This is a genomic window from Pseudomonas fluorescens, from assembly GCF_001708445.1.
GTDB classification, from domain to species: Bacteria; Pseudomonadota; Gammaproteobacteria; order Pseudomonadales; family Pseudomonadaceae; genus Aquipseudomonas; species Aquipseudomonas gorinensis.
Window position 1 is genome coordinate 4,919,170 of record NZ_CP015637.1, and the last position, 57,318, is coordinate 4,976,487.

General features: G+C 58.3%; 52 protein-coding genes, 2 pseudogenes and 1 riboswitch (1 of these 55 only partly in view). Of the genes and pseudogenes, 29 read left to right on the top strand and 25 right to left on the bottom strand.

Going from position 1 to position 57,318, the window contains the following annotated elements; genetic code table 11:
• Positions 1 to 112: 112 nt before the first annotated feature.
• A complete protein-coding gene (locus A7317_RS21780) occupies positions 113 to 979 on the top strand; it encodes a carboxylate/amino acid/amine transporter (protein WP_069076806.1) in 867 nt (288 codons plus the stop codon).
• 165 nt (positions 980 to 1,144) lie between these two features.
• On the opposite strand, the pseudogene A7317_RS21785 reads toward A7317_RS21780, so the two are convergent.
• Positions 1,145 to 1,750 (bottom strand): annotated as a pseudogene (locus A7317_RS21785) (mechanosensitive ion channel family protein); the annotation flags it as partial.
• Positions 1,751 to 2,211: 461 nt separating this feature from the next.
• On the opposite strand from A7317_RS21785, the gene A7317_RS21790 reads away from it, so the two are divergent.
• Complete coding sequence (locus A7317_RS21790; RefSeq protein ID WP_069076807.1) at positions 2,212 to 2,418, top strand: hypothetical protein; 207 nt, start codon at positions 2,212 to 2,214, stop codon at positions 2,416 to 2,418.
• Positions 2,419 to 2,484: 66 nt separating this feature from the next.
• Positions 2,485 to 5,532 (top strand): NACHT domain-containing protein, encoded by a 3,048-nt coding sequence (locus A7317_RS30215; RefSeq protein WP_081329237.1) that lies wholly within the window; start codon positions 2,485 to 2,487, stop codon positions 5,530 to 5,532.
• A gap of 168 nt (positions 5,533 to 5,700) precedes the next feature.
• On the opposite strand, the gene A7317_RS21800 is transcribed toward A7317_RS30215, so the two are convergent.
• Complete coding sequence (locus tag A7317_RS21800; protein WP_069076809.1) at positions 5,701 to 6,138, bottom strand: hypothetical protein; 438 nt, start codon at positions 6,136 to 6,138, stop codon at positions 5,701 to 5,703.
• A gap of 72 nt (positions 6,139 to 6,210) precedes the next feature.
• On the opposite strand from A7317_RS21800, the gene A7317_RS31195 reads away from it, so the two are divergent.
• Entirely contained in the window at positions 6,211 to 6,636 is a 426-nt protein-coding gene (locus A7317_RS31195; RefSeq protein ID WP_237141775.1) for a hypothetical protein, read from the top strand.
• Between the two features lie 272 nt (positions 6,637 to 6,908).
• On the opposite strand, the gene A7317_RS30220 is transcribed toward A7317_RS31195, so the two are convergent.
• The 4 genes from A7317_RS30220 to A7317_RS21825 form a co-directional block, all read right to left on the bottom strand.
• Positions 6,909 to 7,157, bottom strand: a complete 249-nt coding sequence (locus A7317_RS30220; protein WP_237141776.1) for a hypothetical protein — start codon at positions 7,155 to 7,157, stop codon at positions 6,909 to 6,911.
• A 59-nt stretch (positions 7,158 to 7,216) separates the two neighbouring features.
• On the bottom strand, positions 7,217 to 7,546 hold the full coding sequence (locus tag A7317_RS21815) for a hypothetical protein (protein WP_069076811.1): 330 nt from the start codon (positions 7,544 to 7,546) through the stop codon (positions 7,217 to 7,219).
• Positions 7,547 to 7,648: 102 nt separating this feature from the next.
• Positions 7,649 to 9,790 carry a DEAD/DEAH box helicase gene (locus tag A7317_RS21820; RefSeq protein WP_069076812.1) on the bottom strand — a complete coding sequence of 714 codons (2,142 nt, stop codon included), beginning with the start codon at positions 9,788 to 9,790 and terminating at the stop codon, positions 7,649 to 7,651.
• A 101-nt stretch (positions 9,791 to 9,891) separates the two neighbouring features.
• Positions 9,892 to 11,523, bottom strand: a complete 1,632-nt coding sequence (locus A7317_RS21825) for a dsDNA nuclease domain-containing protein (RefSeq protein WP_069076813.1) — start codon at positions 11,521 to 11,523, stop codon at positions 9,892 to 9,894.
• A gap of 418 nt (positions 11,524 to 11,941) precedes the next feature.
• Between A7317_RS21825 and A7317_RS21830 the strand changes: the two genes are divergently transcribed.
• Entirely contained in the window at positions 11,942 to 12,562 is a 621-nt protein-coding gene (locus A7317_RS21830; protein ID WP_069076814.1) for a hypothetical protein, read from the top strand.
• Between the two features lie 184 nt (positions 12,563 to 12,746).
• Complete coding sequence (locus A7317_RS21835; RefSeq protein WP_069076815.1) at positions 12,747 to 13,478, top strand: hypothetical protein; 732 nt, start codon at positions 12,747 to 12,749, stop codon at positions 13,476 to 13,478.
• A gap of 382 nt (positions 13,479 to 13,860) precedes the next feature.
• Here the strand turns inward: A7317_RS21835 and A7317_RS31390 are convergent, their stop codons facing one another.
• Together A7317_RS31390 and A7317_RS21845 are read right to left on the bottom strand one after the other, a co-directional pair.
• Positions 13,861 to 14,199, bottom strand: a complete 339-nt coding sequence (locus A7317_RS31390) for a helix-turn-helix domain-containing protein (protein ID WP_081329238.1) — start codon at positions 14,197 to 14,199, stop codon at positions 13,861 to 13,863.
• Between the two features lie 75 nt (positions 14,200 to 14,274).
• Positions 14,275 to 14,979 (bottom strand): annotated as a pseudogene (locus A7317_RS21845) (mechanosensitive ion channel domain-containing protein); the annotation flags it as partial.
• A 193-nt stretch (positions 14,980 to 15,172) separates the two neighbouring features.
• On the opposite strand from A7317_RS21845, the gene A7317_RS21850 reads away from it, so the two are divergent.
• Positions 15,173 to 16,519, top strand: coding sequence for a DEAD/DEAH box helicase (locus A7317_RS21850; protein ID WP_041160994.1), 1,347 nt, complete (start codon positions 15,173 to 15,175; stop codon positions 16,517 to 16,519).
• Positions 16,520 to 16,568: 49 nt separating this feature from the next.
• On the opposite strand, the gene A7317_RS21855 is transcribed toward A7317_RS21850, so the two are convergent.
• Entirely contained in the window at positions 16,569 to 16,844 is a 276-nt protein-coding gene (locus A7317_RS21855) for a hypothetical protein (protein WP_024076801.1), read from the bottom strand.
• Positions 16,845 to 16,999: 155 nt separating this feature from the next.
• Here A7317_RS21855 and A7317_RS21860 point away from each other — a divergent pair, with 155 nt between their 5' ends.
• The 5 genes from A7317_RS21860 to copD all read left to right on the top strand — a co-directional run bounded on the left by A7317_RS21860 (position 17,000) and on the right by copD (position 21,388).
• Complete coding sequence (locus A7317_RS21860; protein WP_024076800.1) at positions 17,000 to 17,389, top strand: hypothetical protein; 390 nt, start codon at positions 17,000 to 17,002, stop codon at positions 17,387 to 17,389.
• Positions 17,390 to 17,519: 130 nt separating this feature from the next.
• Positions 17,520 to 19,235, top strand: a complete 1,716-nt coding sequence (locus tag A7317_RS21865; RefSeq protein WP_069076816.1) for a copper resistance system multicopper oxidase — start codon at positions 17,520 to 17,522, stop codon at positions 19,233 to 19,235.
• A 10-nt stretch (positions 19,236 to 19,245) separates the two neighbouring features.
• Positions 19,246 to 20,073, top strand: coding sequence for a copper resistance protein B (locus A7317_RS21870; protein WP_069076817.1), 828 nt, complete (start codon positions 19,246 to 19,248; stop codon positions 20,071 to 20,073).
• A gap of 50 nt (positions 20,074 to 20,123) precedes the next feature.
• The gene (gene copC, locus A7317_RS21875; protein WP_069076818.1) at positions 20,124 to 20,510 is read left to right on the top strand and encodes a copper homeostasis periplasmic binding protein CopC; all 387 of its coding nucleotides are present in this window, start codon (positions 20,124 to 20,126) and stop codon (positions 20,508 to 20,510) included.
• Positions 20,507 to 21,388: a copper homeostasis membrane protein CopD gene (gene copD, locus A7317_RS21880; RefSeq protein WP_069076819.1), complete on the top strand. Its 882-nt coding sequence runs from the start codon at positions 20,507 to 20,509 to the stop codon at positions 21,386 to 21,388. The genes copC and copD overlap by 4 nt, the downstream gene beginning before the upstream one ends.
• Here copD and A7317_RS21885 read toward each other — a convergent pair.
• From A7317_RS21885 to A7317_RS21895, 3 genes are all read right to left on the bottom strand, one after another.
• On the bottom strand, positions 21,385 to 22,251 hold the full coding sequence (locus A7317_RS21885; protein WP_024076795.1) for a DUF6279 family lipoprotein: 867 nt from the start codon (positions 22,249 to 22,251) through the stop codon (positions 21,385 to 21,387). The genes copD and A7317_RS21885 overlap by 4 nt on opposite strands.
• A gap of 67 nt (positions 22,252 to 22,318) precedes the next feature.
• Positions 22,319 to 23,041 carry a TorF family putative porin gene (locus tag A7317_RS21890; RefSeq protein ID WP_069076820.1) on the bottom strand — a complete coding sequence of 241 codons (723 nt, stop codon included), beginning with the start codon at positions 23,039 to 23,041 and terminating at the stop codon, positions 22,319 to 22,321.
• 206 nt (positions 23,042 to 23,247) lie between these two features.
• Positions 23,248 to 23,427, bottom strand: coding sequence for a hypothetical protein (locus A7317_RS21895; RefSeq protein ID WP_003193095.1), 180 nt, complete (start codon positions 23,425 to 23,427; stop codon positions 23,248 to 23,250).
• 322 nt (positions 23,428 to 23,749) lie between these two features.
• Here A7317_RS21895 and A7317_RS21900 point away from each other — a divergent pair, with 322 nt between their 5' ends.
• The 3 genes from A7317_RS21900 (at position 23,750) to A7317_RS21910 (ending at position 26,740) form a co-directional block, all read left to right on the top strand.
• Positions 23,750 to 24,586 carry a S1 RNA-binding domain-containing protein gene (locus tag A7317_RS21900; RefSeq protein ID WP_010208634.1) on the top strand — a complete coding sequence of 279 codons (837 nt, stop codon included), beginning with the start codon at positions 23,750 to 23,752 and terminating at the stop codon, positions 24,584 to 24,586.
• A gap of 113 nt (positions 24,587 to 24,699) precedes the next feature.
• Positions 24,700 to 25,098 carry a DUF2177 family protein gene (locus tag A7317_RS21905; RefSeq protein WP_024076793.1) on the top strand — a complete coding sequence of 133 codons (399 nt, stop codon included), beginning with the start codon at positions 24,700 to 24,702 and terminating at the stop codon, positions 25,096 to 25,098.
• Between the two features lie 199 nt (positions 25,099 to 25,297).
• Entirely contained in the window at positions 25,298 to 26,740 is a 1,443-nt protein-coding gene (locus tag A7317_RS21910; RefSeq protein WP_024076792.1) for an NCS1 family nucleobase:cation symporter-1, read from the top strand.
• Here the strand turns inward: A7317_RS21910 and A7317_RS21915 are convergent.
• Entirely contained in the window at positions 26,652 to 27,860 is a 1,209-nt protein-coding gene (locus A7317_RS21915) for an MFS transporter (RefSeq protein WP_069076821.1), read from the bottom strand. The genes A7317_RS21910 and A7317_RS21915 overlap by 89 nt on opposite strands.
• A 103-nt stretch (positions 27,861 to 27,963) precedes the next feature.
• Here A7317_RS21915 and ptrR point away from each other — a divergent pair, with 103 nt between their 5' ends.
• Both ptrR and A7317_RS31310 read left to right on the top strand, forming a co-directional pair.
• Complete coding sequence (gene ptrR / locus A7317_RS21920) at positions 27,964 to 28,857, top strand: putrescine utilization regulator PtrR (RefSeq protein WP_024076790.1); 894 nt, start codon at positions 27,964 to 27,966, stop codon at positions 28,855 to 28,857.
• A 142-nt stretch (positions 28,858 to 28,999) separates the two neighbouring features.
• Complete coding sequence (locus A7317_RS31310; protein WP_003193089.1) at positions 29,000 to 29,122, top strand: PA1414 family protein; 123 nt, start codon at positions 29,000 to 29,002, stop codon at positions 29,120 to 29,122.
• A gap of 591 nt (positions 29,123 to 29,713) precedes the next feature.
• Here A7317_RS31310 and A7317_RS21925 read toward each other — a convergent pair.
• Genes A7317_RS21925 through speB form a run of 4 tightly spaced genes read right to left on the bottom strand, consistent with a single transcriptional unit; the run spans position 29,714 to position 34,036 of the window.
• Complete coding sequence (locus A7317_RS21925; protein ID WP_069076822.1) at positions 29,714 to 31,096, bottom strand: sodium:solute symporter; 1,383 nt, start codon at positions 31,094 to 31,096, stop codon at positions 29,714 to 29,716.
• 34 nt (positions 31,097 to 31,130) lie between these two features.
• Positions 31,131 to 32,642, bottom strand: a complete 1,512-nt coding sequence (locus A7317_RS21930; RefSeq protein ID WP_069076823.1) for a purine-cytosine permease family protein — start codon at positions 32,640 to 32,642, stop codon at positions 31,131 to 31,133.
• A 21-nt stretch (positions 32,643 to 32,663) separates the two neighbouring features.
• On the bottom strand, positions 32,664 to 33,086 hold the full coding sequence (locus A7317_RS21935; RefSeq protein WP_069076824.1) for a YybH family protein: 423 nt from the start codon (positions 33,084 to 33,086) through the stop codon (positions 32,664 to 32,666).
• Positions 33,086 to 34,036: an agmatinase gene (speB, locus tag A7317_RS21940; protein WP_017845302.1), complete on the bottom strand. Its 951-nt coding sequence runs from the start codon at positions 34,034 to 34,036 to the stop codon at positions 33,086 to 33,088. Before speB ends, A7317_RS21935 begins: the two co-directional genes overlap by 1 nt.
• Positions 34,037 to 34,216: 180 nt before the next feature.
• On the opposite strand from speB, the gene A7317_RS21945 reads away from it, so the two are divergent.
• The 7 genes from A7317_RS21945 (at position 34,217) to A7317_RS21975 (ending at position 42,133) form a co-directional block, all read left to right on the top strand.
• A complete protein-coding gene (locus A7317_RS21945) occupies positions 34,217 to 35,110 on the top strand; it encodes a LysR family transcriptional regulator (protein WP_024076785.1) in 894 nt (297 codons plus the stop codon).
• A 6-nt stretch (positions 35,111 to 35,116) separates the two neighbouring features.
• A complete protein-coding gene (locus A7317_RS21950) occupies positions 35,117 to 35,722 on the top strand; it encodes a tRNA-uridine aminocarboxypropyltransferase (protein WP_069076825.1) in 606 nt (201 codons plus the stop codon).
• Positions 35,723 to 35,953: 231 nt separating this feature from the next.
• A complete protein-coding gene (gene cysM / locus A7317_RS21955; protein WP_024076783.1) occupies positions 35,954 to 36,856 on the top strand; it encodes a cysteine synthase CysM in 903 nt (300 codons plus the stop codon).
• Positions 36,856 to 38,208, top strand: coding sequence for a 23S rRNA (uracil(1939)-C(5))-methyltransferase RlmD (gene rlmD, locus A7317_RS21960; protein WP_024076782.1), 1,353 nt, complete (start codon positions 36,856 to 36,858; stop codon positions 38,206 to 38,208). Before cysM ends, rlmD begins: the two co-directional genes overlap by 1 nt.
• Positions 38,209 to 38,331: 123 nt before the next feature.
• Positions 38,332 to 40,575 (top strand): GTP diphosphokinase, encoded by a 2,244-nt coding sequence (relA, locus tag A7317_RS21965; protein ID WP_024076781.1) that lies wholly within the window; start codon positions 38,332 to 38,334, stop codon positions 40,573 to 40,575.
• 153 nt (positions 40,576 to 40,728) lie between these two features.
• A complete protein-coding gene (mazG, locus tag A7317_RS21970; protein WP_069076826.1) occupies positions 40,729 to 41,562 on the top strand; it encodes a nucleoside triphosphate pyrophosphohydrolase in 834 nt (277 codons plus the stop codon).
• Between the two features lie 25 nt (positions 41,563 to 41,587).
• Positions 41,588 to 42,133, top strand: coding sequence for a DUF2058 domain-containing protein (locus A7317_RS21975; protein WP_069076827.1), 546 nt, complete (start codon positions 41,588 to 41,590; stop codon positions 42,131 to 42,133).
• Positions 42,134 to 42,198: 65 nt separating this feature from the next.
• Here the strand turns inward: A7317_RS21975 and A7317_RS21980 are convergent, their stop codons facing one another.
• From A7317_RS21980 to purM, 7 genes are all read right to left on the bottom strand, one after another.
• Complete coding sequence (locus A7317_RS21980) at positions 42,199 to 44,319, bottom strand: TonB-dependent receptor (protein WP_024076778.1); 2,121 nt, start codon at positions 44,317 to 44,319, stop codon at positions 42,199 to 42,201.
• 11 nt (positions 44,320 to 44,330) lie between these two features.
• Entirely contained in the window at positions 44,331 to 45,542 is a 1,212-nt protein-coding gene (locus A7317_RS21985) for an MFS transporter (RefSeq protein ID WP_069076828.1), read from the bottom strand.
• Positions 45,532 to 47,457, bottom strand: a complete 1,926-nt coding sequence (locus A7317_RS21990) for an IucA/IucC family protein (RefSeq protein WP_069076829.1) — start codon at positions 47,455 to 47,457, stop codon at positions 45,532 to 45,534. The genes A7317_RS21985 and A7317_RS21990 overlap by 11 nt, the downstream gene beginning before the upstream one ends.
• 381 nt (positions 47,458 to 47,838) lie before the next feature.
• Complete coding sequence (locus A7317_RS21995; protein ID WP_003175379.1) at positions 47,839 to 48,027, bottom strand: hypothetical protein; 189 nt, start codon at positions 48,025 to 48,027, stop codon at positions 47,839 to 47,841.
• A 375-nt stretch (positions 48,028 to 48,402) separates the two neighbouring features.
• Positions 48,403 to 49,116 carry a DUF3108 domain-containing protein gene (locus A7317_RS22000; RefSeq protein WP_024076775.1) on the bottom strand — a complete coding sequence of 238 codons (714 nt, stop codon included), beginning with the start codon at positions 49,114 to 49,116 and terminating at the stop codon, positions 48,403 to 48,405.
• Between the two features lie 8 nt (positions 49,117 to 49,124).
• Positions 49,125 to 49,775, bottom strand: a complete 651-nt coding sequence (purN, locus tag A7317_RS22005) for a phosphoribosylglycinamide formyltransferase (RefSeq protein ID WP_024076774.1) — start codon at positions 49,773 to 49,775, stop codon at positions 49,125 to 49,127.
• Positions 49,775 to 50,833: a phosphoribosylformylglycinamidine cyclo-ligase gene (gene purM / locus A7317_RS22010; RefSeq protein WP_069076830.1), complete on the bottom strand. Its 1,059-nt coding sequence runs from the start codon at positions 50,831 to 50,833 to the stop codon at positions 49,775 to 49,777. Before purM ends, purN begins: the two co-directional genes overlap by 1 nt.
• A 356-nt stretch (positions 50,834 to 51,189) precedes the next feature.
• Here purM and A7317_RS22015 point away from each other — a divergent pair, with 356 nt between their 5' ends.
• The 5 genes from A7317_RS22015 (at position 51,190) to A7317_RS22035 (ending at position 55,798) form a co-directional block, all read left to right on the top strand.
• Positions 51,190 to 52,230 (top strand): DUF2066 domain-containing protein, encoded by a 1,041-nt coding sequence (locus A7317_RS22015; RefSeq protein WP_024076772.1) that lies wholly within the window; start codon positions 51,190 to 51,192, stop codon positions 52,228 to 52,230.
• Positions 52,231 to 52,284: 54 nt separating this feature from the next.
• Positions 52,285 to 53,358, top strand: coding sequence for an AI-2E family transporter (locus A7317_RS22020; RefSeq protein ID WP_024076771.1), 1,074 nt, complete (start codon positions 52,285 to 52,287; stop codon positions 53,356 to 53,358).
• Between the two features lie 204 nt (positions 53,359 to 53,562).
• On the top strand, positions 53,563 to 54,267 hold the full coding sequence (hda, locus tag A7317_RS22025) for a DnaA regulatory inactivator Hda (protein WP_024076770.1): 705 nt from the start codon (positions 53,563 to 53,565) through the stop codon (positions 54,265 to 54,267).
• Between the two features lie 214 nt (positions 54,268 to 54,481).
• Positions 54,482 to 55,111: a C40 family peptidase gene (locus tag A7317_RS22030; protein ID WP_041160993.1), complete on the top strand. Its 630-nt coding sequence runs from the start codon at positions 54,482 to 54,484 to the stop codon at positions 55,109 to 55,111.
• 144 nt (positions 55,112 to 55,255) lie between these two features.
• Positions 55,256 to 55,798 (top strand): C40 family peptidase, encoded by a 543-nt coding sequence (locus A7317_RS22035; protein WP_024076768.1) that lies wholly within the window; start codon positions 55,256 to 55,258, stop codon positions 55,796 to 55,798.
• A gap of 71 nt (positions 55,799 to 55,869) precedes the next feature.
• Here A7317_RS22035 and A7317_RS22040 read toward each other — a convergent pair whose 3' ends face one another.
• Entirely contained in the window at positions 55,870 to 57,183 is a 1,314-nt protein-coding gene (locus tag A7317_RS22040) for a PQQ-dependent sugar dehydrogenase (protein ID WP_069076831.1), read from the bottom strand.
• A gap of 99 nt (positions 57,184 to 57,282) precedes the next feature.
• Positions 57,283 to 57,318: riboswitch (cobalamin riboswitch) on the top strand; it runs 214 nt beyond the window's last position.

The window sequence follows — 57,318 nt, forward strand, 5'->3', positions numbered from 1 at the left end:
TCCTGAGTGCTCCTGCCCGACTGACGCTATAGCGAGGTCGGGTTTTTTTTGCCCCGAGTTTCGTCAAACGCCGAAAACCTTTAATGTCCCGCCCATTCGAAATGAGGCGCGCATGGGCTATCTACTGGTTGTCACCCTGATTCAGGCATTTTCCTTCAGCTTGATCGGCGAATACCTCGCCGGTCATGTCGACAGCTACTTCGCGGTGCTGGTGCGTGTGCTGCTGGCCGGGCTGGTCTTTATCCCGTTGACCCGCTGGCGCTCGGTAGAACCGGCCTTCATGCGCGGCATGCTGGTGATTGGCGCGCTGCAGTTTGGCGTGACCTACGTGTGCCTGTACCTGAGCTTTCGTGTGCTCACGGTGCCGGAGGTGCTGCTATTCACCATCCTCACCCCGTTGCATGTGACCCTGATCGAAGACGCGCTCAACCGCCGCTTCAATCCCTGGGCGCTGATCGCCGCCTTGGTGGCGGTGACGGGAGCGGCGGTGATCCGTTTCGACCAGATCACCCCGCACTTCCTCATGGGCTTCCTGTTGCTGCAACTGGCCAACTTCACCTACGCCGCCGGGCAGGTCATGTACAAGCACCTGGTGGCGCGCTACCCCAGCGACCTGCCGCACTATCGACGCTTCGGTTACTTCTACCTGGGCGCGTTGTTGGTGGTGCTGCCGGCGTTCCTGTTGTTCGGCAAAGCCAACTTCCTGCCGGAAGCGCCATTGCAATGGTGCGTGCTGGTGTTCCTCGGATTGGTCAGTACCGCCTTGGGCATGTATTGGTGGAACAAGGGGGCCTGCCTGGTCAACGGCGGCACCTTGGCGGTGATGAACAATTTGCATGTGCCGGTGGGGCTGCTGCTGAACCTGCTGATCTGGAACCAGCACGAGCCGCTGGGGCGGTTGGCGCTGGGTGGCCTGGTGATTCTGGGGGCGGTGTGGATCAGTCGGTTGGGGGCATGCAAGGAGCCAGTGCTGCGCTGACCCGCCCAGGGGAGCGGGCTGTTGTGGAGAGCCGCAATGCCAGTCAGTTAAGGAGGAACTGTGGCGAGCAGGCTTGTTGTGGCGAGCGGGGCAAGCCCGCTCGCCACAGGGGGCAGTTTGCTGCGCGGCAGCGCTAAGTCAGAAACTCCCGCGGAAGACGCGGTGTTAACCCGAATGCTGTTCGATGGCGGGTAGATGACTGGCCCCCAACACCGCCGGCAACACCCCGGCACGCAAGTCATTCCCGCTGGGTTGTTGATAGAGACTCAACCCAAATTCCGGCAGCACCGCCAGCAAGTAATCGAAGATATCCCCCTGGATCCGCTCGTAATCCGCCCACGCGGTGGTGCGGGTGAAGCAGTAGATTTCCAACGGCACACCCTGGGCGGTGGTTTGCATCTGGCGCACCATGCAGGTCATGTTCGGTTGGATGTCCGGGTGGCTTTTCAGGTAGGCCAGGGCGTATGCGCGGAAGGTGCCGAGGTTGGTCATGCGGCGACGGTTGGCCGACAGTTGCGCGCTGTGGCCCTGGGCTTCGTTCCAGGCCTTGAGTTCGGCCTGCTTGCGGCTGATGTAGTCGGTGAGCAGATGCACCTGGGTCATGCGCGTTTCTTCATCATCACGCAGGAACCGCACACCGCTGGCATCGATGTACAGGCTGCGCTTGATGCGTCGCCCACCCGACGCCTGCATGCCGCGCCAGTTCTTGAACGACTCGGACATCAGGCGCCAGGTGGGGATGGAGACGATGGTTTTGTCGAAGTCATTCACGTGTGAGCTAAAGCTCTGAATGGACACCATAAGTCTATGCAAATCAGTAGCTTGAGATTTTCTGTCCATTGTCCATTTTTTCCAAAATCGATAGACAGCCCGTTACCCCACAACGCCCACAGCCCATAAGCTTTCCTCCTGCCAGAGCCTCACACGACTCTCCTAGGCAGCCACACTTGCCTGTCGGGTTACCCATCAAGGCGCAATAACGATAGTATTGTGACATTACACAAGGACAACTCGGATGCCCAGCCACCCTGGCCTAGAGGGAGGAGGGAGGTAGGAGCTTGGCATGGATCAGCCGCGCCACAGGAATGCAGACAGACAACGATCCTATCCCGAAGCTACTACATGGGAGTATTCGTCGTGCCTGCGATTTGTCGAGCTTCTGCATAAATGCCCGAAAACCCAACAATGAAGAATCCATACGAAGAAAATTTCAACAACTAAGGTATTGATGCATGAGTGAGCAGGAACAGGAAATGGACAGGAACAGAAGCAGGAGTATGTTTTCTGATGCTGTCGTCGCGCAAGGCCCAAGCTTTGTCCTGTCGCGTTTTAAAAGTAATGTCTTCAAGACCCGCGGTTTTTCCCCTGCCGAGGCGATTGACCATACGATCCTGCACATGAGGATGCGCCGAGCGTTGCGTGAGAGAGGGCGATCCTGAGAAAACTATGCATCTCATGAATCAAATGAATATTGAATTAATAGAAATTGAGCAAGGATTAAAATCATGAAATCCCAGGAAGGAAAAAATCCGCTGATAGTCTGCATTACCGATGTGGAATACCAAGCTTTAAAATCTAGATTCTCTGCTACCTCGACTGAAACTGTAGAGTCAATGCTCGTAGAGCATGGATACTTTGGGGGGAAACCTTTTTCAATAGCTAGGTTCATGGAGATGGGGTCACGTGGGAGAGACTCGGTTTCACAGAGACTCCCCCTGTTGATTAGGAGTTTAAAGCCCACATTGGTTATTGAGCTAGGCATCTGCTTCGGACTAAAAGATGATTTTCCTATAGGGAGTGTTGGCATATGCCAACATTCGGCAGACTATGAGCTGCAAAAAGTTAATAAAAATGAGATATCTAACCGAACCCGAACAGTTCAATCTGATTCCATAACATACGCCAGACTGATAAGCCATTCATCGTCAAGAAAATTCGACTTCGAAATCAACGGCGCAGTATTTGCGTGCGGAGATAAAGTTGTAAACAGCTCGGATCTGAAAAATAAAATCTTATCCGCCGTTCCAGATGCCAAATGTGGCGATATGGAGTCATATCCTTTTGGGATCGCCTGTCAAAATGCCGGCGTGCCATGGGTGTTGATAAAAGGATCTTCCGATGATGGGGTCAATAAAGGTGATGAGTTCCAAGTAGCAGCAGCAGAGAATAGCGTTAATTTTTTTGAATCCTTCGTCTTGAGCAGCGAAGACCTGGATTCTTACTTCCACCCCACTTATGATGTGAACTTCTCAAAGGAAATAAATTTTGACCTAATATCAAAGGAAATATTTAATAACTCTACAATAGATAAAGCGCAATACTCGACAGCACGTGACCAATACTCAATCTATAAGCATCCGGAAATGGGTGATTCTTGGATTATCATATATATTTCAAAAGCCCATAGCATCCCGGAGGTAATACGTTCTACTCTTAAAGAATTGCGGCACTCTCCAGTCAGAGTTGATGTATGTATTGCCTCGATAGGGGGTATCAACGAATCCCAAAAGAAAACTTATGAAGGGCTTTTAAGAAAATCTCGCTGCCAAAAATTTTTCGTCGCAGAAATCGGAGACTTTATTTTTAATAGGGTCGTCGAAAAGCATACGGCAATATCACTCATATCCCCGCCGAAGAATTATGTAGATCAGATGATTTATAGAGACAATGGGGACGCGCTTGTCAGTAGTAGTTATGCAAGGGCTTTTATTTATAAGTCTGATGGTCAAGAATCAAAGTCAAGCCCAATATCTTTCATATTAGGGCAAGGAGGAATAGGAAAAACAACATTCTGTCTGCGGCTTGCGGAAATAATCAACAAGCGTGGAAGTTCAGAAAGAAGAATGCTACTAATTACTAAGGCAGACATTCTAAAAAACTACAGCGGCGAAGTGATTGATTCAATTTCCAAACTATATATAGAATATGCAAAGAATATTACTGGGCAGATGCGGCCCATATCTCATGAGACATTTTCACTTGCGCTAAGCTGCGGCTCAATCATATTAATGATTGACGGGATTGACGAGATTGAATCAGCGTTAGGCGAGAAATTCAAGATGCATGATTTTCTTGAGTCCATCGGAAATCTAAACGAGTCCTTGAATTCATGCCGAGTTCTGATGACGTCGCGCGATTCTAATGCATCACGGTTCATAAAGACTAAGGGCTCAGAAACACTCTTCATAAAAGGTTTTTCTGCTACCGATATTGATGACTACACAGAAAAAGACGAGCAGGAGATAAAGAAAAAAATTAAAGATTTTTCTGCTCAAATTAAGAATAAAGATGGATTGGTTAACCCATACCTCCTTCATGTAGTGCGTCAGTTCTTGATATCCACGAAGAAAGAGCCTTGGGAGAGTCAAGTAATAGAGTCTGAGAGGCTCAAGGTCAATGAACCATTCGACTATTGCTTGGCCAGGGCACTGCTGCGTGAAATAGAGAAGCAATCACTCCATATATCCGTTGATGATTACTACGACTTATTAAATGAAATAGTTGTAGAGCAAGAAAACTCAATGGATGATGAGTACTTTGAGACCTACATTGAAATATGTCTTCAGAAGAATGGACAAACCTCGCCTCCACGCAGGGCTTCATATCTGAAATTTTTTTTATTTGAAAATAAAAACTCGTCAACATCCGTTTCTCACCCAGAATATGTTTCTCATATATTATTGAATAAACTGTACAGTATATTTTCTAAGAGCGATTCTGCAGTCAGCGCCGATGCAATAATTGTCAGGTCAATTTTGGGAAATGCAAGAAACGAGAACTTCGGGTTGATCGAGCGGTTGTGCTCAAAACTACACAAGGCCGACGCATCAGAAATAGAGATTGAGCACAAAGTAAAGTTTATTTTTGGTGAATTAAAAAAGAATGGTAGAAATATCACTTCTGAAAAGGCTATCCATGAACTTCATGCATTTATGATAGAGTATTGGGGGCCGAAAACGGCCTCAGAAAGACGCTCTACTATTGAAAGAATTCATACGGAAAATATAATATCCGGAATTTGTATCTTGTCCGACTTTCCATCGATTGATTTTTCTGACTGCACGGTTGAGCAAAGTGTTTTTAGAAATTTTCAAGGTTTTTTCAACTGCAAGACTAACGATAGTACTCGTTTTATAGACTGCTCATTCTCAAATTGTTCTTCAAGTTTTAAGAGGGAAAATGTGAGGTCTGAAATCTTTGTGAATTGCAGTCTTGATGAAGGAATGAGGCATCTCCTGCACGCTGGAGAAGATAAAAGAACGGAGACTTTATTGCGTTCAAAATCTGATGTTAAACAAATCCTAAAGTCAATGCGGCAAGGGCTTGGCTTTGCTCCATTAAGTCTTAATAAAATCAAAGCTCATAGCAGCTTGGTTTCAGAAAGGTCTTATGAGGATTTTATTGCCGTCATGTGTAAAGCGGGAGTATTAATCGCGCAAGACAGTCTTTATAAAGTTTCGAGAGATGCTGAGATGGATGCTATTGCTCTTTGCGATGAAGATCATTCGCAGGGTTTGATTACTTCGTTAGTGCAAATGCTGGGGGCTAATTAGCCAACTCATAGTGGTTGATGCCAGATCTTCAATCGGGCACGGCCATTTACCATGACCGGGTTTTTGATTTCCGCCTCAAGGCGGAATTGACTTGGAACCGGTGCTGATTGAACAGCGAAGTACATGGGCTATAACGAGGGTGCTTGCTTGCAGTTGGCAAGCACCCGGCTAAATGTTTAAGCCCCGCATGGCGGCGGCGTCCTCAGTCGCCTCTTCGTCCGCTTGCGTCGTCACATCCTGCTCAGTCTGCTGCGGGCCTTCGGCTCGGAAGATAACGGGCATCCTGCCGGTATCATCGTTCAGCCGTTCGGCTTCGTTAACAATGTCGCCTTTCGTCAACTTCGCCGGTTGGGTGACATGATCCGGTGCAAATTCGCCTATGGCTTCCAGAATCACTGCCGTCGACACTTGCTGGAAATAGCGGTCACTGGTGAGCTGGCATAATACGGCCATGTCCAACCCCATAACCTGCGCCAGGTCGGCACCGGGCTGGTGCTGTGTGGTGCAAGGCGTCATCACGCCTACCATGGGCACAACGCACACGTCTACCAGCGCGCCCTTCGCCAACAGCGCGGCCAACAGTTCGGCGCTGTTCTGCGGCAACACTTTACAAGCTATCTAAATTACACAAGCTCTGCCTGCCCTGTGTTAGCGTGCGCTTTGCGCAAGGAGCAGGCGGTGCAGCAGTTGAAGACCCTCAAGCATGTCCACGCCCATGATGATGACGAATCTGTTCAGAAGCTTCTGACCGCCTGGATCAAAGCTGTCGAACGCTACACCAAGGCGTTTAAAGACAATCCATGGTGGTACAACGAGCGCGCTTCGCTGAGCGTCTTGGCAGGAGCTGCTTGGACATTGAAGGACTGGTTCGCGCTTGAGGAATTCAGCACCATCAAGCGCATGCGGACACTCACGCCTGGCGTGGATGAGGGCCACCTGCGCAATGGTCGTTGTGATCTGTTCATTCGCAACCCAGAAGAGAGTATCGCCATCGAGGCCAAACAGGCCGTACAGCGGATAGGCGTCAGGGCGGATGGGGAAACCTATATGAACAAGGCCCTGAAAGCGGCATGGGATGACACGGGGGATCTTGGCCATTGGTAGGCTAATCGCCGATTCGCAGTGACATTCGTTGTGCCTACCATCCCCTTGAGCGAGGTTCGGATCGGTACAGGCAAGCGGGTTCAGATCTGTCCTGACAAGGTCAAGGCCTCGCTGAATCGCTGGCTCACGGATGAGCCCTATTTCCCAGGATGGTCATTGAAACCCACCCAGTTCGCCTACATTTTCCCGAAGCTGGGAAGTCCCGACTACGTTGATGGGCACCGTTACTTCCCTGGCATTGTGGTGATCTTTGATGAGCGCCTCAGAGCAAATCAAATCCGCAGGCCCATTGAGGCCTCTGATGTGAAGGTCGCGCCGTCTTGATGCTGTTTCCGGCTGTCTCTATGCTCAGGCTTGTAGTTGTCTATGCAGAGAAAATCATCGTAGAAGAGATTGCCTTGCAGAAGGTTCTCCAAAACACACAGATCTCCGTTGATCGTATCGCTGGTCTTAACTGCTACCGCCCCGGTGGCGCGCTGGGCGGCTGTGAGTGTGGAATTGCCGATCAGTGCGTACGACATGGGTTGGTAGTCTTGTCTTGAGATGACCAGAAGAACATTCGTTGAGTCGGGAGGAGTAATTACGTGGCCACAGCCTTAACGGCTTTCTTTATGGAAAATTCCTGCTCGCTACCATCACTGAACTTCACGACAAAGCCCTGCGTAGTGCCACCGTGGGCACCAACCCCACGCGCTATATTGCGCGCGTAAAAGGCAACAGGATGTCCGGGCGTTGGCCAGTTGGTCGCTTTGCAATACCGGACGTACAGGTCTTCGAGCAGATCGAATTCAGTGGAGCCTTGAATGTCTCCACCCTCAACGAGATTTTTGTCACGCATTGCATAAAAAAAGCGCTCCGCCTCCGTCTGGGATGAAAAAAGTTGACCTTTGATGACCAGTTGGTTTGGCATTGTCGTTCCGCTCCGTAGATTTAGTCGGCAAACTTATCAATCGCTGGAAGACCAGAATCTCGGCGCGCTTTACTGCAGCGCTCGCGTCCATCGCTTCCATCATTACATTTCCGCGACCGCCCATTGCATCAGGCCTTTCTCAAAGGGGGTAAGTTGAAGGCTCTCCACCCGAGGGGCAAGCGACCGTAGTTTTGCCAGCAAATCATTAAGGTGCTCTGATGGCAAAATCAGGTGCTTGATCTTGGTTGAAATCTGAGGGGGAATTCCATACTCGTCCAGTGCGGTGAGCAGGGGGTCAAGGAACATGTTCTCCAGTTGTTCAGCGAAGAAGCTGAAGTCTCCAGGCTCGTACCCGTGTTGCTCCAGCACGTCCACCTGAATTTTGTGAATCGCCATGATGTCCCGGGGTAATCTGAAGCACACCATATTCCTGATGAATTTCAGGCGCAGGTTAATGGATTCACTCGCCGAGACATTCTCCCACCGATTTTCTACCGCTTCGCTCAGATAGTCCGGCAAGTTTTTCTGATTTCGAAGTTCATTGATGTGCCAGGCCAACTGAGAACTAGACGAGATCAGGTAATCCATCAGGTTCTTACCTTCCAAGATGTAGACCAGCTCACATAAGTAATTCAGTTGGTTCGGCTCAGGAATGCCTTTCCAGCCTAACAACTCATGGCTGTCAGGAAGGTCAGTGATGATCGTTTTCGCGACCTCGACCTGACGCTCGATAGGGATGTGGCGGTTTTCGATCAAGGTGGCCGGTGACAGCACCGGGTTGGCATACGCTTCTTGGAGACGGCCTCTCGACATGTCCGTGAGATATTCGTTTTCCAGTTGCATTAACAGGCCGATAGGTGAGGTTTCATCCTGGTGGCCGATGGGGTACTCGACCGTCAGTCCCTGCTCAATAGGCGGGGCTTCGAGCATAAACACCTTGCCGATGAAGTATTTGTTCATGCGACCAGCGCGCCCGGAAATGTTCTTGTAGGTAAAGTAGTCGAACGTCGACGTTTTGAGGCGGCGGTCGTAAATGATGACGTTCTCAGCCGAGGTATTGACGCCCTCGATCATCGTCGATGTGCAGATGATTCGCTTGATGACGCCTTCGTTGAACAGCTTGACGATGTATTGCTGCAGCGCGCGAGGCACCCCGCCATGGTGTATTCCGATACCTAGGGCGATCGCCTTGGCAACGTTCCATTCTGGGTGGTAATGCTTGGAGATCCATGCAGCGATTTCCTGCGTCTCTGGCACCGGGGTCAACCCGGCATCCTGGATCAGATATTCTGCAGCCCTGTTTGCGCTTGCCGGCGCCTGACAGTAGATCAGGGTAGGGGATTCCAGCGTCCTGACCAGTTCCAGGAGTTTCTGTGTTCGCTCCTCTGAACGCATGCCCAGATTGAAATTCTGGATATCGACCGCGACGGTGCTGTAGTCGGACGGGATAAAATGGTACTCGTAACCGTCCAACCCAGAGATCTTCTGAATGTGCGGCCCGAGCATGTAGAACTGCGCTCCGGTCTTTGCGAGCTTGTGGAATGCCAAGCTCAGATCGACGGCGCGTGTGCTCTTATCCTTATCGCCTCCCAAATCGATTTTGTAAAATTCGTCCAGCACGAAGAACTCCACATCATCCAGATCAGGACGCTGAATAACGCGCTCCTGCGTCAGGAGGTAGACGTTGGTGACGTCGGGCACGGCTTCCTGGCTGGGGTGTGTGATCAGGTTGAAGTCTCTGAAGCGCTTGACCAAGCGGCGCCGGGTTTCGTCAATCAGCGCGATGGTAGGAACGATCACCACTACCTTCTTGAACCGGCGCTGGGCAAGTACCGCGTCGATGACCAAGCTTTTACCGACGCTGGTGGAGGCGCTCAAGACGACGTTTCGGCCCTGCATGATCAAGCTGAAAACGTGGGCCTGAAGGTGATGAAACACCATGCCTGGTTCCACACCCTCAACCCTGTGAGCCTCGTAAGCCAAGCGGTCAGACAGGGCCATGTTGCTCAGATGTGGCGTGATGTAAGGAAATAGCCCAACGGCTCGCACCATGTTGAGCAAGAGCGATTGTTCGACTACGTCAAAAAGCGCGAACTTGTCGAGCGCGCGGATCACCAGGTCGCGTCCTTCCCACTCAGCGTTGCTTCTGTTGACGATGGCGTTGATGGCAAGCAGCACATCGACTGTCGAAGCGCCTTCATCGCTGAGGTTCGCCAGGCTGTTCTTGATCGTTTCGTAGTTCATTACCGCATCGTTCCTTGAGTTCACCGAAGCCGGCTTAACCAGCTCGGCATGCCTTCACCCTGTAGTGTTTTCAGCCGTGCAGATCGAACACAGGCCTCAGCTTATGCCTGCAGGTCTCCAAGTGTTTTGCACCGGGTATTGAATTCATTGACCAGCTTCTCGATGCTTTCCATCGGCACAAGGAAGACCATGACCTTCACTTGCTTGATGTTCTGTGGCAGCTGTTTGGTGAAGGTGCTGAAGTGGGCCTCGATCTCCTTTCTAAGATGGTTCACGTAATCAGCGAGCCAACCTGACGAGAGTGCGTGACTGTCGTAGGTCAACAGGATGGGAAAGCAGAGGACGTTCATCATGTCATCGACTGGCGAGTTTTTGTGCAGTGCCTGATTGAAGGCGTCCGCTTTCGGTTGATGGTGAAGGGGCTCGCGCAGGTTGATAATGATTTCGCGTTCCGACGACAACGCCGTCTCCGATATGGTGGCGTCTAGGACGCCGCAGATCTGTGCCAGGGTCGCGTCCATGGCACCTGCCTGGATCAGGCGCGCGAGCCCGAGCCATAACTGATCGTCTTGGCCAGGTATCTGCACGATGTGAGCGTTGCCAAACTCGGAAAGCTTGCCTGAGGATTTGTAGAAGACCTTGCACGCGACAGGCTCGCTGTTTTGGCGGCTACGCAGGATGGCGTGGAGGATCAGTTCGGCGATCAGCCTGTCGCGAGGCAGTTCGCTGTCGGTAAACGCATTGATGGATCGTGCCAAGATGGCTTCGGCATTGTGCGCGAGGATGTTCACGATCTCGCTCGCCTTGAGGGAAAATTCCGGGAGCCATTCGACGAGATGTTTAGCAAAACCATCATGCCGCCACGCCTTCAGCGCATAGCGTACGTCAAAGCCGGAAAATGAGTGCAGCAGACCTTCTTCGGTGCTTGCATGAAACTCGACAAGGAAGGGATCTGGCCGCTTTTTATAGGGTTTGGCTGTAGCCGTTGACTTGTCATCAGCCGACTCTAATAGCTGCTTCAGGTGGGCCAGGGTCGGTTCCCGCAGAATGATCTTCGTCGATGCTGCAGTTTTCACGTTGGCCGTGGCAGCCTTGTCAGCCATCTCCAAGAAATCATCGTAAATTGCCTGCATCTGGGTATTGTTGGGACGGTTCCCGAAATCCTCAGCAAGCTTGGAAAGAGCCTTGATGTTGACCGCTTCCAGTGCTTCCACATCACCGTAGACCTGCCAGACGGAGTTCTCTGCCCAGTAGGCGAAATTCCGATTTTGTGGGGAGATGAATGTCTTGAATTTCCGTAGCAGAACTTTGCCTCGGGCTGTGGTGGTGTCAGGCAGAACCCTCTTGTCCAGCTCCGTTTTGAAACCGTCGAGAATCTTCGCGACGTCGCGCTTGGTCACGATTCGGAAGCGAGCAAGGCCTGGGCGCACATCGCACTTCAGCGATTTGTGGAGCAAGGACGAGTTTGCTTTGGTGCCATCCAGCTCGGTCACCTCGTCCATATTCCATTTGTGGTCACCCTCAGTCGTCTTGACCTGAATGTACTCGTTGACGAGCTGACCCCCGCACTGGAATACGGCCACGATATCGTCGGCGGTCTCGCACTCTACCTGGGTGTAACTGCTATCGCGCAGCATCTTGAAAATGAAGCTGACGGCTACATGATCTTGATACTTGAAGCCTTGCCTCGCAGCGGGCCCACCTTTGTTGGATGGGCTAGTAATACGCACCATGACATCCCTGTATCGCGAGAAATTTCCAGAAATGGGCGCCCGTTTGATCAGCCTAGGTGAAAAATACGGAGCCTGCTAATAACGTAACGCTACCATTAATGGCAATTGGCCGGCTATCGGCAATACTGAGCAAATCGACGATTGCCCGCACCGATTCAGAGGGTAACTGCTAAGAATCACTGGATGAAGGTGTCCTGCATCCAGTCAACAAACTCAGCTACTGACATGGGTCTTACGATTCTTGCATGCTGACCCCGTCCCTAATGGCTATATCCTATCCGTCCAGGTCTTTAAACGTGCTGATGTTATTTATAGCGAGACGCGGCGAGCGTGATGAAGCCTTAACGGTAGACATAACCAAGTCCATGCCATGTAATGGCCACTACATGTAGTCACCGTCATCGAGAAGGAGCTTGTTTTGGTTGATGCTGTCTTAGTTGAGCGTGTTCTCTGCGTAGTTGACAGATGTCTGAAGGGGCGATTCCCTGACGACTACTACAAGCGGTGTCTATACGCATCGTTCGGGGTGCACAGTCTCCTTCAGGCCATGGGGCACAAGCCTACAATCGTGGGGGGGAATTTTCTGGCCTTTGTCGTTTCTCGAGATCAACGTCAAGCGACCATGCAAGGGTATGGATCCGATTCCGGTGAGCACTCACATTATTGGATCGAATTAGATGGCGCAGTCATTGATCCGGGGACGTACTACCTGCCGATGGGCTCAAGCTTTCAAGCATGTGAGATGCCGGCGTTATGTTGGGATGTGGGTTATCGCATGCCCAAAGGGTTGAGGTACGCTCCTGAAGCTCGTTATGCCTCGTCGGAGGTTGCTAATCTTCAGCCGCACATCATCGAAAAGATGGTGCCGTTCTTGGCGGCTTGCAAGGCCCGAATGGCCCAACCTCTCGTCAAGCCCCGGATCGGTAAGTGGATGGCAACATCGCCTTCTTCGATTAAGCAAGCAGCGATCAAAGGCGATTCGTGGGCGCGCGCGCTTATGCGATATGAATTGATGCCGGCCGAACCGCTCCCTTTCTAACGCGATACCGTCTCAGTGAGTCACCTGAAGTGTGCCAGGTTAGCGTCTCAGGCCAATCATCAGCGTCCAAATTGTGCCGAAAAGAGGTACTTACTACGATGCAATCCTGGTTTATCGGCCATTCCAGCGCACCTGCTTTTTTCAATTCAATTGCCAATCAAGCTGGGTTAGAGGTTTTGCCACGATGAATGAGCTGTTCTCGCTTTCTCTTCTTCAGGCCATCAGCGACTGGCAGATTGGTGGCGATCCAAAGGTTGCATGGCGACGTGGACAGACGCTGGAGCGGGAGTGCGCCAATCTGCCGATCGAGTTCAAATCCGTCCCGTCAGCGTGCTTCCGGCGGATGGTTCTTGGAAAAGGCAGCATCTGGAATCTTTTGGGTGAGCAGGCCCTTTCAGAGAAAATTTCGTCGTGGACGTTCGACCTGGATGTTGCCAAGACTTTCAAGGAAGGCGTTCCTCCGCCCGGTCAAGGCATGCAGGGCCTTATCTTCGAACGGCGGCCTCGGCAAGACGAGATCATTGTCAACCTGTGGGCGTTGTTCCGCGACGCGGACTTCCAGGCAACGATTGAGAAGCACAAGAATTCGATTAAGCATTTCGATAAGGGGATGGGCAAATACGGAGATGCCCAATGCGAAATCGTCTTAAAGGTCGAAGTCCTTGCTCAGGAGCATATTTACTCCCTTGGGGGCCACAGCAGTTCTGCTGAAGAGATTCTTAAACAGGCCACTGAAAAAATTTATGGAAACTACGCCACACCGGCGCAAGAAGAATTCCTCAGATGGGCCATGGAGGTAGGCCCTGACGTCACCGGGCCGAGATGGCTCACCCACGAGGCAACCCGAACCGTGTTGAGCAGAGTCGAACCGCAGATTCCGCCACTCCGAGCCAGGAAGGCCGATCAGGCTGTTTGAGGCAGCGCCGTGTCTGAGAACTTATGGCGTCTAAAGATCTTGGCGCACTCCGCACCATAGGAGTTTGGCTAGGTACGAATGAGCGTGAAATGCTTCATGAACGAGGGGTGGGATGAAAGCATCGCGCAACGATTGTCAACGGCGGCCGGATGGCAGGATCGCATGTATGTCGCTTACTGAATGTTTGGTTTTTCAGCCTAACGCGGCGGCCGTCCCCCTGTTGCATCTGCATCATCTGCGGTTCTTCTATCGACTGGCCAGCTAGTCTGATCACAAAGAGGGCAAACCCGGAACCTCTCCCAACCTAACCAAGAACACGGCCCAACCAGGCAGCAGCTATCTCATCAACCGAGAAACTCCCGCTTAACCACTGCCCTAGTCATCATTTTCTTCGCTTCAAGTGATTACTTACTGTCTGGCGGGCAACGCCCAGCTGCCTCGCCACCTCTGCCTGACTCAGCCCCTGATCCATCAGCACCTTGATCCCCGCGTTCAGCTCCAAGCCTGCGACGACCTCTGGATGTGGATCCCTGGCAAGCCCGGATGGGATTTTGATCGCCAGGATCGGTCTTATTGCATATCGAGCCGTGAGGTCGTCCTGTTGGCCATCGATTTCCAGCCAGTGGTGGGCCTCCGCTGGCTGACATGGCTCCCAGAGAGGGACATTTTTCAGGCTCTGTTTACGGTATGAAGACTCTGTGGCTAGCGCGATTGAGGGCATGACAAGTGTCTCCGATGAGATACTTGTCCAGTTAAGGTCAGCTCACGAATCTTGTCAAATTGCGTAAGCTCACGCGTAGTTCTGCACCTTGACGGTGTGCAGGGTGATATCGACCACATCGCCGTCGGCACCGACCTGCGGCATTTCGATCCAGTCGCCCACCCGCAGCATGTCGTTGCTGGTGAGCTGCACGCTGGCGACGAACGACAGCAGGGTGTCCTTGTACACCAACAGGATCACCGCCGACATGGCGCCCAGGCCCGACAGCAGCAGCAACGGCGAGCGGTCGATCAGGGTGGCGACGATGATGATTGCGGCAAAGACAAACAGCACCATCTTCGCCAGTTGCACATACCCCTTGATCGAGCGCGTGCGCGCATGTTCGGTACGGGCATAGATGTCGAGCAGGGCGTTGAGCAGGGCGCTCATGGCCAGCGTCATGAACAGGAGGGTGAATGCCAGCGCGACGTTGCCGATAAACAGGGTGGCGGTCTTGCTCAGGTCTGGCACCAGGTACAAGCCGAACTGGATCACCAGGGACGGCGTCAGCTGTGCCAGGCGATGGAAGACTTTGTTGTGCCGCAGATCGTTGAGCCAATGCAGGGGCGGTTGCCTGCCGAGCAGCTTGATGGCGTGAAGGATGAGGTAGCGCGCCACCCGGCCCAGTAACAAGGCCACCACCAGCAACACCAACATACCCAGGCCAGCATGCAGCAACGGGTGTTGATCGAGGGCGCCCCAAAGGTCTTGGACGTTGAGCCAGAACTGTTTGATATCCATGGGTGAAACCGATTCTTCTGTAAGACAAGACGGGGCGATTAGAGCATTTAAGTGCAATCAAGTTGATGTTGTGGACAAACCAGCTGACAAAAAAGCGGCTGATTAGCGCCGTTCGCGTAAAGAAACTCGGTTTGGACGGCCGAAACCGGTACCCTATGCAGCTGATATTTTGTATTTCTTCGAGGTAGCACCCGTGTTTTCCCAATTCGCCCTGCACGAACGCCTGCTCAAAGCCGTGGCCGAGCTTAAATTTGTCGAGCCTACGCCTGTGCAAGCAGCGGCCATCCCGCTCGCGCTCCAAGGGCGTGACCTGCGGGTGACGGCTCAAACCGGGAGTGGCAAGACTGCCGCTTTCGTCCTGCCGATTCTTAACCGCCTGATCGGCCCGGCCAAAGTCCGCGTCAGCATCAAGACGTTGATCCTGCTGCCGACCCGCGAGCTGGCCCAGCAGACCCTGAAGGAAGTGGAGCGCTTCTCGCAATTCACCTTCATCAAGTCCGGCCTGATCACCGGTGGCGAAGACTTCAAGGTCCAGGCCGCCATGCTGCGCAAGGTGCCGGATATCCTGATCGGCACGCCGGGCCGCATGATCGAGCAGCTCAACGCTGGCAACCTCGACCTCAAGGAGGTCGAAGTGCTGGTGCTGGACGAAGCCGACCGCATGCTCGACATGGGTTTTGCCGACGACGTACAGCGCCTGGTGGGCGAGTGCGTCAATCGCCAGCAGACCATGCTGTTCTCCGCCACCACCGGTGGTTCGACCCTGCGCGACATGGTGGCCAAGGTCCTGAACAACCCTGAGCACCTGCAGGTCAACAACGTCAGCGACCTGAACGCGACCACGCGCCAGCAGATCATCACCGCTGACCACAATGTGCACAAAGAACAGATCCTCAACTGGCTGCTGGCCAATGAGACCTATCAGAAAGCCATTGTCTTCACGAATACCCGCGCTGCGGCCGATCGCATCTACGGTCGCCTGGTGGCGCAGGACTACAAGGCGTTCGTGCTGCACGGCGAGAAAGACCAGAAGGACCGCAAGCTGGCCATCGATCGCCTCAAGGCCGGCGGCGTGAAGATCCTGGTGGCCACCGACGTCGCCGCCCGCGGCCTGGACGTGGACGGCCTGGACATGGTCATCAACTTCGACATGCCCCGCAGCGGCGACGAATACGTGCACCGTATCGGCCGTACCGGGCGTGCGGGCAACGATGGCCTGGCGATCTCGCTGATCTGTCACGGCGACTGGAACCTGATGTCGAGCATCGAGCGCTACCTCAAGCAGTCGTTCGAGCGTCGCACCATCAAGGAAGTCAAAGGCACCTACACCGGACCGAAGAAGGTCAAGGCGTCGGGCAAGGCCGTTGGCGTGAAGAAGAAAAAAGTCGACGCCAAGGGAGACAAGAAAAAGGCCGGCGCCAAGTCGCCGACCAAGCGCAAGATCACCAACCGGCCGAAGACCGACAACCTGTCGCTCGTCAGCAAGGACGGCATGGCACCGCTCAAGCGCCGCAAGCCAGAAGCGCCGGCTGCCGAGTAAGGCAGGGGTGAAATAAAAAAACCGGACGTTGTCCGGTTTTTTTTTGCCCTCAGTTTTTCGCCTTGGCGGCGGCCTCTTTCAATTCTTTGAGGCGGGCATCGATCAACTGGCACTTGTCGGGGAACTCCGCGCTCTGGGTATCCAGGTCCATTTTCTGCAACTCGTCGTTCATCTCCTTGGCCTTGGAGGGGTTCTGTTCGGTGAGTTTCGCCACTTCCTGCCCCAGCTGTTCGCGCTTGGCGGTCGCCTCGTCCGGCGTACAGGCCCAGGCGGGCAGGGCAGTGAGCAACGTGGCGGCAATGACCAGGTTCATCAGGGTTTTCATACTGCGACCTCCTTGGTGGTTATGTGCAGTTGAGGACGCGAACGTCTGGAAAGTTCAGAGAAATGACGCTCGTCCATTCGGCTGAACGGCCAGTGACGCGGCGTGTCACACCTTGAGACGGGCTCCCTTTCCATCGGCCCGCAGGAGGAATCAGGATGACGACTTACAACTGGGATTTGATCGAACGTCTGCTGCATGAAGTGCAGAACGGCGAGGGCAGCTTCGCCCCACGCAAGTACGCCGAAGAGGAAGCGGCCGAGAAGGCCACGGCGGGCGAGTCCACGGGCAACCTGGATGCGTTGAAAAAAACCGCTGCGGATTATGAAGCGCTGCTGTTCAAGCGCGGTTTTATTGAATCGCGACCTGAGGAAGAGGGCGGCAACGGCGAAAACTTTATCCTGACCGGGCTCGGCGCGCAGTTGCTGGCGCTGATCGACAGCTCTATTCCGGGCAATGATCACCCACGCCAAGTGCTGGATGAGCAGGCAGATGCGTTGGACCCGGCGACCTTTGCTGAAGTGGCGTCCAAGGCACAGATCGCTTGAATCCCTCCATACCCGGCCCCTTCGCGCCGCCGGGTACGCCGAAGCTGTCAGATCGGTAATCTGCCGCTAAGGTTGCTGACAGCTGGCGCCGCCTAATCTGCAGCCATTCATCTCATGGACTTGAATCGGCATGCATTCCACTACCTCCAGACGAACCTTCGTCAAAGGCCTGGCCGCCGGCGGCTTGCTCGGTGGGCTCGGGCTGTGGCGCCCGCCGGTTTGGGCGCTGAGCAATCCCGACCACCCCACCGTGCTGACGGGCAGCGAATTCGATCTGTTTATCGACCAGACGCCCGTCAACCTCAGCGGCCAACAGCGTACCGCGCTGACGATCAATGGCAGCCTGCCCGGCCCGCTGTTGCGCTGGCGCGAGGGCGACACCGTGACCCTGCGCGTGAAGAACCGGCTCAACGAGCCTACCTCGATCCACTGGCACGGCATCCTTCTGCCGTCCACCATGGACGGCGTGCCTGGCCTCAGTTTTGAGGGGATCGAACCGGGTGGGGTGTATGTCTACCAGTTCAAGGTCAAGCAGCATGGTACCTATTGGTACCACAGCCATTCCGGGTTTCAGGAGCAACAGGGCGTGTACGGGCCTCTGGTCATCGATCCCAGGGAGCCGGAGCCGTTCAGTTGCCAGCGTGACTACGTCGTGATGCTGTCTGACTGGACCGACGAAGACCCCGTCGCGCTGATGAAGACCCTCAAGAAGCAGTCCGATTACTACAACCGGCACAAGCCCACGGTGGGCGATTTTGTCCGCGATGCAGGCCAGCGCGGCTGGTCGGCTACCGTCGCCGATCGGCTGATGTGGGCGCGCATGAAGATGAATCCTACCGACCTCGCGGACGTCAGCGGCGAGACCTACACCTACCTGCTCAATGGCCAGCCGCCCGGTCGCAACTGGACCGGCTTGTTTGAGGCAGGGGAGAGAATTCGCCTGCGCTTTATCAACGGCTCGGCGATGACCTATTTCGATGTGCGCATTCCGGGGCTGAAGATGACCGTTATCGCCGCCGACGGCCAGCCGGTGCAACCGGTCAGCGTCGACGAGTTCCGCATTGCCGTGGCTGAAACCTTTGATGTGCTGGTCGAGCCCACTGCCGCCGCCTACACGCTGTTTGCCCAGTCGATGGACCGTACGGGGTATGCCCGTGGCACGCTGGCCCGGCAGGCGGGGGCGGAGGCCTCAGTGCCGGCGCTTGATGCGCGCCCTTGGATAACCATGGACGACATGGGCATGGGCGGCATGGACCACGGCGCCATGGGCGATATGCCGGATATGGAAGGCATGGACCACAGCGCCATGGGTTCGATGTCGATGCAGAGCCATCCGGCCAGCGAGCAGGACAACCCGCTGGTGGATATGCAGGCGATGAGCCCGATGCCCAAGCTCGACGACCCCGGCGTCGGCCTGCGTAACAATGGCCGGCGCGTCCTGGCCTATGCCGACCTGCGCAGCACCTTCGAAGACCCCGATGGCCGTGATCCCTCGCGTACGATCGAGTTGCACCTCACCGGGCATATGGAGAAGTTTGTCTGGTCATTCAATGGTGTGAAATTTTCCGCTGCCGAACCCTTGCAACTGACCTATGGCGAGCGGGTGCGACTGGTATTAGTCAACGACACCATGATGAGCCACCCGATTCACCTGCATGGCCTGTGGAGCGACCTTGAAGATGAAAACGGCCAGTTCCAGGTGCGCAAACACACGATCGACATGCCACCGGGTACCCGGCGCAGTTACCGCGTGACGGCCGATGCTCTCGGCCGCTGGGCCTATCACTGCCACCTGCTGTACCACATGGAAATGGGCATGTTCCGTGAAGTTCGCGTGCATGAATGAGGAAGCGGGCATGAACCATCGTGTTATATCGCTGTGCATCACGTTTGCCACATTAACCTGCGGCTCGCTGGTGTTGGCGGATGAACTTCAGGGCATGAGCCCGGCGGCTTCGTCCGCACCCACCCAAAGCCGCACACCGATCCCGGTACTGACCGACGCCGATCGCGCAGCGGTCTATAACGCGCCTGGCGGGCACAGTGTGCACGACAGCGCGATTCATTCGATGCTGCTGATCAACCAGTTGGAATGGCAAGGCGCCGACGATGGCAGTGCGCTGAACTGGGATATCAAGGGCTGGGCCGGCGGTGATATCGACCGACTGTGGCTGCGCAGCGAAGGCGAACGCAGCGCCGGCCGCACTGACAGCGCCGAAGCCCAGGTTTTGTGGGGGCACGCCATCAGCCCTTGGTGGGACTTGGTTGGCGGTGTGCGGCAGGATTTCAAACCCGGTCACAGCCAAAGCTGGGCAGCCTTTGGCATCCAGGGCATGGCGCTCTACAACTTTGAGGCCGAGGCGACGCTGTTTGTTGGCGAGTCGGGCCGCACCGCGGCCCGGCTGGAAGGCGACTACGACATTCTGCTGACCAACCGCCTGATCCTGCAGCCGACCGCGGAACTCAACTTTTATGCGCAAAACGATCCGCAGCGCCGCGTGGGCTCAGGCCTTGCGGAAAGCGAATTGGGCCTGCGGTTGCGCTACGAGGTACGCCGAGAGTTTGCGCCTTACGTGGGGGTCAGTTGGAACCGCACCTATGGGCAGACAGCACAGTACGCCCGCGCGGAGGATGAAGACGTCAGCCAACTGCGCTGGCTGGTCGGTGTGCGCCTATGGTTTTGACACTTTTCCTATACCTATAACTCGCCGCCTTGAGCGGCCTGGAGCCTTGCATGTCTCTGTTGAAAACTGCGTTAGCGGGTGGTGCGCTGTGGGCCGGATTAATCCTCAGCCTGCCGGCCGCGGCCCATCCGAAATTGCTCTCGTCCATTCCAGCCGCTGGCACCCAGGGCACGCCGCCCGCGGTCATAGAGCTGCGCTTCTCGGAGAACCTGCTGACGCAGTTTTCCGGCGCCAAGCTGACCATGACCGATATGCCCGGCATGCCCAACTCGCCGATGCCGGTCAAGGCCAGTGTGGCAGCGAGCACCGATCCCAAAGTGATGTTGATCAAGCCGGCTTCCGTGCTGAGCACCGGTACCTATCGGGTTGACTGGCGCGCGGTGTCGTCCGATACGCACCCGATCACCGGTAACGTAGTATTCAGCGTTCAGCCATGAGTGAATTGAGCCAAGTCGCCCTGCGGTTTGCCCTCTATCTTGACCTGATGTTGTTGTTTGGCTTCGGGCTCTTTGGGCTTTACGGGCTGAACGCTTCGCAGCGCACGCTACTGAACTTCAAGAGGCTGATGGGGTGGACGGCGGGCCTGGGGGTGTTGTTGTCCGTGGCGTCGCTGCTGTCCATGACCCAGGCCATGAGTGGTGCCAGCGATTGGCAGGCGTTATGGCCACATTTGCAGATGATGCTCTGGCAGACCGACCTGGGTGTGGCCTGGTGCCTGCGTATCGTGGCGCTGGTCCTGGCAGGGTGTACTACCCGCTTGCTGCCGGCCACGGTGTTGGGGGGCGTCGCGCTCGTGACACTGGTCTGGAGTGGGCACGGCGTGATGCACGAAGGGATGCTGGGCGCGTGGCACATCATCAGCGACGCGGCACATCTGCTGGCTGCGGGAGGCTGGGTCGGGGCGTTGGCGGCGTTTGGGCTGTTGTTGAGGCGCGCATTGTTTCGGGACCGTTATCGCGTCGAGGTGTTGGCCGGGGCACTTGCAGGGTTTGAGCGTATCGGCGCGGGATTCGTCGCGGTGCTGATCGTCACCGGTGGGGTCAATTATCTGTTGGTGGTGGGGCCGAACCTGGACGGCATCAACGGCAGTGTCTACGCGATCCTGTTGGGCCTGAAGCTCGGCGTTTTTAGCTTGATGCTGGGGCTGGCGGCACTCAATCGTTTCCATCTGGTTCCGTTTCTGCAACGGTCCCTGGCGGCGGGCGACACTGCCGCTGCGGGCCGCGTGCTGCGGCGCAGCATGGCCCTGGAGTTCGGCGCGGTGGTATTGATCCTGGGGCTGGTGGCTTGGCTGGGAACCTTGGCGCCGGGCTAGGGTTGCACGCTTTTCAGGCACTTGAGCGCCTGGAAGTCACTGCGGACCTTGTCGATTTTTTGCGAGAGTTTCAGCCGTTGCTGCACTGTGCTTTCAGCCGTCAGATCCACGAGCAGGCTACGGGCAGCTGTTTCAGTCTGGGCGTAGGCGACGCGATACTCTGGAGTCCATAGGCTTTCGCGGTTCACCAGCAATTGCTCGATTTTCTGCGGGAAATCGGCGCCGTCACGGTGTTGCACCGCTTCGATAAATTGCGCCTGCCAGCGGGCGCGGTTGCCGATCCACTGCTGGTTCTGTTCACCCAGGTCGATTGACCAGGTCATCACGCGGTTCTGCTGGCTGGCGCTGAGCGGGCCCATCCAGGTCTCCAGGCGCTTGTTCATGCGCTCGGCGCGTTCCTTGATCTGCTGGGGGAGGGGCGGCTTGAGGTATTCGTCCTGGCGTTTGCGCAGGTCTTTGGCCAGGGCTTGGTTCATGTCCTTGACCTGTTGGTCGTCCAGGCCTTGCAGCAATTGGATCGCTGACGGGGTGACCTGTTGCGCAATCTCGGCAATCGCCTGCTTGGCTTCGACGGTGCGGGTCTGTAGTGCGGCGTCGGTGACCTGGTGGTTGTCGACCATCTGTTGCAGGCGGTCGAGCCAATCCAGATAACCCGGCAATTGTGTGGTGCAGTGCCAGGCCAGGTGTTCCTTGAGTGTGTCGTTGAACCAGGTCTTTTGCCCGGGGGTCATGTCCAGGTAGTCACTGAGGGTCCAGGGGATGATGACATCGAGATTGCGGTAGGCCAGGCCCACGCGATTGCAGCCGGCGAGCACCAGGCTCAGGGCCAGCAATACCAGCAGAAGTTTGAGCCGTTGCAGCATGGGCGGGTCCTTGCGCGGGAGGGGGTTAGTGCATGTGAACCCGCGGCAGGCACCACAGTTCAGCCCATCAATAAAACGACCGCGCGGCCTTCAAGGTCAACAGGCCATCGCATTGCGAATTGTGTCCGGAGTAGGCCGAGCAATCGCTGCCGGTGAGGCTGGAGCCGCTGTAGATCAGGTCTAGGTCAATGCCTTTCCAGGCGCGGGAAAACTGCACCGACCAGTCGCTGAAACTGCTGATGGCGCCGCCTTCCACCGACGCTGGCGTACCCAGTTGATGGGTGGTGTACTTCATGCTGACACCAATGCCGAAAGGCTGGGTGCCGCTGAGGTCGGCAAACAGCGTGCTGTCCTGGCGGTCGGGGTCGTTGCTGAAGGATGCACCGAAGCGGTTGCCCAACAGGTTCAGGCCACCGTAGAACTCCTGGCTGTTCCTGAGGCTGAGTGTGGGGTAGCTGTAGTGGATCAGCCCTACTTCGTAGCCGAGGGTCTGGTCGAAAGGATGTTTGAAGCCCATGTAGGAATCGACCTCGAGGTTGCTGGTCGATGACAGGCCCATGTTCGGGGAAAACTGGCCGATGTACAGACCGCTGTCGTGACTGAGGTCCAGGCCGCCATGGAATGAATCACTGCCGGGCGATGTCGGCTTGACCAGGCCCTGGGCCATGCTGCGGCTGGGGGTGGTGCCCAATTTAAGGTCGAAGTCGCCCAATTCGCGCTGGAAGATCTGCGCTTGGGCAAGCGGGCTGGCGGCCAAGGCACTGACCAGGAAGATATAGGGTTTGAGCATGCTTCACTCCATGAAAAGCGAGGAGCAGTGACGGAAAAATCGCGCAGATGCCCGTGCTAGACGTGTGCAAGCATACCGGCGAATGCCAGGCGATGAGTCCCGTTCGTCGATTAACGTATTAGAGGATCAGGCAGGCGGGTATTTCGGGCTCTAGTCCTAGCGCCTTGAAGGCAAGACGCTTAGGGACCAGGTGCGTTGCGCGGGGGTTACTTCTTGCCCAGGCTGATTTGCTTGGACGGGCCGAAAGTCTGGCCGCTCACGCCCTTGGCAATCTGCTGGATTTCGCCACCGGATTTGAGGAACGCAGCAATCTGGCTGTTGATCGATTCGCTGGTTTCAACGGCGGGAGCTGGCTTTGCTTTGCTGTTGGATGCTTTTACGCGCATGGCGGCCACTAACCTGTAGAAAATTAACTTGGCCAGGCATCGTACAGGAAATACTTGACAATTGCTTGGTAAATATCCCCTTGGAATTATAAGTGGGCTGGAAAATCAGCTGGTTTTAACTTTGCAATAAGCGCCTAACTGACTGTTTTAACTCGTAACGCTGGGGGTGAAATGGCCGTTGTGCCGTGGAGCAATCGAGCTGTTTGATCTGACGAGCGGGGCGCTGCCAGTAGAACGCCATGCCAGCCGCGATTTTTCAGGCGCGCGCGCGTGCTGCACGCAACTCGGGTAGAATGCCGCCCACGCAATGAGGGTATTGGAAATGGCTTTAGTCGGGCGCTACAACAGCTTGCAAGTGGTTAAACACACTAACTTTGGTTTGTACTTGGATGGTGCGCAAGATGGCGAAATCCTCTTGCCTAATCGTTACATCCCCAAAGATATTCCCAGTGAAGATGAAGACTGGCTTAACGTTTTCATCTATCTGGACAGCGATGACAAACTTATCGCCACCACCGAAAAACCGAAAGTTCAAGTCGGCGAATTTGCCAGTTTGAAAGTCGTCGAAGTCAACAGTATTGGTGTGTTCCTTGATTGGGGCTTGCCCAAGGACCTGTTGCTGCCGTATTCGGAAGAAAAGCGCCAGTTGAGCGCCGGTGAATATTGCGTGGTGCACGTCTACCTCGATAAGCACACCAAGCGCATCACGGCGACTGCACGCCTGGACCGTTACCTGGACAAGACGCCGGCCAACTACCAGGTGGGCCAGGAGGTCGATCTGCTGGTGGCCGAAGCCACCGACATGGGTTTCAAGGCGATTATCAACAACAAGCACTGGGGCTTGATTCACAAGAACGAAGTGTTCAAGTTCCTGCGCCCGGGCAAGGAAGAGAAGGGCTTTATCAAGGAGATCCGCGCCGATGGCAATATCAGCCTGAGCCTGCAGCCGGTTGGCCAGGAAGCGGCCTCCAGCCTGAACTCGAAGATCCTCGCCAAGTTGCGTGAAAACAACGGCAGCCTGCCGGTCAGCGACAAGAGCGACCCGGCGGTGATCAGCAACTTGTTTGGCGTGAGCAAGGGCAACTTCAAGAAAGCCATTGGTGCACTCTACAAGCAGGGCCAGATTGTGATTCACGCGGATCGCATTGAACTAAGCTGAGTTCGCTTGGCTCTCTGGTAGGAGCGAGCGTGCTCGCGAAAAAGGTACATCCGACGCAGCGATGCGCTTGGAATACATTCGCGAGCACGCTCGCTCCTACAGAGGTTGTATCAATGTCCAAGACGTCTGTCTTCGCCTACCTCGGCACCTTGTTCGCCTTTCTGGTGCTCGACGGCCTCTGGCTCGGCGTCCTTATGGGCCCGACCTACAAATCCCTGCTGGGCCCACTGATGCTTGATCAGCCTCGCCTGTTGCCCGCCGTGCTGTTCTATCTCCTGTACGCCATCGGTTGCGTGGTCTTGGTGGTCCTTCCCAGCGCAAGCTGGCAACGCGCGGCGCGCCTGGGTGCTTTGCTCGGCCTGGTGGCCTATGGCACCTATGACCTGAGCAATTGGGCCACGCTGCAAGGCTGGTCGGCCGGCTTGGCGGTGATGGACATGGCGTGGGGCACTCTTCTGACCGCGGCGTGCTGCACGGTCGGGCACTTGTGTGCACATCGAGTGCACCGGTGATTGTGTACAGGATTTATGTGCACCGTTGCTGAGCGTCTTACCAGCCTCTAGCCAAGCATAAATACCTTTGCAACCCGCGCTGCAGGGGGATTGTGTGCTATTGGCACGCATTCTGCTGACTCTATCGTATACAAACCATGCCGCCTCCCGTATGCATCCCGTTACGGCAGCGCAGGCCGGTATTTCGAGGAGCCCAGCGATGACCGAACAATTGCCCAAAGGCTACAGCCCCCGCCTGTATAACCAGGACCTGGGCCCGCAGCCGCAGAAGTGGACCTGGTACAACATCTTCGCGTTCTGGATGAGCGACGTGCACAGCGTCGGTGGCTATGTATTCGCCGCCAGCCTGTTCGCCCTCGGGTTAGCCAGTTGGCAGGTGTTAATCGCCTTGCTCGCGGGTATTTGCATCGTGCAATTGATTGCCAACCTGGTGGCCAAGCCCAGTCAGCAAGCAGCGGTGCCTTATCCGGTCATCTGCCGGCTGGCGTTTGGCGTGTTTGGTGCGAATATTCCTGCGGTGATTCGCGGCCTGATCGCCGTGGCGTGGTATGGCATTCAGACTTATCTGGCGTCCAGTGCCCTGATCATTGTGGTGCTGCGCTTTTTCCCGCAGATGGCCGTGTATGCAGAGCCGCACTTCGCAGGCCTGTCCTACCTTGGCTGGTTGGGTTTTCTGAGCCTGTGGGTGCTGCAGGCGGCCGTGTTCTGGGCCGGCATGGAATCCATCCGCCGTTTTATCGACTGGGCCGGGCCGGTGGTCTACGCGGTGATGTTCGTCCTGGCGGGTTGGATTGTGTGGAAGGCGGGTTGGGCGAATATCAGCTTTACCCTGTCGGAGAAATCCCTGTCGGGCTGGCAGGCGTTTGGCCAGGTCATTGTGGCGACGGCGCTGGTGGTCTCGTATTTCTCCGGGCCGACCCTGAATTTCGGCGACTTCAGCCGCTACTGCCGCAGTATGCGTGATGTGCGGCGCGGTAATTTCTGGGGGTTGCCGGTGAATTTCCTGGCGTTCTCCCTGGTCACCGTGGTGATCGTCTCGGGCACCTTGCCGGTGTTTGGCGAAATGCTGCATGACCCGATCGCCACCGTGTCGCGAATCGACAACAGCATGGCCGTGTTGCTGGGGGCCTTTGCCTTTGTGACGGCGACCATTGGCATCAACATCGTTGCCAACTTCGTGTCCCCGGCCTTTGACTTTGCCAACGTCGCGCCAAGCAAGATCAGCTGGCGTGCCGGCGGGATGATCGCGGCGGTGGCGTCGATCTTCATTACGCCGTGGAACTTGTTCAATAACCCGCTGATGATCCACTACACCCTCGACATCCTCGCGGCATTCATCGGGCCGCTGTTCGGGATTCTGCTGGTGGACTTCTACCTGATCAAAAAGCAGAAGATCGATGTGGATGCGCTGTTCGATGACAGCCCCAGCGGGCGCTATTACTTCGACGGCGGTGTGAATTGGACAGCGGTCAAGGCCCTGTTGCCCGCGACGCTGGTGGGTGTCGCGATCACTTTTACCCCAGCCTTGCAGGGCATGGCCAACTTCGCCTGGTTTACCGGCTGCTTCCTGGGTGGGCTGTTTTTCCTGGTGCTGGCGCGGCGTGAGCAGGTTCGTGCGCCGGCACCGTTGGTCGCGGGCTGACCAACACCCCTCCCGCCACTAACAGGCCTGCACCGGCGATCAGCAACGCGGGTTGCAGGCCACCGCTCAGGTGGCTGCTCACCGACGCCAGCAACGGCCCACTCAATTGGCCGATGGCAAAGCTGGCGGTCAGCAGCCCGGTGTTGCGCTGATAGCCGTGGGGCGCAACGTCCCGCAGGCGCGCCATCACCAACTGCATGCAGGCCAGGAAGGGTCCGCCGCACAGCAACACCCCCAGCGCCAGACCCCAACCGTTACCCAGCAGGCAGGCAAATACGCCGGCCGCTTGCAGCCACAACGTGCTCATCAGCCAGCGGCGGGTGGTGTCCGGGTCCTTGCGCCGCAGGCTTGCGACCACCACGCCAATCGCCGCCGCCAAACCAAAGCAGGGCCAGAACAGATCGGCCTGCCAGGCGCCCTTGAATTGCGCGCTGGCCATCTGTGACAGGAACGTCGCCGGAATGATGTAGCCCAGGCCGAACAACACATAGATCCAGCACAGGTGGGTAATGCTGCCGTTGCTGGCTGTGTCGGCGTGGCTTGCAACAGGCGCAGTGACGGCGGACGGCTGGGGCAAGCATGGCAAGATTGCCAGCAGCATCACCAGCGCCACGACGCCATAGACCAGCCACAACGTTGCAGAGCTTTGGCCCAACAGGTTGGAGCCCAACGCCAGCAATCCGGTCAACAGAATCCCCAGCCCTGGCGCGGCGAACACCAGCGCCCCCAGGCGTGCACGTCCAGCGGCAATCGCCAGTGGCTGGCTCAGGCTGGTGATCATCACCAATACCCAGGCACTTGCAACGCCGGTACCGAAGCGCAACAGCAGGTGCGGCCAGAACCCATGGGCCCAGTACGAGGCCAGGGTCAGCAGCGCGCACAACCACAGCCCGCCATACAGGCGACCACGCACATGGTGATGGCTGCGGGCGAAGATCGAGTCCACCGCTCCCACGAAGTAACCCAGGTAATTGGCGGCGGCGATCAGCCCGGCGCCGGTCAGGTCGATCTGGCCTTCGCTGAGCAGATGGGGCATTTGCGGGGTGAGGGCGAAGCGGCCAATGCCCATGGCCATCATCAGGGCGATAAAGCTGGCGAGTAAGCGGATCAGCGCAGACATGGGCAGGCGTCCTGGACGAAAGCGAATGCCTGTAGGCTAAAGCGGATTGACTTTCTGTAAAAATGAATAATAGTGAGTAACTTGTTCAGTTTTGGAGAAAGGTGTGGAGTTCAGTCAATTGCGCATTTTCCAGGCCGTGGCGGAAGAGGGCTCCATCACCCGCGCTGCCGAGCGCCTGCACCGTGTGCCATCGAACCTGTCGACCCGGCTCAGGCAGATGGAAGAACAGCTCGGCGTCGAGCTGTTTGTGCGCGAACGCCAGCGTTTGCAGCTTTCTCCGGCGGGCAAAGTGTTGCTGGACTACAGCACCCGTCTGCTGGCGCTGCACGATGAAGCCCATGGCGCCGTGCAAGGCGGGCAACCGGCCGGCGACTTTGTACTGGGCAGCATGTACAGCACGGCGGCGGTGCACTTGCCGAAGCTGTTGGCGCGTTATCACAAGGCGTACCCGATGGTGAACTTGCAGGTGCAATCGGCGCCCAGCGGTGAATTGCTCGAAGGGTTGATTACCGGTCGCCTGGATGCTGCTTTTGTGGACGGGCCCATCACCATCGCCTCGTTGGACGGTTTAGCCCTGTGCGAAGAACGCCTGGTGCTGATATGCGAAGCCGATCACCCGCCGGTGCGCGGCCCCCAGGACGTTGCTGGCCGTTCGGTGTTCACTTTCCGACGCAGCTGCGCCTATCGCACGCGCCTGGAAACCTGGTTTTCCCACGAGCACGTCGCCATGGGCCGGGCGATTGAGATCGAGTCTTACCAGGGCATGCTCGCCTGCGTCATCGCCGGTTCCGGTGTGGCCTTGATGTCTGAATCCATGCTCGACAGCCTGCCGGGCAAGGACGGTGTGTCCGTTCATCCGTTGACAGGGCATTTTGCCACTGCGACCACCTGGCTGATGTGGCGAAAGGGTATGCTCGGCGCTAACCTCAATGCATGGATCGACCTGCAGCAAGAGGGCAAGGCCGAGTCCCTGCCAGGCACGCGCGCGATTGCTTGAGCGATCCGTCAGGATTGGGATCGATTCGGTAATAGTTCGTTGTGGTTTCGTTCAAGCAATACGTAGGACTTAGGGCTACTATCAATGTAGGAAAGGGCGACAGAATTTGCGCCTACCCGCATTACCCTCAAAGGGGGCAACCATGAAAGAGAAAATCCAAAATTGGCTCCACGACCTCGGCGTTGCACTGGGCTTGATCGAGCCACCGCTGCAACCGGTGCCGATTCGTACTGATGATGAGCAGCGTCGGCCGCGTCGTCGGTAAGACTTGGGAAGCGCTCACACGAAGCACGTTACGAGCTGTGTGAGCGTTGCGGAGTAAAGGTCTGTAGAGGTGTTATTTAGAGCGGGTGATTTTTGTCTTCCCGAAGCTGCGATCATCCTCATTAACCGGGCTGTTTGGGGCGTACTCTCCAACGACGGAAAACTCGCCGGTGTAATTGGGATCGACTTGAAAGTAAATTTCATGAGCGTAGTTGCGGCTTATAGACAGAGGAAAAGCGAGGCTTCCTGTTGCGTTATTGAATAGGAGCCTACATAGGCCGGAGTAGACCTCCACATTTTTTCCGTTCAGATGCACCCTGTCACCGGTTTGCAAGTTGGCGGGTACTGTAGGTCCGGGTGGATGTGAAGCTTTTGGATTTTTCATTTCAACACCTCGTTCCGTAAAGGTAACTATAAGCCCAGCTGTTTCCAGCTTGACATTGCAGTGTCAAGCTAATGCTGCGTTCAGCCTCATATCTACTGTCAGAAATACCAGTCCAGACCAACGGAAACTCCAAAATCCACGCAAAAAAAACGGGTGCGACATCCGACGTCGCACCCGCTGAAGAAACCGCTCTAAACCCGTTATTTCTTACAACGCCCGAGCCACCTCCGCCTCCGGCTGGCGCGACAGCAAGCTCACCAGCACAAAGCTCACCAACGCCACCGCCAGGCTGTAGTAGATCGGCGTGTTCGCATCCAGCCCATCCTTGAACATGAACACCAGCGCCGTCACGAAGCCCAGGGTCATGGACGTGATTGCCCCCGATGTGGTTGCCCGCTTCCAGAAGATCGCGCCGATCAGCGGGATCAGCATGCCACCCACCAGCAGGTTGTAGGCCAGGGTCAGGGCGCTGATCACGTCATTTACCACCAGTGCGATACCCAGCACGACGATACCGGTCAACATTGTGAACAGGCGGTTGATTGCCAGGCTCGATTGTTTACCACCGCGTAAACGTGGCAGCAGGTCTTCGGTCAATACGGTGGCCGCCGCCAGCAAGCCCGCGCTGGCGGTGGACATCATCGCCGCCAGTGCCGCCGCAATCACCAGCCCGCGAATCCCATCCGGCAGCGACGCTTTGACGATCGCCGCAAACGCGTTATTGACGTTATCCAGATCCGGGATCAGCACGTGCGCCGCCATGCCGATCAAGGCACACGCCAGGCCATAGAGGATGCAGTAGAAACCAGCGAAAGTGCCTGCGTACTGGGCGACCTTTTCGTCCCGGGCGGTGAACACCCGCTGCCAGATGTCCTGGCCAATCAGGATGCCGAAGAAGTAGATCATGAAGTAGGTGATGATCGTGTCCCAGCCGATCGCGGTGAAGCTGAAGCTCGATGCTGGCAGCTTGGCCACCAGCTCATCCCAGCCGCCCACGCGGTACAGGCAGATCGGCAGCAGGATAAACATCAGGCCGACGGTCTTGATCACGAACTGCACGATGTCGGTGAGGGTCAGCGACCACATGCCGCCGATGGTCGAATACACCACTACCACGCCACCGCCCAACACCACCGAGATCCAGAACGGCAGGCCAAACAGCACTTGCAGCACCGTGCCGATGGCCAGGATCGAGGTCACGCCGATCATCAGCGCGTAGGCCAGCATGATCACCGCACTCGCCTGGCGAGCCATGGGGTTGTAGCGTTTTTCCAGGACCTGGGTCACGGTGAAGATCTTCAGCTTCAACAGCGGCTTGGCCAAAAACAGGTTCAGCGCGATGATCCCCATGCCCAATGCGGCACACAGCCAGAAGCCAGAGATGCCGTGCACATAGCCCAGGCGCACGGTACCGACGGTGGACGCGCCGCCCAGTACCGTGGCGGCCATGGTGCCCATGTACAGCGATGGCCGCAGGTTACGCCCGGCCACCAGGTAGTCTTCGTGAGTCTTGGCGCGGCGCATGCCGTAGTAGCCGAGCACAAGCATGCCGGCGGCGTAGATGAGTACGACGAATAAATCCAAAGCCATGACGGCGAGTCTCCGATTATCTTTTTTATTGGGGTCAGGCGGTCTGTTGCTGCGCTGATTGCGCGCGCGCGTCAGTGCGCTGGCTGCGAGGGTCCGTTGGCCCATAGACGGCAGCCGGTTCCGGGAACAGGCGAAGCAAGGTCAGGTACACCACCGAGGCCAGCCCCAGCGTCACCGGCAGGCTGATATCGATACCCTCGGCCAAGTTGCCCAGCGGCCCGACAAACTGCCCAGGCAAGTTGACGAAGCACAGGCCCACCAGCGCACTCGGGATCCAGGCCCCCAGCCCGCGCCAGTTCCAGCCATGGCTGAACCAGTAGCGGCCACCGGTTTCGCCGCGGGTGAACACCTGCAGGTCATCCGGGCAGTAGAAGCCTCGGCGTACGATCAGGCCGATGATCATCATCACCATCCACGGCGTGGTGCAGGTGATGATCAGCACGGCGAAGGTCGACACGCTTTGCACCAGGTTGGCGGCGAAACGTCCGATAAAGATGAAGGCAATCGACATCACCCCGATCAGCAGCGTGGCCTTGACCCGCGACAAAACGCGCGGAAACACGCTGGACATGTCCAGCCCGGTGCCATACAGCGACGTGGTGCCGGTGGACATGCCGCCGATCACTGCAATCAGGCACACCGGCAGGAAGAACCAGCTAGGTGCCACCGCCAGCAAGCCGCCGACATAGTTGTTGGCCGCGATGTAGTCCGGCGCCTTGATCGCCACGATGGTGGCGGTAGCCAGGCCGAACAGGAACGGAATCAAGGTGGCGACCTGCGCCAGGACCACGGCCAGCATGATCCGGCCCTTCGGGGTTTCCCGCGGGATATAGCGCGACCAGTCACCCAGGAACGCCCCGAAGGAGATCGGGTTGCTCATGGCCACCAGCGCGGCGCCGATAAAGGCCGCCCAGAAACCGCTCTGGCCCATCGCGACGGTGCCGGCGAAGTGGCTGTCGAAGGTTGGCGCGAACGCGAAGATGCCCAGCAGGAACAGCAGGCTCGCCGCCCACACGGCAATGCGGTTGACCCACAGCATGAAGCGAAAGCCGTAGATGCACACCGTCAGCACGAGAATCGCGAATACGCCGTAGGCCAGGCCCAGGGTCAGGTCGGTTTCCGGCAGGCCGATCAGGCGTTTCGCACCGCCGACCAGGGCATCGCCGGAACTCCACACCGACAGTGAGAAGAACGCAATCGCGGTCAGCAATGACAAAAACGAACCGACAATTCGCCCATGCACGCCAAAGTGCGCGCCGGAAGACACGGCGTTATTGGTGCCATTGATCGGCCCGAACAGGCCCATGGGCGCCAAAATCACGGCCCCCACCAGCACGCCCAGCACAATCGCCCAGACCCCAGCCTGGAACGACAAGCCGAACAACACCGGAAAGGAACCCAGCACGGCGGTGGCAAAGGTATTGGCACCGCCGAAGATCAGGCGAAACAGATCCTTGGGCCCCGCGGTACGTTCGTGGTCCGGGATCTGTTCGACCCCGTTGGTTTCTATTTTGCGAATACTGTTGTCGTTGTTTTTATTATTCATGATCAGCTCCGATCACATTGGCTAAGGGGGCGGCAGCCCTTCCGGCATAGCGGACAAATGTTCGTGACAGGCCAGCCATAGGCCTTCTTGTTGTTCTGCGCGCAGCCCTTGCCGTTTGAAGACAATGGTCTCGCGTTCCTGGCTAAAAAATTGCTCCCCGTTCATGCGCAGCTCTGTGGCCACGTCATGCATGAAAATCGCCACGTCGCCTTGCAGGCAGACAAAGGCGTTGCTCGAGGTGCAGGACAGCACTTCGAATCCCTCGTCCCGCCGCCAACTGTCCCACAACGCCTGGTAGGCATCGCGACTGAGCAGCGGCTGGGGGAGGGTGTAGAACACGAAGCTGGCATCGGCGCTGAACGCGCCGAAGTAAGCCTCGCGATCATTGCGCGCGAAGGCTGACACCAAGTCGGCCGCAGCTTTCAACACTTCATGGGCGCTCATCAGCGATGGGCCACGCCGGGCAGTACGCAGAGCATTTCGTACAGCAGGTTGGCGCCCAGCAGCGAGGTGTTGCCGGTGGTGTCGTAGGGCGGCGAAACCTCGACCAGATCGCAACCAATCAGGTCGAGGCCCTGGCAACCACGGATGATCTCGATTGCCTGGATCGTGGTCAGCCCACCAATTTCTGGGGTGCCGGTGCCAGGTGCCCAGGCTGGGTCGATACCGTCGATGTCGAAACTCAGGTACACCGGGCCGCCACCGACTTTTTCGCGTACTTCGGCCATCAACGGTGCGAGGGAGTGGTGCCAGCATTCTTCGGCCTGGACCACCCGGAAGCCCTGCTTGCGGCTCCAGTTGAAGTCTTCGGCGGTGTAGCCCTGGGCACGCAGGCCGATCTGCACCACACGGTCACAATCGAGCAGGCCTTCTTCCACCGCGCGGCGGAAGGTGGTGCCGTGGGCGATTTTCTCGCCGAACATGTGGTCATTGACGTCAGCGTGGGCATCGATGTGCACCAGCCCGACCTTGCCGTGTTTCTTGTGGATCGCCCGCAGGATCGGCAGGGTGATGGTGTGGTCGCCACCCAGGGTCATGGGGATCACGTTGTGTTCGAGGATTTCGTCGTAGGCTTCTTCGATGATGCGCACGGCGTCGAGCAGGTTGAAGGTGTTGATCGCCACGTCGCCGATGTCGGCCACCGACAACGAATCGAACGGTGCGGCGCCGGTGGCCATGTTGTAAGGACGGATCATCACCGATTCGGCGCGGATTTCACGCGGCCCGAAGCGGGTGCCGGCGCGCAACGACGTGCCGATGTCCAGCGGTACGCCGATAAACGCGGCGTCCAGGCCCTTGGCCGACTGTAGGTGGGGTAGTCGCATCATGGTGGCGATGCCGGCGAAGCGCGGCATTTCGTTGCCGCCCAGTGGTTGGTGGAAAATCTTGTCCACAGGATTGCCTCAGCGTTGTTTTGTTTATTAGGGGTCGATTCTGCGAAAAGCCAGGGGAGGGAAGAATCGCCAGGGGCAAATACTTAGTTCAGATTTTTCTAAACTAATGGCTGAGGTAGACTCTGACGATTCTTGTAGGCGCGAGATTGCTCCTACAGTTACCGCGTTTTTGGAGGCCCGATGGCCAACGCCTTGCCCGACCTGAAACTCCTGCGCATCTTCGTCAGCGTCGTGCGCCACCAGGGGTTCGCCAATGCCCAGCACGAACTCAACCTGTCCACCTCGGCCATCAGCACCTATATGAGCCAGTTGGAGTCGGCGTTGGGCCTGGTGCTGTGTCATCGCGGCCGGGGCGGGTTCAGCCTGACCAGCAAGGGCGAGTTGTTCCACCAGGAAACCCTGCGCCTGCTCGGCGAACTGGAAGGCTTCGAGCAATACGCCGCCGCATTGAAGGGTGAGTTGCGCGGTACCCTCAAGCTCGGCGTGCTCGACTCTACCGTCAGCGACAAGGCCCTGCCGTTCGCCGAAGTCATCGGCGCCTATAGCCTGGAACACCCGGCGGTGCATTTGCATTTGTCGGTGATGAGCCCGTACGAACTGCAACTGGGCGTGCAGGACAATCGCCTCGACCTGGCCATCGGTGCCTTCTCCAATCGCATGAGCGGGCTGGTCTACATGCCGCTGTACCGCGAGCAACACTGGCTGTATTGCAGCACTCGCCACCCACTGTTCAACGAGCGGCGTATCCCCGAACAAGTGATTACCCAGCAACGCATGGTCGGGCGCGGCTACTGGAGCCAGGCGGAACTGGCGCGCCATGGTTTCAAGCACAGCGCCGCCACGGTGGAAAGTATGGAGGCACAGTTGATCCTGGTGCTGTCCGGCGCCTATATCGGCTACCTGCCCGAGCACTACGCCCAGGCCTGGGCTGACAAGGGTGACCTGCGCGTATTGCTGCCGGCGACCTTCGGCTACCAGGCGCCGTTCTCGATGATCATGCGCCGTGGCCGCAGTCGCGAACCGCTGATCCAGACCTTCCGCGATTTACTCAAAGCCCAGCTCAACCAGGCCTGAAGAACCATGTCCCGACCCCAATGTTCCCGCTGTCACAGGCCCGCTGCCCATTGCCTGTGCGCGCTGATCCCCCGCCTCGACAGCCGTACCCGTGTGTTGCTGTTGCAGCATCCGAGCGAGGTCAACCATGCGCTCAATACCGCGCGGCTGGCGGCGTTGGGTTTGAACAATGTGCAACTGGTGGTGGGGGAGGTCTTTGATGATCTGCCGACGCTATTGAGCCCGCCCGGCTATCAGGCGCGGCTGTTGTTCCCCGCCGACGACGCCCAGCCGCTGCAAGCCTATGCGCCCGACGATCAGCCGCTGTTGCTGGTGGTGCCCGATGGCACCTGGCGCAAGGCGCGCAAACTGCTGCACCTCAACCCTTTATTGGCGGCGTTGCCCCGGGTGGCCCTGGCCGAGGGTGGCGTGTCGCGTTATCGGCTGCGCAAGGCGCCGGGGCCGGGGGCATTGTCGACGGTCGAAGCGATCGTGCAGGCGTTGCAGGTGCTGGAGGCGCCGGTTTCGTTTGAGCCGTTGCTCAAGCCGTTTGATGCATTGATCGAAGGGCAGATTGCGGCGATGGGAGAGGAGGTCTTTCAGAAAAATCATGGTGACGGGCATTTGGGCTAGGCGGGTTATCGAGGTGCGGCTATCGGGGGCAAGCCCCCTCCCACAGTTGACGGAGTTCCTGCATGAGAATGCGGTCCAGTGTGGGAGGGGGCTTGCCCCCGATAGCGTCCACCCAGCCGCCACCTCCCTCGCTTATTCCTATAAGCCATAAGCACCACACTTTGCGTGATATGGCGCGCCTGGCTTTCCCGGTATGATGTTCGCCCCCGCAGTCTGGATTGCGAATACGCCATGACCTTGCAGTACCCTACAATCGCCGATTGCGTCGGCAATACGCCCCTGGTCCGCTTGCAACGCATGGCGGGTGAAACCAGCAATACCCTGTTGCTCAAGCTCGAAGGGAACAACCCGGCTGGTTCGGTCAAGGACCGCCCGGCGTTGTCGATGATCACTCGCGCCGAGCTGCGCGGGCAGATCAAGCCGGGCGATACCCTGATCGAAGCCACCTCGGGTAACACCGGGATTGCCCTGGCCATGGCCGCGGCGATCAAGGGCTACAAAATGGTGCTGATCATGCCCGACAACGGCAGCGCCGAGCGCAAGGCGGCGATGACCGCCTATGGCGCCGAACTGGTGCTGGTCACCCAGGAAGAAGGCATGGAAGGTGCCCGCGACCTTGCCGAGCGCATGGCCGCCGAAGGCCGTGGCCAGGTACTGGACCAGTTCGCCAACGGTGATAACCCCGAAGCGCACTACACCACCACCGGCCCGGAAATCTGGCGCCAGACCCAAGGCACGATTACCCATTTCGTCAGCTCCATGGGCACTACCGGCACCATCATGGGCAACTCGCGCTACCTCAAGGAGCAGAATCCTGCGATCCAGATCATCGGCCTGCAACCGATGGAAGGCGCGGCGATCCCCGGTATCCGGCGCTGGCCCGAGGAGTATCTGCCGAAGATCTACAACGCCTCGCGGGTGGATCGCATCATCGACATGGCCCAGCGTGAAGCCGAAGACACCACCCGTCGCCTGGCCCGTGAAGAAGGTATCTTCTGCGGCGTGTCGTCCGGTGGGGCCGTGGCTGGCATGCTGCGCCTGTCCAAGGAAGTGGAAAACGCGGTGATCGTCGCGATCATCTGTGACCGAGGCGACCGTTACTTGTCGACCGGCATTTTCGACGAACCCAACTGATGGCCAAGCACGAGAGAGGCCTGCGCTTCCAACCGACGGGCGGCAGCCGGGCCCCGCAGATTCCTGTAGGCAAGAAGCAGCGCCTGACCATCGAGCGCCTGGCCAATGATGGCCGTGGCATCGTGTTCTTTGAGGGGCGCACCTGGTTCGTCAACGGCGCGTTGGCCGGCGAAGAGGTGGAAGCGCGGGTGCTGGGCGCCCACGGTAAGGTGGTCGAGGCGCGTACCGAGCGGGTGTTCAAGGCCAGCGAATTACGCCGCCCGGCACCGTGCGCGCACTTTGGCCGCTGCGGCGGTTGCAGCGTGCAGCACTTGCCCCATGACGAACAACTCGCCCTGAAACAGCGCATGCTCGCCGAGCAACTGTCCCGTGTGGCCGGTGTCGAACCGCAAGAATGGGCCGCGCCGTTGAGCGGGCCGGAGTTTGGCTATCGGCGTCGCGCCCGAGTGGCCGTGCGTTGGGATGCCAAGGCCAGGAAACTGGAAGTCGGTTTCCGCGCCGTGGCCAGCCAGGACATTGTCGCCATCGACGATTGCCCGGTGCTGGTACAGGCCTTGCAACCGATCATGCAGCGTCTGCCGAACATGCTGCGTCGCTTGAGCAAGCCTCAGGCATTGGGGCATGTGGAGGTGTTCAGCGGGTCGTCCAGCGCCGTGTTGCTGCGGCATATGGCGCCGTTGTCGGATGCGGACCTGCTGATCCTGAAAGAATTTTGTAACTTCCATGAAGCCCAGTTGTGGCTGCATGGCGAAGGCCAGCCGGAGCCTGTCGAGCCTGATCAGTCGCTGGGTTTTCGATTGGACGCATGGGACTTGGAGTTGGCGTACCGACCAGGGGATTTTGTCCAGGTCAACGCCGGGGTCAACGAGGCGATGGTTGCCCAGGCCCTGAACTGGCTGGCACCACAACCCGATGAGCGGGTGCTGGACCTGTTTTGCGGCCTGGGCAACTTCGCCCTGCCGCTGGCGAAACAGGTGCGCGAAGTGGTGGCGGTGGAAGGCGTGCAGGCCATGGTGGACCGGGCTGCACGGAACGCCATCAGCAACAATTTGCATAATGTGCAGTTTTTTCAGGCCGATTTGTCCCAGCCTTTGAATGACGTGGAATGGGCCAAACAGGGCTTTTCTGCGGTACTCTTGGACCCACCCCGCGATGGTGCCCTGGAGGTTGTGCGCAAGCTCGCCACCCTGGGGGCCAAGCGCCTGGTGTATGTGTCCTGTAACCCGGCGACGCTGGCGCGGGACACGGTTGAGCTGGTCAAGCAAGGCTACCGGCTAAAACGTGCCGGGATCCTCGACATGTTTCCGCAGACAGCGCATGTCGAGGCCATGGCGTTATTTGAAGCGGGCTAGGATGCCCGTTTAATCCGACTGGCCTGCGATCTCCAAGGCCTATGACCTGCCACGGAGTTCGCAGTAAAAAGGTCGGCGATGATTCTGGCGCATCGAAGGTGCGTCGTAGGGAAGGTAAGCAAGATGGTACAGGTGAGAGCACACCAGCCGATCAACACCGACGGCAGTATCAATCTCGAGGCATGGCTGGATCATGCCGTCAGTGTCGACCCGGCACTGGACCGTGAAGCCTTGAAAGCAGCCTGCGAGTTCGCTCGTGAGTCTGAACAGCAAGACAATGCGGCCAAGAACCTGTGGGCGGAGGGCACTTCCAGCTTTCGTACCGGGTTGGAAATCGCTGAGATCCTCGCCGATCTCAAGCTGGACCAGGATTCGCTGATCGCCGCCGTGCTCTATCGCGGCGTGCGTGAAGGGCACATCCCGTTGGCTACCGTTGGCCAGCGCTTTGGTTCGGTGGTGGCCAAGCTGATCGACGGCGTGCTGCGCATGGCCGCCATCAGTGCCAGCCTCAGCCCGCGCCAATCGATGGTGCTGGGCACCCAGGGCCAGGTGGAAAACCTGCGCAAGATGCTGGTGGCGATGGTCGACGACGTGCGTGTCGCGCTGATCAAGCTGGCCGAACGTACCTGCGCGATCCGTGCGGTGAAGACCGCTGATGACGAGAAGCGCAACCGCGTCGCCCGCGAAGTCTTCGACATCTACGCGCCCCTGGCCCACCGCCTGGGTATCGGCCATATCAAGTGGGAGCTGGAGGATTTGTCCTTTCGCTACCTTGAGCCCGACCAATACAAACAAATTGCTACCCTGCTGCATGAGCGGCGGCTCGACCGTGAGCGCTTCATCACCGACGTAATGGGCCAATTGCGGGCCGAGTTGCAGGCCACGGGTGTGGATGCCGACATCAGTGGCCGCGCCAAGCATATCTATTCGATCTGGCGCAAAATGCAGCGCAAGGGCCTGGCCTTCAGCCAGATCTACGATGTGCGTGCGGTGCGCGTGCTGGTGCCGGAAATGCGCGATTGCTACACCGCGCTGGGTATCGTCCACACCCTGTGGCGGCACATCCCCAAGGAATTCGACGACTACATCGCCAACCCCAAGGAAAACGGTTATCGCTCGCTGCATACGGCGGTGATTGGCCCCGAGGGCAAGGTGCTGGAAGTGCAGATCCGCACCCACGCCATGCACGAAGAGGCAGAGCTGGGTGTATGCGCGCATTGGCGCTACAAGGGCACCGACGTCAAGGCCGGGTCCAACCAGTACGAGGAGAAAATCTCCTGGCTGCGCCAAGTGCTGGAGTGGCACGAAGAACTCGGCGATATCGGCGGCCTGGCCGAACAGCTGCGCGTGGATATCGAGCCGGACCGGGTCTATATCTTCACCCCCGACGGCCACGCCATTGACTTGCCCAAAGGCGCCACGCCGCTGGACTTTGCCTACCGCGTACACACCGAAATCGGCCACAACTGCCGTGGCGCCAAGATCAATGGGCGCATCGTACCGCTCAACTACAGCCTGCAGACCGGTGAACAGGTCGAGATCATCACCAGCAAGCACGGTACGCCGAGCCGCGACTGGCTGAACCCGAACCTGGGCTACATCACCACGTCGCGGGCGCGGGCGAAGATCGTCCACTGGTTCAAATTGCAGGCGCGCGACCAGAACGTCGCCGCCGGCAAGACCCTGCTCGAACGCGAATTGGCGCGCCTCGGCCTGCCCCAGGTGGACTTCGACAAGCTGGCCGAGAAGGCCAACATGAAGGTCGCCGAAGACATGTTCGCCGCCCTCGGGGCTGGCGACCTGCGCCTGGCGCAACTGGTCAACCTGGCCCAGCAGTTGGTGGAGCCGGAGCGTGGCAACGAGCAACTGGAGCTCATCCCGCGCAAGGCCACCGGCTACAAGCCTGGCAAACGTGGCGATATCCAGATCCAGGGCGTGGGCAACCTGCTGACGCAAATTGCCGGTTGCTGCCAGCCTCTGCCGGGCGACGCCATCGTCGGCTACATCACCCAGGGCCGTGGCGTGAGCATTCACCGCCAGGACTGCGCTTCGGTGCTGCAACTGGGCGGGCGCGAGCCGGAGCGGATTATCCAGGTCAGTTGGGGCCCGGTGCCGGTGCTCACCTACCCGGTGGACATCATCATCCGCGCCTACGACCGTTCCGGTTTGCTGCGTGACGTCTCGCAAGTGCTGCTCAACGAGCGGATCAACGTGCTGGCGGTCAACACCCGCTCGAATAAAGAGGACAACACGGCGTTGATGTCCCTGACCATCGAGATCCCGGGGCTGGACGCGTTGGGGCGGTTGCTGGGGCGGATTTCCCAGTTGCCGAACATCATTGAGACGCGGCGCAACCGTACCCCATGAACGTCTGGATGAACACAGTCTGAAATGTGGGAGGGGGCTTGCCCCCGAAAGCGGAGTGTCAGGTACCAGATTCTTGGTTGACCCACCGCAATCGGGGGCAAGCCCCCTCCCACATTTGATCGGCGGTGTTCATACCTGATCGGAAATAGAATGATGTATTCACTTGAAGACCTGCTGCACCTGATGAGCCGCCTGCGAGACCCGCAATACGGGTGCCCGTGGGATATCAAGCAAACCTACGCCACCATTGTCCCGCACACCCTGGAAGAGGCCTACGAAGTGGCCGACGCCATCGAGCGCGGCGATTTCGATCATCTGCAAGGTGAGTTGGGCGACCTGTTGTTCCAGGTGGTGTATTACAGCCAACTGGCGCGGGAAGAGGGGCGCTTCGAATTTGCCGGGGTGATCGACAGCATCACGCGCAAGCTGATTCGCCGTCATCCCCATGTGTTCCCGACCGGCGATCTGTATGCGCCACTGGATATTCCTCAGCTGAGCGAAGAACAGGTAAAGGAACGTTGGGAGCAGATCAAGGCCGAGGAGCGTGCGGAAAAATCCGACGCGCCAGAGCAACTGTCCTTGCTCGACGATGTGCCGACGGCCTTGCCGTCCTTGTCCCGTGCCGCCAAATTGCAGAAGCGCGCCAGCCAGGTCGGTTTCGACTGGCCGGCGGCCTTGCCGGTGGTGGATAACGTGCGCGAAGAGTTGGACGAAGTGCTCGAAGCCATGGCCGATAACGATCCGGCGGCCATCGCCGATGAAGTCGGTGACCTGCTGTTTGCGGCGGTCAACCTGGCTCGTCACCTCAAGGTCGACCCGGAAACCGCCTTGCGCGGCGCCAATGCCAAATTCGAGCGACGTTTCCGATTTATCGAACAGGCATTGCGCGATACGCGCCAATCCATGGAAGATTGCACCCTCGAAGAGTTGGACGCCCTGTGGGGCGAAGCCAAACGCCAGGAAAAGAACGTGTCCAGCTGCGGTTGAGCAGTTGCCTAAGTGAGTAAGCACCATGAGCCTTTCCCTTCGCGACCAGTTGCTTAAAGCAGGTCTGGTCAACCAAAAGCAGGCCAAGCAGGTCGGCAAAGAGAAACAGAAACAGCAGCGCCTGGTCCACAAGGGGCAGGCCGAGGCCGATGACACCCAGGCGCGCCTGGCCCAGGAAGCGATGGCCGAGAAGGTCAAGCGTGACCAGGAGTTGAACCGTCAGCAACAGGAAAAAGCCGAGGCCAAGGCCCGTACGACCCAGGTCAAGCAACTGATCGAGACCTCGCGCCTGCCCAAGCTGACCACCGAGGACTACTACAACTTCGTGGATGACAAGAAGGTCAAGCGCCTGTCGGTCAATACGTTGATGCGCAACAAGCTGAGCAACGGTTCCCTGGCGATCGTGCATCACGGTGGCGGCTATGAGGTGATCCCGCGCGAAGCGGCGCTGAAGATCCAGGAGCGCGCACCGGAGCGTATCGTGCAGCTCAATATCCTCACCGAAAGCCAGGTGCCGGACGAGGACGATCCGTATGCGGCCTATCAGATTCCTGATGATCTGATGTGGTAAGGCTGTAAAACAACAAACCCCGCTCAAAAGGCGGGGTTTGTGTTTTAGCGCGCAGCGTCAGGTGGTTACCAATCCACGGCGTAACTCATGCTGAAGGTGCGACCCTCGGCATTCGGGTAAGGCGCGCGGGCGTTGGCCTGGGCGAACATGTTCTGGTAGTTGCGGTTGCTGAGGTTGTACACCGCACCTTCCAGGCGACCCACCGGCAGTCTCACGGAACCCAGCAGGTCGACCAGCGTGTAGCCTTGGATATCGCGGCCGTTGTTGTCTTTGAACGCCGCGTCGTAGTCGGCCAGGCGCATGCCTTGCAAGCGCACGCTGTAGTCGCCGCGGTCATAGCCAACAAAGGCCGTCGTCTTGGCGGGGGCAATACGTGTCGCCGGCAAGTCGATCCATTGTCCGTTCTGGCGGGTTTCGCCTTTGGCGTAAGCGTAAGTCCCACCCACCGACCATTGATCGGTGACGTTGTACGTCAGGCTGGTTTCGATGCCGCGCACGCGCTCTTTCTGGTTCACCAGGCGCAACACACGATCATTGGCATCGTAGAACTGAGTGACATCCGAGGTGTTTTCATACGCGGTGACGTTCGCCAGCCACTTGTCCCAATTCCCACGCCAGCCCAGCTCGTAGCTGTCGACCTTCAGGGCCTGAGCATTCAGTTTTTGAATGTCGTAAGTGCTGCTGACGTCGCGCAGGAAGCGCTGGATGTCCGGCAGGGAAAAGCCCTGGCTGAAGTTGACGAATACATCCTGGTTTTCGCTCAGGTGGTACACCGCCCCGAGGTTGTAGAGGGTGTCATCGTATTTGAGGGTGCCCCCTGGCAGGGTCGCGCGATTACCGGTCTGGACGATTTCGCCGTACGCAATGCTGTCGGCAATGTCGCTTTCGATCCACTCGCGACGTACACCGCCACGCAGGGTCCAGTCGTCGATGTCGTAGGACAGTTGGCCAAAAATAGCTTTGGTGGTGGTCTGGATGTCCGGCCCCAGTTCGAACGTGGTACCGGTCTTGGTGTAGGTGAGGCCGTTGACCCGGTACTGGTCGCCACGCTGACGTGAGGTTTCATGATCATAATCGGCACCCCACACCAGGTTGCCGGTCGCTGTGCCAATGTCCGGCATTGGCGTGTCGATGGCCGCTCGCAGGCCGTAAACATCTTGCACGCTGTTGTTGTCGGACACGCCCGCGCGGCCCCTGGACAGGTCGGGGAAGAACAGCGCGTCGGCACGCCGCCAATAACTTTCGACCTGCAGGCTTTGGCCGTAGAAATCCTGATCGGCGTAATTGAGGTTTACTGCCTGGTTGTGGGTGAACGGTTGATCGTCCAGGTCCAGGCCTTTTACCGCGACTGCGGTGTTGGTGACGCGTGGATTCTTGGTGTAACGCGTGTCTTGTTCGTCCTTGTAGTCTTGCAGGGACAGCGTGATTTTCTTGTCGTCATCCAGCTCGTAGCCGAAGCGACCTTGCAGGTCGTAGGTGTCGGTGTCCATGTTGCTGCCCTGGGACGTGTCCTGGGGAATGCGCTTGCCGTTACCGTCGAACTGGTCGTTGCGTTGCACAGCGTTGGCCGAGAGATACCAATCCACCGGGCCACTGCGGCCCGTGGCGCTTTGGAACGCTTCGTAGGAGAAACCTTTATGGCTGAAGTTGTTGCCGGTGGTCATGCCGATCTTGCTGCTCAACGCCAGCTCTTCACCTTTGTTGCGCTTGGTGATGATGTTGATGATGCCGCCTGACGCGCCCGCACCGTAGACACTGCTGGCACCGGAAATGACTTCGATACGCTCGATGCTTTCCGGCGCGACGCTGTTGAGCTGGCGGAAGTTGTCACGTGTGGCGTTCTGGGATACCCCGTCGATCAGGATCAGGGTATTGCGCCCACGAAGCGTCTGGCCGAAGTTGCTCATGCCGCCGCTGGAGGGGGCGATGCCTGGTACCAGTTGCCCGAGGATGTCTGCAACCCGGCGACCGGCACCCGCTTGCTGGCGGATCTGCTCTTCGCTGATCACCTGCACCGAGCCTGGAATCGCCGCGATGCTGGTTTCACTGCGGGTGGCCGACACGACCGTGGCCTGCAGTTGCAGGTTGGTGGGTGCGGCTTGCGTACCTTCACTCTCATCGGCCCAGGCGGGCACGCTTATCGACCCTAGAAGTGGCAGCAGAACTGCCAGTTGCGATTTGTTCATGACCTTGCCTTTCAGTTGTTAGAAGTATTGACAGAAAAACCGGATGTCTCGGGTGTTCGGGTGAACGAACGAATCGCGCGGATGCCCAGGGCGGCCAAGGCGTACGTGAGTGCTACCAGCCAGAAGCTGTGCGCCAGGCCCACGATGCCCATGCCGATACCGCCGATCAGCGCGCCACACAGCGCACCGGCTTTGGCGGCGCTGTTGCCCAGGCCCAGGGCAAAGCCCTGCTGGCTGGGCGCAACGGTGTTGGCGATCAATGTGTAGGCGACTGGCAGCAATGCACCCTGCCAAACGCCCCACAGGAGCCGGCTGGCGAGGAATCCCAGCCATTCGCTGGCCAGTGCCGTAAACGCCAGCGTCAAGGCACAGGACCACGTGACCCACTCGATGATGCGCAGCGTGTGCGCCGGTTGATGGCGGTCGAACAGGCGCCCCCATAACGGTGCGGACAGCGCCAGGGTCAGTGCGCTGGCGGCATAGCTGGCACCGATCAGCCACGCAGGAGCGTGTAGCACGTCGGCGACGTACAAGGCGTAAAACGGCTGGGGCATCATCTTGGCCGCCTGGATCAACACGATGATTCCCAGCATCGCACCGAGCCAGCCTTTGGGCAGCGCGGTCGGCGTTGCGCTGCGTGTTGGTCGTGATCGTGGTGCGTCGGTGGGCAAGAACAGGCTGATCACCGCGCACAACACGCACACCGCCGTGGCGCTGTAGCACAGCAGTGCAAAGCCCGAGACATCCATCAACCAGCCGCCCAACACCGGTCCGGCCAGCGAGCCCACGGCAGTCGCCGATTGCAGTCGAGCCAGAATGTGCCCGCGCCCGCCGTCGACGCAGCAGGCCAGTGCATAGGCTTGCGCCGCGGCGATAAAACCGGCCAGTGCCCCTTGCGCGACCCTGATTGCCACGAGCAGCCAAGGATCGAAGGTCACGGCGGCCAGGCCCTGGCACACCGCCAACGCCAGCAACGCCCGGATGATCATTGGCTTGTGCCCGGTGCGGTCACCCAGTCGCCCCCACATGGGGGTCAGGATCATCGCCGCCATCATCGGCCCTGCGTACACCAGCGAGGACAGCAGGCCAGTGTATTGGGCATTGGCGACGCCGAGCAGCTTCTGGATTTGCAGCGGCCAGAAAGGTCCACTCATTTCCATGGCGCCCATCGACACCAACTGAATCACTACCAGCAGCCGCAGTGCGGTGTTGTTAGCCGGCATTGGCGGCGGTGCTCAGCGGGTTCGGCAAACGCCCGACGATATCGGCATGGCTCTCCAGCAGACGCATGCGCATGAACGACTTGGCTGGCCAGTCCTGCTCCAGCAACGCTTTGCGCTCGGTCTCCCAGCGCTGTGGTTCGACCTCGTTGCGCAAGTCGTCGAAGCACTGGCTGACCTGTGTCGACAGTTCGTTCCAGAGCAGCACTTCGGGCACGTCGAAGTGGCGTGCGCTGAGCAACACGAGTTCGCCCAGGTGGCACATGAATACGGTGTGCAGCAGTTTGTCGCGCACGAACCCGGCATCGTCGTACAGGGTCATTTTGGGATCGTGCAGTTCGATGTCCAGGCCATGGGCGTGCAAGGCCTTGCGGTCGATCCGGATATCACCGAAATCACGCAAGAGCAGGCGGCTCAACTGCCCGTCAGCCGCCATGACCATGAAGGAGTTCTGCTGATGAGCTTCGAAGGCCACGCCATAACGTAAATACATGCCCAGCAGTGCCGGTACGGCAATCGCGGCGTAGTCCCGAAAGAACGCGAGCAGGGCACCTGTGTCGTCCTTGCCTTGGCTCAGTCGCACCCATTGGCGCAGCAGCGGCTGCCCGTGCTGGTCGATCGCGAACAGGCTGCCGACCGGCACGGCCATTTCACCCGGTTGGAGCAGGCTCTGGGGGGCGTCACGGTACAGTACGGCCAGGTGGCGGGAGTGTTCATCATTGGCCGGTTGCGGCTTGAAATGCACGCCGATCCGCTCGGGGACGATGCTGAGGATCTGCGGGATCGAAGGCTCGCGCTCGAGGATCGTCTGCAGCAGGTGGCTGATCCGCGGGCCCATGCGCGCCGAACGTGGCGAAACAGTGCGCTGCACACTGGTCAGGCGCAGTGAAACCGGGAGTTTCACCATCGGTGCATCACACCGGCCTTCAGGCAGCACGGTCCTGAACGACATGGTCGGGTGGGCGGTGAACGCAACGATATCGGTCAGCACCAACAACCGGTCTCCAATTTCGTTGGCGAACAATTGCGGTAACTCTTGGCGGGCCTGCCAAGGGTGAGCCGGCAACGGCAGATAATCGCCAGCCTCAAGGCCTTGAGCGGTCAACTGCGCCGTCAGCTGCCGGGCGGCCTGGGGGAAATGATGTTGCCACCATTGCCAGTAATCCGCGGTGCCCGCCAGCCTTTCCACATGGGCGAATTGGCGATGCAGGGCGCACAGGAATACCGGAAAACGGGCTTCGAATTCCGGTGAGAAATCGATGACCTGGTGGGTATTCAAACCCAGTTTGGTCTTGTAATTGGGGTGCCAGGGATGGCCCAGCGTGCCCCATTGCTCAAGCGTGGAGGTCGGATTGGTCACACTGGGGTCATGCTTGAGGTGGCTCAAAAGGTTGCTTTGGTGCATCGGGTCCATTGCCGCATGGAGCTTGAGTGTCCATTGCTCATGAAAGGCGAGGCACAGCGTATCGTTGACAAAGCTGTCGTCGATTTCGGTGTTGAGGCGGCCCAGGACGTCCGGGTCGGCAGGTGATTCGAGACTGCTGTTGAGCAGCGTCAGTAGCTGCGACGGGAACTGAATATTCAGGTCAGGATGATCATCACGCAGCAGGGTGACCCGGCCACGCACGTCCCAGCTGGCCATGCGGCCGGGGAGCAGGTGATCGAAACGCAGGCGGCTCTGGTCAGGCAGCGCGAGCCAGCAGTGTCCGTGTTCGTCATAGGTGCGGGTGCTGGGGGCCAGCAGGCCTTCACGAAACAGTGCTTGGATCAAACGTTGAAAGCTACGCTCGGCGGCGGGGGCCAGGGCGTTGATCAGAGCGTCGAGGGTGATGTTGTTAGCCTGAAATTGCGGGGTAGCAAGTGCTTCGCTCCAACGTTCAAGCAACAATTGTTCTGGGGTACGGCTGTGTCCGCGCATCAAGTGGAGTTCCCTGTCCGTGAGCCTGAGTGAAAAGCGGCTGAATGTTATCGAGAACTATTACCAATTGTCTATTTATTGTTACCTTTTTGCTGAAAGGTTTATTCAGAGGCTCGGGGGGAGAGGTGGGGCGCGAACGATTCGGGTGGTCAAAAGCACGGCAAGGGGCGTCGAGGCCTGTGTAAAGGGCTGCTTCAACGTTGTGATAGGGGTGTGCGGGAGGTGGGCTGGGGCGGCGTGAAATATGTATTTTTCAATACAGTTGTCGAGGCTGAGGCAAAGACGGTCACGATTAAAAACGGCAAACCCCGCTCAATGGCGGGGTCTGTCGTGTGTAGACGGCCTGGCTGCGTGGGCCGGCGCCTACTTGATTTCAGTGTTTCAGGAGCTCTGGGCCTGGCGTTTCATTTCAAGCGATTCGAGCTCGTTTTTATAGTTATGAGCGTCGCTCTCGTTGTGAAACATGCCGACCAGCAGGTCTTGTTGGTGGACATCCCAGATGTGAATCCCATGGCCCAGCGCTTCGTGGGACATATGTTCGTCGTCGCGTTCAGTCACTTTTACAGTCATCTGCTTGCTCCAATCTCTGGTTGATCTGCGGCAAGTCGTCGCAGGCCTTTGTTATATGTTTTGTTAGCTTGCTAAGTAAACTGATTTTCCCTGCAACAATTAATTGCAGGAAACGCAACAATCCCGCAGGCCCCGTAAACCGCGACATTGCGTCGCAGGGCGCTGGGTTTTATGACAAAAGTTTCATGTCTGGGTCAGGCTTTGACTGCTTTATTGACCCAGCCGCCCGCCATCGGGTGTAGCCCCCTCCCACATTTGGAATGCGTTCCCAGTGGGGGAGGGCGCTTGCCCCCGATGGCGATAGCGGCCCGGCGTGAAAAGCCAGGCGAAAAAAAGCCCCGCATCAGCGAGGCTCCTTTATTGAACATCAGCTCATCAGCTGCCTTTGACAGACTTGCCGTCAACGGTGCCATCTTGCAGCATGATGTTGTATTCCTTGCCGTCGGTTTCCACCTGGCGCAGGGCGACCAGAAGGCCGCCCCAGTCCTTGGCGAACCACATCTGGGTGATGCGCTTGCTTTGGGTCGGGTCACGCACTCGCTCGACCTTGATCGCGTCGATGGAGCCGGCTTTGGTCTGGACTTTTTCCGGGCCGATCACGCGGAAGTCGTAGGTGTCGACATCGGTGCCTTCAACCACGTTGTAGCTCATGCTTTTCTTGCCGGCAGCGACATCCCGCTGCAGGGCCAACTGGTAGGTCGACTTATCAAGCATGCCGCTTTGCAGGGGCACGTTGACCGGGTCCTTGTTTTCAAAACCGGTGACTTTCTTGGTCGTCTGGTCGAAGTCCAGGTTGATCTTCTTCGCCCTGCCCAAGCCACCCCGTTCGAAGGTGTAGCTCTTGGGTTGCAGGGTGTCCTTGTCAAACAGGATCACGCTGGTCTCGGTCAGGCTGGCGATCATCATGGACGCCTTGAAGTTCAAGGTCCAGGAGCCGTCGCCGTTCTTGGTCAGGCTGCGTTCGGCCGAACCACTCATGGGCAACTGTTTCCAGTCGGCGGTGTAGCTGGCGGAGAACGGGTGTAGGTCTGCCGCTTGCACGGCGGGCAAGGCGAACAGCGCAAAAGCGAAGAGCAAGGCGCGACGCATAAAATCTCCTAGGTTCGAATCAAGTGGCCGCTGGCCGCAAGTAACTGGCCGTCCAATAATGCACCCTGGTCACCAAGAATCAACCGCCCCTCGGCAAACCAGCGAACAGCCAGCGGGTAAATCCTGTGTTCCTGGGTATGAACCCGTTGCGCAAGCGTCTGCGCCGAGTCGTCAGACTCTACCGGAACCACTGCCTGTACGACCAGAGGCCCGCCATCGAGTTCCTCGGTGACAAAGTGCACGCTGCAGCCATGCTCGCTGTCGCCGGCGTCGAGGGCGCGTTGGTGGGTGTGCATACCTTTGTACTTGGGCAGCAGGGAAGGGTGGATATTCAGCAGGCGCCCCGCGTAGTGCCGCACGAAGTCAGCGCTGAGGATGCGCATGAAGCCGGCAAGGACCACGAGTTCAGGGTTGAAGGTATCGATCAGTTCGATCAAGGCGCTGTCGAAGGCCTCGCGACCTTCGAAAGCCTTGTGATCCAGGGTGCGGGTTTCAATGCCCGCGTCCCTGGCGCGTTGCAGGCCGTAGGCGTCGCTGCGGTTGGAGATCACCGCAGCGATGCGCACTGGGCTATCGCCGGTACGCGTGCTGTCGATCAGGGCCTGCAAGTTACTGCCGGTGCCGGAAAGCAGCACCACGACATCACAGGTCTGGGACATCAGTGAGCCTTGAGGTTCTTCAGTTCAACCTGCGCAGCGCCTTCAGGGGCGGTGGCGATCTGGCCGATGACCCAAGGCTGCTCGCCCGCTTCACGCAGAACGTTCAGCGCGGTTTCAACGTGCTCTTGCGCCACGCAGATCACCATGCCGACGCCGCAGTTCAGTACGCGGTGCATTTCGGTTTCATTGACGTTGCCTTTCTCTTGCAGCCAGTCGAAGACTGCCGGACGCTGCCAGCTGGCCACGTCGACAATCGCCTGGGCGCCTTTAGGCAGTACGCGCGGGATGTTGTCCAGCAGGCCGCCACCGGTGATGTGGGCCATGGCCTTGACCGCGCCGGTGTCCTTGATCAGCTTGAGCAGTGGCTTGACGTAGATGCGTGTCGGAGCCATCAGCAGGTCGGTCAGCGGTTTGCCGTCGAGCTGGGTGTTCTCGATGTCGGCGCCGGACACTTCGATGATCTTGCGGATCAGCGAGTAGCCGTTGGAGTGCGGGCCGGACGATGGCAGGGCGAGCAGGGCGTCGCCGGCAGCCACTTTGGAGCCGTCGATGATCTCGGCCTTCTCTACCACGCCAACGCAGAAGCCGGCCAGGTCGTAGTCTTCGCCTTCGTACATGCCCGGCATTTCAGCGGTTTCGCCGCCGACCAGGGAGCAACCCGACAGTTCGCAGCCGGCGCCGATACCGGTCACCACTTGTGCAGCGGTGTCTACGTTCAGCTTGCCAGTGGCATAGTAGTCGAGGAAGAACAGCGGCTCGGCGCCGCACACCACCAGGTCGTTGACGCACATGGCGACCAGGTCGATGCCGATGGTGTCGTGCTTGTTCAGGTTCAGTGCCAGGCGCAGCTTGGTGCCCACGCCGTCAGTGCCGGAGACCAGCACGGGCTGCTTGTAGCCGGCCGGGATCTCGCAGAGGGCGCCAAAACCGCCCAGGCCGCCCATGACTTCGGGGCGCGCAGTGCGCTTGGCGACGCTCTTGATGCGTTCGACCAATGCTTCACCGGCGTCGATGTCTACACCGGCGTCCTTGTAGCTCAGGGAGGGTTGCTTGCTCATGATCCAGGCCTTTAGGGGGGATTCAGGGGTAACGACCGAGCTGGCGAAGGCTTTCATGAAGAGGCCCAGCCGTTGACGGTCTGCGAAGGCGCGCGATTTTATCAGGCTTGAGGGGCAGCGGCCATCCTCGGGCCGACGGGCAGGGCCACATAGATAAAAAAAGCGGGTTAAAAAAATGCTAACCGCGCCTGCCCAGGCACGTATTAAGGTATAGCCTTTAACTCGCTATCGTTATGACAGTACGAAAACTTACCGAGACTCCGTGAATGTTTTACCGGTCGCTGTGGTCACAGCCTTGGGAAACCGGGTTCGCGCGGTCTGTTCCAGCCGCTAAATTTGTCGTTCGGGAATCTTCCATGCGTCTGTGTAAATTCTTTTTTGTAGGCTGCCTGTCATTGGCCAGCCTGGCGAGTCATGCCGAAACCCTCAATGGCCTGTATCAAGTACTTGAGCCGGTCAGTAGTCAGTCCCCGCAAGAGCGTGACCAGGCGACCCAGCGCGCCGTGCAGACCTTGGTCATCCGCCTCACCGGTGATGCCAAGGCCGCCGACGGCCCGAGCCTGGCGGCGGTGCGCAAGGACCCGCAGCAAATCATCAGCCAGTATGGCTACGACGCCGGCCCACCGGAAAGCCTGCAAGTGGATTTCGACCCGGTCAGCACTGATCGCGCCTTGCGTGAAGCCGGCCTGCCGATCTGGGGCAGCAACCGGCCATCGATCCTCGGCTGGTGGTTGAACGACTCCACCGACGGCAGCAGCCTGGTGGGCGATGGTCAGGCCGTCGCCCAAGCGCTACGCCGTGCGGCCCAACATCGTGGCTTGCCATTGCGCCTGCCGCTGGGCGATCTGGATGAGCAGGTCGTCGCCACTGCGCCGAATCTCGAAAGTGCCGATGCCACGCCCTTGCGCGCGGCCTCCGAACGCTATGGCGCCGACGCTTTGCTGGCGGTGCATGCGCGTCAGGACGGCAACCAGTGGCAAGCCAAATGGCGCCTGTGGCTGGGCGACAAGAGCGAGCAGGGCACCGCGCAAGGGGCCGATACCGCCGCCGTCGCCGATGCCGTGATGCTGGCCGTGAGCCAAAAACTGGCTCCACGCTTTGCGGTCAAGCCGGGTGTCAGCACAGAACAATTGTTGGAAGTGCAGGGAATGAACCTGGAGCGGTATGCCGCCCTGGGGCATCTGCTGGAGCCGTTCGGCGGCCAGCCGCAGCTCGTTGACGGCAATCGTATTGTGTATCGCGTCAACGGCAGCGCCGATCAATTGCGTACCCAGTTGAGCCTGGCCAAGTTGCAGGAGATTCCTGCTGGAGAGTCGCCGGTTCAGCAGCCCGTGGCAGATGGTACCCGGCCGGCTGTGGCAGCCCAGCCTCAGGCGCAACTGCGTTTTCGTTGGTAAATGTTCTTCCTGCTCTATATAGAAGCAGGAAGCAAATGACAGATGGAGTGGTTTATGGCGGATGCGCGTCGTTGGGTGTGGCTTGGCGGGATCGTCCTGCTGTGCGTTTTTGTGTTCCTGCTGCATTCGATCCTGACGCCTTTCCTGGTGGCGTTATTGCTCGCTTACCTGTTCGATCCGGTGGTGGATCGCCTGGAGAAAGCCGGGCTGTCACGCACCTTGGGCGTGGTAGCGGTGTTTGCGCTGTTTACGTTGATCATTACCGCGCTGGTGTTGGTGCTGGTGCCGATGCTGGCCAAGCAACTGTTTCGCCTTTATGAGTTGGCGCCGCAGATGCTCGACTGGCTGCAGCACACGGCGATGCCGTGGGCCCAGGCCAAGCTCGGCCTGGCGGATGGCTTCTGGAAGTTCGACAAGGTCAAGGCGGCGATCAGCGAGCATATGGGCCAGACCACCGATATCGTCGGTGTCGTGCTCAGCCAGGCGACGGCTTCCAGCTTGGCGCTGATCGGCTGGCTGACCAACCTGGTGTTGATCCCGGTGGTGGCGTTCTACCTGTTGCGGGACTGGGACATCATGATGGCCAAGATCCGCAGCCTGCTGCCGCGCGACCGCGAGGAGCGCATTGTGTCCCTGGCCGGGGAGTGCCACGAGGTGCTTGGCGCGTTCGTGCGTGGCCAGTTACTGGTGATGCTGGCCCTGGGGGTTATCTACGCCGCCGGATTGATGGCGATCGGCCTGGAGCTGGGCCTGTTGATCGGCTTGATCGCCGGGCTCGCCGCGATCGTGCCCTACATGGGCTTCGTGATTGGTATCGGCGCGGCGCTGGTGGCCGGGTTGTTCCAGTTTGGCGGCGATTTGTACCCGATGCTGGGGATTGTCGCGGTATTCATGGTCGGCCAGGCCCTGGAAGGCATGGTGCTCACGCCGCTGCTGGTGGGGGACCGTATCGGCCTGCACCCGGTGGCGGTGATCTTTGCGATCCTGGCGGGCGGTGAGTTGTTCGGTTTTACCGGCATCCTGCTGGCGTTGCCGGTGGCGGCGGTGATCATGGTCCTGGTGCGCCATCTGCATGATCTGTACAAGGATTCGGATGTGTATACGGGTGTCGAAGACCCCGAGTTGTAATTGCAGTGTCACAAACCCGGTCGATGGCCGGGTTTGTTGTTTCTGGCGCCTGCGTGTCAAATATTCCGCTTGAATCCAGCAAGTTAACGCAAACCTTTGATTTTGCTTGTGGTCTGTTGCATTGTGCGCCCGGCGTCACGGGTATAAACTTTGCAAACTTTACACAGAGGCCACTAACGGTTCGATTGGAGCCGTTCAGTCAGCATGAAACCGATTCAGCTGCCCCTAGGTGTGCGTCTGCGTGATGACGCCACCTTTATCAATTACTACCCAGGCGCCAATGCCGCTGCACTCGGCTATGTCGAGCGGCTCTGCGAAGCCGACGCCGGGTGGACTGAAAGCCTGATCTATCTGTGGGGCAAGCATGGCGTGGGGCGGACCCACCTGTTGCAAGCCGCATGCCTGCGCTTCGAGCAAATGGGCGAGCCGGCGGTTTACCTGCCCTTGGCCGAGTTGATGGACCGCGGTATCACGATATTCGACAACCTTGAGCAGTATGAGCTGGTGTGCCTGGATGACCTGCAGGCGGTTGCCGGCAAAGCTGATTGGGAAGAGGCGCTGTTTCATCTGTTCAACCGCCTGCGCGACAGCGGCCGCCGCCTGCTGATTGCCGCGTCCACCTCGCCCCGTGAGCTACCGGTCAAGCTGGCCGACCTGAAATCGCGCCTGACCCTGGCACTGATCTTCCAGATGCGCCCCCTGTCCGACGAAGACAAGTTGCGAGCCCTGCAATTGCGCGCGTCCCGTCGCGGCCTGCACCTGACCGATGAGGTGGGGCACTTTATCCTCACCCGTGGCACGCGCAGCATGAGCGCATTGTTCGATCTGCTCGAACAGCTCGACCAGGCCTCTTTGCAGGCCCAGCGCAAGCTGACCATTCCCTTCCTGAAAGAAACCCTCGGCTGGTAGTCAGCCCTTGTTTTTTCGGGGCTTTCGGCAAATTCCAGGCGCCAGAAAACCTGCGTTTTGGCCGGTTTGGCCACGCAAAAGGCACGTATAGGGTATTAAGGGCTTAGATGTCATGGCGCAAACAGTAAGTCACATAGAGCGCGATTGAATTTGCAAATCGATGTGATAGAGGGCATAGTCTCGACTTCTTTACACATCAGCCACGGTCGTGCCCATGCTAAATCGCTTCGCACCCCTCGTGCCTCTCGCACTCGTTACCCTGTTGTTTGGTTGCGCCTCCCACCCTCAACAAGTGGCTGAGCAGCACAAAACCCAACAGCAATCCCAGGCAAAATTTGTTGCTGCACAGTCTTCTACCGTTTACGAAGAAGAAGTGGCAACCGAGAAGGAATTGGCCGACTTTGCCGGCAACAAGCCTTATCAGCTGCCCGTGCTGGCCGACAGCATCCTCGAACGCGGCATGTCCCTGATCGGTACCCGTTACCGTTTCGGCGGTACCTCTGAAGCCGGTTTCGACTGCAGCGGTTTCATCGGCTACCTGTTTCGTGAAGAAGCTGGCATGAACCTGCCACGCTCCACTCGCGAAATGATCAACGTGAAAGCACCGTTGGTCGCGCGCAACAACCTCAAGCCCGGTGATCTGCTTTTCTTCAGTACGGCAGGTCGTGGTCGTGTCAGTCACGCCGGTATCTACCTGGGCGATAACCAGTTTATCCACTCCAGCAGCCGTCGCAGTGGCGGTGTTCGAGTCGACAACCTGGGTGACAGCTACTGGAGCAAAACCTTTATCGAAGCCAAGCGCGCACTCGCCATGGCCCCGACAACGGTTACCGCTAGCAAGTAAAGTTAAAGTGATACTTGAAGTTTGACGTGTAAGCGCTAGAATCCCTGGATATTGTTGTAATCCGTTCGCGCAAGCTTTGCTTGCGCGTTCTGGTTTTCAGCGTTCGGCAGCGAAAGCCGCATCCAGACCAGGATTGTTCTGCACATGTCGACCTCGGCCCGCCTGATTCTTATTGTTTGCGCCGCGCTCCTCAGCGCCTGCGCAAGCCGCACACCGCCACCCGCTCACGTAGCGGCCAAGCCTAAGCCGGTGTTCAACTATTCCAGCCAAAGTTTCTCGCCTGCTGCTGAAGATGTGCTCTTCCGCGCGCTGGGCCTGGTCGGCACGCCTTACCGATGGGGCGGCAATACGCCGGATTCGGGTTTTGATTGCAGTGGCTTGATCGGCTTCGTCTACCGCGATGCCGCTGGCATCTCCCTGCCGCGCACCACTCGCGAATTGATCGTGATGCGCGCCCAGGATGTCAGCGAAGAAAACCTGCAGACCGGTGACTTGCTGTTCTTCGCCACCGGTGGTGGATCACAGGTCAGTCATGCCGGGATCTATGTAGGCGAAGGGCGCTTTGTGCATGCGCCACAAACGGGCGGTACGGTGAAGCTGGACACCTTGTCCAAAGCCTATTGGCAGAACGCCTACCTGAGTGCCAAGCGCGTGTTGCCGGCTGAGCACTTGGCCCGCAATCCCTAAGCCAGAAACCGAACCCAATGTGGGAGGCAGCAAGCTCCCTCCCATATTTTTTGTGGTGGTCTTGAGAAAAGTTACTTAACTGCAGACACCCGCCACACCTTATTCCCCACATCATCCGCCACCAGCAGGTCCCCCTGCTGATCGATCACCACACCCACCGGCCGGCCCATAGCGTTCTCATCCTTGTCGAGGAACCCGGTCAGCACGTCCACTGGCTGCCCCTTGGGTTTGCCACCTTCGAACGGCACAAAGATCACCTTGTAGCCACTGTGCGGCTTGCGGTTCCATGACCCGTGCTGGCCGATAAAGGCGCCGTTGACGAACGGTGCAGGTAATTTGCTGCCTTCGGCGAAGGTCAGCCCCAGCGAAGCGGTATGCGGGCCGACGGCGTAGTCTGGCGCGATCGCCTTGGCGACCAGGGCCGGGTCCTGTGGTGTGACACGCACATCCACATGTTGCCCGTAGTAGCTGAATGGCCAGCCATAAAACGCGCCATCCTTGACCGAGGTGATGTAGTCCGGCACCAGGTCGCTGCCGATCTCATCGCGCTCGTTGACCGCGGTCCACAGCTTGCCGCTCTGCGGTTCCCAGGCCATGCCGTTGGGGTTGCGCAGGCCCGAAGCGAAAATCCGGTGCTGGCCACTGGCGCGATCGACTTCCCAGATCGCCGCCCGACCTTGTTCCGCTTCCAGGCCGTTCTCGCCGACGTTGCTGTTGGAACCGACGCTCACATACAACTTGCTGCCGTCCTTGCTGGCTACCACGTTTTTCGTCCAGTGGTGGTTGATGCTGCCGCCCGGCAGGTCGACCACCGTGGTGCCGGCCTGCGTGATTGCGGTTTCGCCCGGTTGATAGGGAAAGCGCAGCAGCTTGTCTGAGTCGGCCACGTAGAGGTCGTTGCCCACCAGGGTCATGCCGAACGGCGAGTTGAGATTCTCCAGGAAGACCGTGCGGGTCTCGGCGACGCCATCGTGATCGGCATCGCGCAGCAAGGTGATGCGGTTCGGGCTGGGCACGCCGGCACCGGCGCGGCCCATGACCTTTTCCATTACCCAGCCGCGAATGCCCTTGGCGTCATCCGGCTTGGGCGGCGCATTGGTTTCGGCCACCAACACATCGCCATTGGGTAGCACATACAGCCAGCGAGGGTGATCCAGGCCTTCGGCGAACGCTGTCACTTGGGTGCCCGCGGCGGCGGTTGGCTTCATGCCATCAGGCCAGCCAATGGCTGGGGCGATATTCACGGTGGGGATCAGGGGCTTGTTGGGCTCTGGCAGTTGGGGCGAAGGGCCGGTGCCATCCGATACCTTCAAGGTCGAGCTTTCTCCGCAGGCAGCGAGGGTGCCTGCGACCATGATCAGTAGGGCGAGTCTTGTTTTATGCATGGTTTTCTCCTGAATGCCTGTAAGGGTAGAGGAGTGCTGCGGCACGATGGTTCAAGTGCAAGGCCAGCTTTAATTGACGCTCCCCCCCCAACCCACTAACCTTCGCGACTTGTTTCAGGTGCTCTGTGACCCAAG

Coding starts and splice junctions, on each gene's coding strand:
- A7317_RS21780 (WP_069076806.1), top strand. CDS start 113: ATGGGCTATCTACTGGTTGTCACCCTGATTCAGGCATTTTCCTTCAGC.
- A7317_RS21790 (WP_069076807.1), top strand. CDS start 2,212: ATGAGTGAGCAGGAACAGGAAATGGACAGGAACAGAAGCAGGAGTATG.
- A7317_RS30215 (WP_081329237.1), top strand. CDS start 2,485: ATGAAATCCCAGGAAGGAAAAAATCCGCTGATAGTCTGCATTACCGAT.
- A7317_RS30220 (WP_237141776.1), bottom strand. CDS start 7,157: ATGTCGTACGCACTGATCGGCAATTCCACACTCACAGCCGCCCAGCGC.
- A7317_RS21815 (WP_069076811.1), bottom strand. CDS start 7,546: ATGCCAAACCAACTGGTCATCAAAGGTCAACTTTTTTCATCCCAGACG.
- A7317_RS21820 (WP_069076812.1), bottom strand. CDS start 9,790: ATGAACTACGAAACGATCAAGAACAGCCTGGCGAACCTCAGCGATGAA.
- A7317_RS21825 (WP_069076813.1), bottom strand. CDS start 11,523: ATGGTGCGTATTACTAGCCCATCCAACAAAGGTGGGCCCGCTGCGAGG.
- A7317_RS21835 (WP_069076815.1), top strand. CDS start 12,747: ATGAATGAGCTGTTCTCGCTTTCTCTTCTTCAGGCCATCAGCGACTGG.
- A7317_RS31390 (WP_081329238.1), bottom strand. CDS start 14,199: ATGCCCTCAATCGCGCTAGCCACAGAGTCTTCATACCGTAAACAGAGC.
- A7317_RS21855 (WP_024076801.1), bottom strand. CDS start 16,844: ATGAAAACCCTGATGAACCTGGTCATTGCCGCCACGTTGCTCACTGCC.
- A7317_RS21860 (WP_024076800.1), top strand. CDS start 17,000: ATGACGACTTACAACTGGGATTTGATCGAACGTCTGCTGCATGAAGTG.
- A7317_RS21865 (WP_069076816.1), top strand. CDS start 17,520: ATGCATTCCACTACCTCCAGACGAACCTTCGTCAAAGGCCTGGCCGCC.
- A7317_RS21870 (WP_069076817.1), top strand. CDS start 19,246: ATGAACCATCGTGTTATATCGCTGTGCATCACGTTTGCCACATTAACC.
- copC (WP_069076818.1), top strand. CDS start 20,124: ATGTCTCTGTTGAAAACTGCGTTAGCGGGTGGTGCGCTGTGGGCCGGA.
- copD (WP_069076819.1), top strand. CDS start 20,507: ATGAGTGAATTGAGCCAAGTCGCCCTGCGGTTTGCCCTCTATCTTGAC.
- A7317_RS21885 (WP_024076795.1), bottom strand. CDS start 22,251: ATGCTGCAACGGCTCAAACTTCTGCTGGTATTGCTGGCCCTGAGCCTG.
- A7317_RS21890 (WP_069076820.1), bottom strand. CDS start 23,041: ATGCTCAAACCCTATATCTTCCTGGTCAGTGCCTTGGCCGCCAGCCCG.
- A7317_RS21895 (WP_003193095.1), bottom strand. CDS start 23,427: ATGCGCGTAAAAGCATCCAACAGCAAAGCAAAGCCAGCTCCCGCCGTT.
- A7317_RS21900 (WP_010208634.1), top strand. CDS start 23,750: ATGGCTTTAGTCGGGCGCTACAACAGCTTGCAAGTGGTTAAACACACT.
- A7317_RS21905 (WP_024076793.1), top strand. CDS start 24,700: ATGTCCAAGACGTCTGTCTTCGCCTACCTCGGCACCTTGTTCGCCTTT.
- A7317_RS21910 (WP_024076792.1), top strand. CDS start 25,298: ATGACCGAACAATTGCCCAAAGGCTACAGCCCCCGCCTGTATAACCAG.
- A7317_RS21915 (WP_069076821.1), bottom strand. CDS start 27,860: ATGTCTGCGCTGATCCGCTTACTCGCCAGCTTTATCGCCCTGATGATG.
- A7317_RS31310 (WP_003193089.1), top strand. CDS start 29,000: ATGAAAGAGAAAATCCAAAATTGGCTCCACGACCTCGGCGTTGCACTG.
- A7317_RS21925 (WP_069076822.1), bottom strand. CDS start 31,096: ATGGCTTTGGATTTATTCGTCGTACTCATCTACGCCGCCGGCATGCTT.
- A7317_RS21930 (WP_069076823.1), bottom strand. CDS start 32,642: ATGAATAATAAAAACAACGACAACAGTATTCGCAAAATAGAAACCAAC.
- A7317_RS21935 (WP_069076824.1), bottom strand. CDS start 33,086: ATGAGCGCCCATGAAGTGTTGAAAGCTGCGGCCGACTTGGTGTCAGCC.
- A7317_RS21945 (WP_024076785.1), top strand. CDS start 34,217: ATGGCCAACGCCTTGCCCGACCTGAAACTCCTGCGCATCTTCGTCAGC.
- A7317_RS21950 (WP_069076825.1), top strand. CDS start 35,117: ATGTCCCGACCCCAATGTTCCCGCTGTCACAGGCCCGCTGCCCATTGC.
- cysM (WP_024076783.1), top strand. CDS start 35,954: ATGACCTTGCAGTACCCTACAATCGCCGATTGCGTCGGCAATACGCCC.
- rlmD (WP_024076782.1), top strand. CDS start 36,856: ATGGCCAAGCACGAGAGAGGCCTGCGCTTCCAACCGACGGGCGGCAGC.
- relA (WP_024076781.1), top strand. CDS start 38,332: ATGGTACAGGTGAGAGCACACCAGCCGATCAACACCGACGGCAGTATC.
- mazG (WP_069076826.1), top strand. CDS start 40,729: ATGTATTCACTTGAAGACCTGCTGCACCTGATGAGCCGCCTGCGAGAC.
- A7317_RS21975 (WP_069076827.1), top strand. CDS start 41,588: ATGAGCCTTTCCCTTCGCGACCAGTTGCTTAAAGCAGGTCTGGTCAAC.
- A7317_RS21980 (WP_024076778.1), bottom strand. CDS start 44,319: ATGAACAAATCGCAACTGGCAGTTCTGCTGCCACTTCTAGGGTCGATA.
- A7317_RS21985 (WP_069076828.1), bottom strand. CDS start 45,542: ATGCCGGCTAACAACACCGCACTGCGGCTGCTGGTAGTGATTCAGTTG.
- A7317_RS21990 (WP_069076829.1), bottom strand. CDS start 47,457: ATGCGCGGACACAGCCGTACCCCAGAACAATTGTTGCTTGAACGTTGG.
- A7317_RS21995 (WP_003175379.1), bottom strand. CDS start 48,027: ATGACTGTAAAAGTGACTGAACGCGACGACGAACATATGTCCCACGAA.
- A7317_RS22000 (WP_024076775.1), bottom strand. CDS start 49,116: ATGCGTCGCGCCTTGCTCTTCGCTTTTGCGCTGTTCGCCTTGCCCGCC.
- purN (WP_024076774.1), bottom strand. CDS start 49,775: ATGTCCCAGACCTGTGATGTCGTGGTGCTGCTTTCCGGCACCGGCAGT.
- purM (WP_069076830.1), bottom strand. CDS start 50,833: ATGAGCAAGCAACCCTCCCTGAGCTACAAGGACGCCGGTGTAGACATC.
- A7317_RS22015 (WP_024076772.1), top strand. CDS start 51,190: ATGCGTCTGTGTAAATTCTTTTTTGTAGGCTGCCTGTCATTGGCCAGC.
- A7317_RS22020 (WP_024076771.1), top strand. CDS start 52,285: ATGGCGGATGCGCGTCGTTGGGTGTGGCTTGGCGGGATCGTCCTGCTG.
- hda (WP_024076770.1), top strand. CDS start 53,563: ATGAAACCGATTCAGCTGCCCCTAGGTGTGCGTCTGCGTGATGACGCC.
- A7317_RS22030 (WP_041160993.1), top strand. CDS start 54,482: ATGCTAAATCGCTTCGCACCCCTCGTGCCTCTCGCACTCGTTACCCTG.
- A7317_RS22035 (WP_024076768.1), top strand. CDS start 55,256: ATGTCGACCTCGGCCCGCCTGATTCTTATTGTTTGCGCCGCGCTCCTC.
- A7317_RS22040 (WP_069076831.1), bottom strand. CDS start 57,183: ATGCATAAAACAAGACTCGCCCTACTGATCATGGTCGCAGGCACCCTC.